Origin of the sequence: Microbacterium sp. UCD-TDU, from assembly GCF_000340625.1 — a bacterium.
Lineage (GTDB): Bacteria > Actinomycetota > Actinomycetes > Actinomycetales > Microbacteriaceae > Microbacterium > Microbacterium maritypicum.
The window spans coordinates 337,998-394,017 of sequence record NZ_AOSO01000005.1; the positions used below are offsets into that span (position 1 = coordinate 337,998).

Genomic DNA, 56,020 nt, shown 5'->3' on the forward strand with positions numbered 1-56,020 from the left:
GGCGATCGGGATGAACTCGATTCAACGCGAGCTGCCCGCCGACGCCACGCAGGCCGACGTCGAAGCCCTGATCGACGAACTCAACGCCGACCCCGCGTGCCACGGGTACATCGTGCAGCTGCCGCTGCCGAAGCACCTCGACACCGATGCGATCCTGGAGCGGATCGACCCGGCGAAGGATGCCGACGGCCTGCACCCGACCAACCTCGGGCGTCTGGTGCTCAACGTCAACGGACCCATCCACACCCCGCTGCCGTGCACACCGCGAGGCGTGATCGAGCTGCTGCTGCGCAACGACTACGACCTCGGCGGGAAGCACGTCGTCGTGGTCGGGCGCGGGGTGACGATCGGCCGCTCGATCGGGCTGCTGCTCACGCGACGCGACCTGAACGCCACGGTCACGCTCACGCACACCGGAACCGTCGACATGCCGCGCTACCTGCGAGAGGCCGACGTGATCGTCGCCGCCGCCGGGGTCAAGCACCTCATCCGCGCGGAAGACGTCAAGCCGGGCGCCGCCGTGCTCGACGTCGGCGTGACGCGAGAGACCGACCCCGAGAGCGGGAAGAGCCTCGTGTTCGGCGATGTCGCCCCCGACGTCGCCGACGTCGCCGGGTACATCTCCCCGAACCCGGGAGGCGTGGGCCCGATGACGGTCGCGCTGCTCATGACGAACGTCGTGGAAGCGGCTGAGCGGATCGCCTGAGGCCAGCGCGCGCACCGCATGCGAAAGGCGCCCGTCCTCCGCGGAGGATGGGCGCCTTTCCACGTTCACAGCCGGTCTGTCGCACCGGTTCAGCCGGGTTCGGGTCGGCTCTTCGTCCTCAGCCCAGTTCGTCGAGCATGCGCCGCTGCTCGGGTGTGAGACCGTCGTCGAGCTCATCGCGCGCGGCGCGTGTCTCGGGCGACTCCGCCGCGGCGGTGGTCGGAGACGTCGTCGTCGTCTCGCCACCCTTCACCCGCGCCTGCACCGCGTCGTAGATCTCTCCCGCCTTGGCGCGCAGCCGGTCGTCGATCTGGTCGTAGATCATCCATCCGAACAGCAGCGCGAGCGGCGGCAGCACGAACGCCCAGAAGCCGGAGGCGCGCACACCGCTCAGCCACACGGTGAGCACCCACACGATCAGCTCGACCAGGTACACCAGCACGTACTGAACGACCTTCTCGCCGGCCTTGGTGCGCTCGGCGGCCGACTTCGCCGCCGACCTGCGGAAGGCTCCGGCGAGCAGGGGCTTCACGAACAGGGCGGCGAGGGTCAGGATGACGGATGCCCACAGGGCGTTGAACCCGACCGAGACGCCCGGCAGCAGCAGGCCGATCACCAGCAGTGCGGCGACATTGAACACGTAGAGCGCGGCGAACCGGACGATTCCGTTCTTCATGCGACCAGAATCCCACATCCTCCGGCGGACGATCACCCCTGCGCGTGCAGCGTGCTCTCGATCCCGCTGATGCGGGCCTGCTCGTCGAAGCGGAAGGTCGCGGTGCCCGTGGCGTCGGAGACATCGGCGCCGGAGAACGCGTCATCGGTCCAGGCGAGGGTCCAGCCCGCGAGTCGGGCGAGGTCCCACACGGAGGTGCGCGCATCGGGGAGGCTGATGCCAGAGAGAACACGGGGCAGCGCCATGACCGCATCCGCCACGGTGAGCGGTGCCAGCGGAGCATCGAGAACGAAGACCGCACGGGTTCCGTTGCCGACCGGGGCGGAGTAATAGGGGGAGCGTCCGGTGAGCTCGACCGCGACGGCGCCGATCGTGTGCGCGGCCTGTGCGATCCAGTCGTCGTCGCCCGAGACCTCGGCGGGGAACGGCACCTCGGGAGCGGTCAGCTCGGCGATCCCGTGCTCGTTGCCGTAGGCCTGCAGCTGCGCCGCGACACCCTGTGCATCGCCGCTCGGGTGCGCCCAGGCCCACAGGAGTGAGCGGGGTCCAGGGGCGATCGTCGCGATCAGGTGCGCGCGCGCCACGAGCTGTCGCGACGGGTCGGCGTCGGCCGTGAAGGTGAGGGTGCCCGCGGCCAGGTCCGCGTCCCAGCGGTGCTCGCCGAGGGCGTCGGCGGCTGCGGAGAGAGCGTCCTGACGGAGCGCGACGAAGAGGGCGGCACGGTCGGCGAGGGGCTGGAGCGCGGCGAAGGTCATGCCGACAGTCTCGCGGTCGATGCTATGAATCCGCTAGTTCAGGCGTCGCCGGCCCCAGGCCGCAGGCACACGACCCCGCGGATCAGTAGCTGGCGCGGGAGCCGTCGTCTGCCGAGGTGAAACGCGCGGCGAGAGCCTCGGAGGCGCGGGCGAGCAGCGCCACATCCGCCCCGACCGCGACGAAGTCGGCGCCGGCGGCGAGGTAGGCGTCGGCGGCTGCCGGGTCGAACGCGTTCACGCCCACGGCCTTGCCTGCGGCCTTGACCGCGGCGAAGACCCTCTCGACCGCGGCCGTGACATCGGGGTGGGTCTGCTGACCCAGCAGGCCCATCGACGCGGACAGATCGGAGGGGCCGACGAACACCGCGTCGACGCCGTCGACCGCGGCGATGTCGGCTGCGGCCTCGACGCCCGCTGCCGTCTCGATCTGCACCGTGAGGGAGACGTGCTGCGCGGACTCCTGCAGGTACCGATCGACACGGTTCCAGCGCGCGCTGCGGGCCAGAGCACTGCCCACGCCGCGCACGCCCTCCGGCGGGTACCGCGTCGCGGACACCGCGGCGCGGGCCTCGTCGGCCGACGACACCATCGGCACGATCAGGTTCTGCGCCCCGAGGTCGAGGACCTGCTTGATCGCGACGGTGTCGTTCGACGGCACCCGCACGAGCGGGGCGATGGGGTACGCGGCGACCGCCTGCAGCTGCACGAGAACGGAATCGAGGGTGTTCGCCGAGTGCTCCATGTCGATCAGCAGCCAGTCCAGCCCCGACCCCGCGGCGACCTCGGCGAGCAGCGGGCTGCCGGAACAGACCCACATGCCCACGAACGCTCGATCGGAGGCCGCGAGCTGCTCACGGAACGAGGGGTCTAGACGAAGCGGCATGCGATTGTTCCCATCGGTCCGTAGTCGCACAGCACCTCGTCGCCGCGCGACACCCACATCGGGCGTGTGAACGATCCTGCCAGGATGATCTCCCCGGCCTCGAGACGCGCGCCGTGCTGATGGAACTTGTTCGCGAGCCACGCGACCCCGGTCGCCGGGTGGCCGAGCACTCCGGCGGCGACACCGGTCTCCTCGATCTCGCCGTTGCGGGAGAGCACGCCGGGAACCCAGCGCAGATCGATCTCGTCGGGACGCCGGTGCACCGTGCCGAGCACCATCGCGCCGTACGCGGCGTTGTCGCTGATCGTGTCGACGATCGTGCGGCCCTCCAGCTCGATGTGCGAGTTCAGCACCTCGAGTGCCGGCACGGCGTAGTCGATCGCCGCCAGGGCATCCTCGAGGGTGCAGTCCGGGCCCTCCAGCGGGGTCTTCAGCACGAAGGCGAGTTCGACCTCGATGCGCACGTTCGAGAAGTGATCGACCGGGATCTCGGCGCCGGACTCGTACACGGTGTCGTCGAACATCACGCCGTAGTCCGGCTCGGTGATGCCCGTGGCCTGCTGCATCGCCTTGGACGTCAGCCCGATCTTGCGGCCGACGAGTCGGCGACCCGCGGCGATCTGGGAGTCCCTCCAGACACCCTGGATCGCGTAGGAGTCCTCGACCGTGGCCTCCGGGTACCGCGCTGTGATGCGCGGGATCACCGCGTGCGTGCGGTCGGCCTCCGCGAGCTCCGCCGCGATCTGCGTGATCGTGTCTGCTGACAGCATCCGTGCCTCCTAGAGCTGGTGGCCCAGCTTGTACTCGCCCTGCTTGTACTCGGGCATGTCCTTGTCGTCGTCCGCTCGCGTGTACGAGAAGCCGTCGGCGCCGATGGTCACCGCCATCTCACTGGAGTCGGTGCGGGCGACCACCGGCTGCGGGTTGCCGTCGAGATCGAGCACCAGCGACGCATCCGTGTACCAGGACGGGACGACGGGGTTCCCCCACCAGTCGCGGCGCTGGTTGTCGTGCACATCCCAGGTGATGACCGGGTTGTCGGGGTCGCCGGTGTAGTAGTCCTGCGTGTACACCTCGACGCGGTGCCCGTCGGGGTCGCGCAGGTAGAGGTAGAACGCGTTCGAGACGCCGTGACGGCCGGGACCGCGCTCGATCGAGTCGGAGCGGCGGAGGGCTCCGAGCTTGTCGCAGATGGCGAGGATGTTGTGCTTCTCGTGCGTGGCGAAGCACACGTGGTGCATGCGGGGTCCGTCGCCGCCGGTCATGGCGGTGTCGTGCACGGTGGGCTTGCGGCGCATCCAGGCGGCGTAGACGGTGCCCTCCTCGTCCTGGATGTCCTCCGTGACGCGGAAGCCGAGGTCCTGCATGAAGCCCACGGCGCGCGGCACGTCGGGGGTGACCTGGTTGAAGTGGTCCAGGCGCACCAGCTCGCCGGGGATGTGCAGGTCGTAGCGCCACGACATCCGCTCGACGTGCTCGGTGGCGTAGAAGAACTCGTACGGGAAGCCGAGCGGGTCGACCACGCGCACCGAGTCGCCGATGCCCTTGACGAAGCCGTTCTCGTTGCGGCGCACGTCGCAGCCGAGCTCCGTGTAGAACTCGACAGCGCGGTCGAGGTCTTCGGGGGTGCGGACCCGGTACGAGAAGGCGGCCACGGCGGCGATCGGGCCCTTGCGCAGCACCAGGTTGTGGTGGATGAACTCCTCGGTCGAACGCAGGTAGATCGCCTCGTCGTCCTCCGCGGTGACGTAGAGCCCCAGGACGTCGACGTAGAACTGGCGGGAGGCGGCGAGGTCGGTGACCACGAGCTCCATGTACGCGCAGCGGAGGATGTCCGGCGGCGAGCTCTGCGGCGTCGCGATCGGGTTGTCCGAGCGGATCGGCGCCTCCTGGGAGACGTAGAAGCCCGAGGAGGTCAGGGTCATGTCGTCGCGGTGTGTCATGTCAGCGTCCTTGCGTGAGGGTTCCGGTCGCACTTTCTGTCGCATCCGCGTCGGCGGGGCGGCACCAAGTGCGACCGGAACGAGACAGTGGGGTCAGTTCTTGCCGAAGGTCGGGTTGTGGGAGTGGGCCGCGAGCGTGATGTGCACGCTCTGCTGGTCGGTGTAGAAGTCGATCGAGCGGTAGCCGCCCTCGTGACCGAGGCCCGAGGCCTTCACGCCGCCGAACGGGGTGCGCAGGTCCCGCACGTTGTTGCTGTTCAGCCACACCATGCCCGCCTCGACCGACTGCGCGAAGTTGTGCGCGCGCTTGAGGTCGTTCGTCCAGATGTAGGCGGCGAGCCCGTACTTGGTGTTGTTCGCGAGCGAGAGCGCCTCCTCGTCGGAGTCGAAGGGCGTGATCGCCACGACGGGCCCGAAGATCTCCTCCTGGAAGATGCGGGCATCGGGGGAGACGTCGGCGAACACGGTCGGTGCGACGAAGTTGCCCTCCTCGAAGCCTTCGGGGCGACCGCCACCGGCGACCAGGCGGCCCTCCCTCTTGCCGATCTCGACGTAGCTCATGACCTTGTCGTAGTGCTCGGGGTGCACGAGCGCGCCGACCTCGGTGGCCGGGTCGTGCGGGTAGCCGACCTTGACCCGCTTCGCCTGCGCGGCGTAGCGCTCGACGAACTCCTCGTAGATCGAGCGCTCGACCAGGATGCGGGAGCCGGCGGTGCAGCGCTCGCCGTTGAGGGAGAAGACGCCGAAGATCGTGGCGTCGACCGCGGCCTCGAGGTCGGCGTCCGCGAAGACCACGGCGGGCGACTTGCCACCGAGCTCCATCGACAGGCCCTTGAGGAACGGAGCGGCGTTGCCGAAGATGATCTGTCCGGTGCGGCTCTCGCCCGTGAACGAGATGAGCGGCACGTCGGGGTGCTTCACGAGCGCGTCGCCCGCGTCTTCGCCGAAACCGTTCACGAGGTTGAAGACGCCCTTCGGCAGCCCCGCCTCCTCGAAGATGCCGGCCCACAGGGATGCCGACAGCGGCGTGAACTCGGCCGGCTTGAGGACGACCGTGTTGCCGGTCGCGAGTGCGGGCCCGAGCTTCCACGACTCGAGCATGAACGGCGTGTTCCACGGCGTGATGAGGCCGGCGACGCCGATCGGCTTGCGGTTGACGTAGTTCATCTGCTTGCCCGGCACCTTGAAGGCGTCGTCGGACTGCGCGACGATCAGGTCGGCGAAGAACCGGAAGTTCTCGGCGGCGCGGCGGGCCTGTCCCAGCGCCTGCGTGATCGGCAGGCCGGAGTCGTACGACTCCAGCTCGGCCAGGCGTGCGTCGCGGGACTCGACGATGTCGGCGATCCGGTGCAGCACGCGCGAGCGCTCGCGGGGGAGCATCCGCGGCCAGGGGCCCTCGTTGAACGCGCGCGTGGCTGCGGCGACGGCGAGTTCGATGTCGGCCTTCTTGCCGGCGGCAGCGCTCGTGTAGGTCTGGTTGGTGACCGGATCCAGCACGTCGAACGTGTCGCCGTCGACGGAATCGACGAACGCGCCGTCGATGTAGTGCTGGATGTGGTCGGGGAGGTCGGCGGGGATGCGCGAGTCGGTCATGAGATTTCTCCGGTCGTCTGGGCGGAACGGGTGTGCAGTGCGTCGAGGAACGCGTCCATCGTGCGCCAGCGGTGATTGCGGGCGGCGAGTTCGATCTCGAGCGGGTCGGCGCCCGCGCGGATGAGGTCGAGGATCTCGGTGTGCTCCTCGACCGAGTGCTGGGCGCGTCCGGGGATCGACGCGAAAGTCGTGTCGCGGATGGCGGAGAGCCGCGACCAGCCGCGGTGCACGAGGTCGAGCAGGTGAGGGTTGGGGCACGGCTCGAACAGCACCGAGTGGAACTGGCGGTTGAGTTCGGTGAAGGCGTGGGCGTCGAGATGATCGAGCATCTGCGCCATGCGCTCGTTGATACGGGCGGCCTCCTCGAGAGCGTCCTCGTCGAGCAGGGGAGCCGAGAGTGCGGTGGCGCACCCCTCGACCAGGCCGAGCGTCTGCATGGTGTGCGCGTACTCGCTCTCGTCGACGAGGGTCACCCGCGCTCCGACGTTGCGCTCGAACGTCACGAGCCCCTCGGCTTCGAGGCGGCGGATCGCCTCGCGCACGGGGACGACGCTCATCTTCAGATCCTCGGCGATGGAACCCAGCACCAGCCGGTAGCCGGGGCTGAACATGTGCCCCGTGATCCGCGAGCGGAGCCACTCGTACGCGACCTCGGACTTGCTGGCCGCCGTCGTGGTCATCGCGTGCTCCCGTGCGCCGTGGCCTCTTCGTAGCGGGCGCGCCACTCGGCGTTCAGGGGGAACAGGCCGTCGACGGGGTGACCCGCGGCGACCTGCTCGGCGATCCAGGCGTCTTCGATCTCCTGCGCGACGGCGCTGGCGGCGACCTCGGCGGCCAGGGCCGGCGGGATCACGATCACTCCGTCGCTGTCGCCGACGATGATGTCTCCGGGCTGCACGGTCGCGCCGCCGCAGGAGACCGTGACATCCACGTCCCACGGCACGTGCTTGCGGCCGAGCACCGAGGGGTGCGCGCCCTGCGAGAACACGGGGAGTCCGATCTCGGCGACCGCGTCGAAGTCGCGGACGCCGCCGTCGGTGACGACCCCGGCAGCGCCGCGGACCTTCGCGCGCAGGGCGAGGATGTCGCCGAGGGTGCCGGTCGTGGCATCGCCTCGGGCCTCGATGACGATGATCTCGCCGTCTTCCACGGCATCGAACGCGCGCTTCTGCGCGTTGTAGCCGCCGCCGTGCGCGGCGAAGAGGTCTTCGCGGAAGGGCACGAATCGCAGCGTCTTGGCGGTGCCGACGATCTTGCTGCCGGTGATGTTGGCCGACACCCCGTCGATGAAGCAGGAGTGGTGTCCGCGCTTGCGGAGCTGGGCCGAGAGACCGGCCGTCGGGGCGGCGAGGAGCTGGGCGCGCAGTTCGGGGGAGAGAGCAGGAACCTTCTCGATGGGAGGCAGGCCCGCCTCTTCGCGAGAGCCCCAGGCCTCGGTGCGCTGCAGGTCGTCGACGGCGGGGAGCGATCCGATCTCCCCGTCGAGAGGGGTCTCGCCCTGGGTCACGGTGGTGACGAGGCGCCCGGACGTGGGGGCGCCGGGGGCATCCGGGGCGTCCACCTCGACCTCGACGACGTCGCCGGGGACGATGACCGATGAGCCTGCGGGGGTGCCGGTGAGGATCACGTCGCCCGGTTCGAGGGTGAAGTGCTGGGAGAGGTCGGCGACGAGCTGCGCGAGCGGGAAGATGAGTCCGGCGGTGGTGTCGTCCTGGCGGAGCTCGCCGTTGACCCAGGCGCGCACCCGGAGGGCCGCAGGGTCGACGGTGCGGGCATCGATCAGGTCGGGGCCGAGCGGTGTGTAGCCGTCGCCGCCCTTGGAGCGGACGTTGGAGCCCTTGTCGTTGGCGCGCAGGTCGTACAGTCCGAGGTCGTTCGAGGCGGTGACCCACCCCACGTGCCCCCAGGCCTCGTCGAGCGAGACGCGGCGCGCGGCCGTGCCGATCACGAGGGCGATCTCCCCTTCGAAGGCGAGCAGCTCCGTGCCGGCCGGTCGCTCGACGGTGCCTCCGGAGACGCCGACGGAACTGGCCGGCTTGAAGAAGTACGAGGGCGAGGCGGGGCGTCTGCCGCGCTGATCGGCGCGTGAGGCATAGCTCAGGTGGATCGCGATGATCTTGCCGGGGCGGTCGATTTTCTCCGTCACGGGGCGCCTCCTCGCGCTCGTCTGCGTTGTCGTGCGGGACGCCTTGTGCGTCGTATTCGAAATCATATATCATCGGTTCACCCCTCGGCAAGCACTTCGGATCCATTCCGCTGCACGCCGTGACAATGCGGTCACAACCAAAGGAGACACCCCATGAGCGGGCAGTCACAGGCTGGGTTCACACCCACCGGAACCATCGCGACGGCGGCCGATCGACGCCGCGTCGTGTTCGCCACCGTCGTCGGCACCACGGTCGAGTGGTACGACTTCTTCATCTACGCGACGGCCGTCGGGCTCGTGTTCGGACAGCTCTTCTTCGCCCCGCTCGGCGAGAACAGCGCCCTGATCGGCTTCGCCACGGTCGGCGTCAGCTTCCTGTTCCGCCCCCTCGGCGCGTTCCTCGCCGGGCACTACGGCGACAAGCTCGGGCGCAAGACCGTGCTGATGTGGACGCTGATCCTGATGGGCGCCGCGACCGCGCTCATCGGTCTGCTGCCCACCTACGAGACGATCGGCATCATGGCGCCGGTCCTGCTGGTGCTGCTGCGCATCATCCAGGGCATCTCGGCGGGCGGTGAATGGGGCGGCGCGGTGCTGATGGCCGTCGAGCACGCTCCGCGCCGCAAGCGCGGCATCTTCGGTGCCTCGCCGCAGATCGGCGTGCCCCTCGGTCTGCTGCTCGCCTCCGGCGTGATGGCGCTGATGACGGTGATCGCCCCCGGCGACCAGTTCCTCGCCTGGGGCTGGCGTGTGCCGTTCCTGCTGAGTGTCGTGCTGATCCTCGTCGGCTACTACGTGCGCCGCAAGGTCGAGGAGAGCCCCGTCTTCACCGAGCTCGCAGCCCGCAAGGAGAAGGCGCGGATGCCGATCGCTCAGCTGTTCCGCAAGCACCTGCTGCTCGTGATCATCGCCGCATTCGTCTTCGCCGGCAACAACGCCGTGGGCTACATGACCACCGGCGGGTACATCCAGGGCTACGCCACGAACCCGGAGGGGCCGATCGGCCTGGAGCGGGGCCCGGTCCTCTGGGCCGTCGCCGGATCCGCGGTCACCTGGCTGCTCACGACGCTCCTCGCCGGCTGGCTGTCCGACCGCATCGGCCGTCGCACGACGTACGTCATCGGCTGGGTGCTGCAGCTGGTCGGTGTCTTCACCCTCTTCCCGCTCGTCAACACGGGCGAGATCGGTCTGCTGTTCGCCGGGCTCGCGATCCTCACGATCGGTCTCGGCTTCACGTACGGACCGCAAGCGGCGCTGTACGCCGAGCTGTTCCCGGCGAGCATCCGCTTCTCCGGCGTCTCGATCTCGTACGCCATCGGCGCGATCGCCGGTGGGGCCTTCGCGCCGACCATCGCCACGGCCATCGTGAGCGCCACCGGGTCGACCCAGGCCGTCACGTGGTACCTCGCGGGCATGACCGTGCTCGGTCTCATCGCCACGCTGCTGCTGCGCGACCGCTCGGGCATCCCGCTCGGACCGGATCACGAGGAGGAGCAGTCCGTCAGCCCGATCTACGGACTCGCGAAGGCCTGATCTCCTGAGTCACCCGAATGCGTGAGCACGTCCCCCTCGGGTGGGCGTGCTCACGCGTCGTTGCGGCGGTCAGCCGTCGAGGGATTCGCGGATGACGGATGCCGAGCGCTGCAGCCGCACGGCGATCTCGGCGTCGTCCAGGTCGGTGGCCACGTGCACGACCGCGATCGCGGCGGGGCGCTGGCCGCGCAGGGCGAGGGGGACGGCGACGGACTGCACGGTGGGGATGACCTCGTCGTGGCTCGTCGCATATCCGCGGCTCCGGGTCGCCTCGACATCGGCCGGCAGTGACGACGGCACCGCTTCGGGCCACTCGTGCTCGGGGAGTTGCGCGAGGATCGCCTTGCCGGGAGCTCCGACCGTCACCGGGTGGCGGGCGCCGGGGCGCTGGGCGACGCTCGCGACGGCGTGGCGGGGCTCGACGCTCGCCAGCGTGATGCACTCCTCGCCGTCGAGCACGGCGAGGAAGCAGGTCATGCCCAGCTCGTTGGCGATCGCGGTGAGCTCGGGGAGGGCCTCGGCCTGCAGATCGTGGGCGACTCCGGCCGCGAGCGCCGCCATGCGGGCGCCGAGGCTCACGGCGCCGGCCGCGTCTCGGGAGACGAGCCCGTGGTCTTCGAGGGTGCGCAACAGGCGATAGGCGATCGAGCGGTGCACGCCGAGGCGTGAGGCGATCTCGTCGATCGTGAGGGTGCCGCGTGCGTCGGCCAGCACCTCAAGGATGCGGATGCCGCGGCTGAGGGTCTGCGAGGCGGGGGAGGCGGCGGTGTTCTCGGGCATGCGGGCGCTCCCTTGCGATCGCGGACGGCGAGGTTTAGGCTGTGTTCAATAGTAGAACTCAGTGTTCGAATATAGAACACGCGGGTTCAGGATGCAAGACCCGACAAGCAACACCCGACGAAGAAGTCCGGAAGGAATCGACGACGATGCAGTTCCACCACCACGGCTACGTCTCCGCTGACCCGCGCGTGCAGGACGCCGCCGGTATCGGCGCCGCACGCTCCGCCGACCTTCCCGACCAGATCGACGTGCTCATCGTCGGATCGGGGCCGGCGGGAATGCTCCTCGCGGCCCAGATGGCGCAGTACCCCGGCATCTCCACGCGCATCATCGAGAAGCGCGACGGCCGCCTCCCGCTCGGCCAGGCCGACGGCATCCAGCCGCGCAGCGTCGAGACGTTCCAGGCGTTCGGTTTCGCCGAGCGGATCATCGCCGAGGCCTACAACATCGGCTGGATGAACTTCTGGGGGCCGAACCCCGACAAGCGCGACGAGATCGTCCGCACCTCACGCACCTCCGACTACGCCTACGACATCTGCGAGTTCCCGCACCTGATCGTCAACCAGGCGCGAGTGCTGGACTACTTCGCCGAGGCCGCGGCGAACGGCCCCGGCCGGATCGTGCCCGACTACGGGGTCGAGTTCACCGGTCTCACGGTCCATGACACGGGGGAGTACCCCGTGGAGGTGGGGATCCGCTACGTCGCCGGCGAGCGGGCGGGAGAGGCGAGGACCATCCGCGCCAAGTTCGTCGTGGGGTGCGACGGTGCCCGCAGCGGTGTGCGCCAGGCCATCGGGCGCACGCACGTGGGCGCCTCGGCCGCGCACGCCTGGGGCGTCATGGACGTGCTCGTCAACACCGACTTCCCGGACTGGCGCACCAAGTGCGCCATCAACTCGGAGGCGGGCAACATCCTGCACATCCCGCGCGAGGGCGGCTACCTCTCGCGCATGTACATCGACCTCGGCGAGGTCGCCGACGACGATGACCACCGGGTGCGGCAGACGCCCATCGAGGAGATCATCCGTCGCGCCAACGAGATCCTGCACCCGTACACGCTCGACGTGCGCGAGGTCGCCTGGCACAGCGTGTACGAGGTCGGACACCGCGTCACCGACGGCTTCGACGATGTGATCGACGGGTCGGGGCGGACGCCGCGCGTGTTCCTCACCGGAGACGCCTGCCACACGCACAGCGCCAAGGCCGGCCAGGGCATGAACGTATCCATACAGGACGGTTTCAACCTCGGCTGGAAGCTCGGCTCGGTGCTCACCGGCCGCGCGTCCGAAGACCTGCTGGCCACGTACGGTGCCGAACGGCGGCCCGTGGCGCAGCAGTTGATCGACTTCGACCGCGAGTGGTCGAGCCTGATGGCCCGAAAGCCCGAGGAGATCTCCGACCCCAACGAGCTGGCCACCTACTACCTCGCGACGGCCGAGTTCCCGTCCGGATTCATGACGCAGTACACCTCGTCGATGATCACCGGGTCCGACACGCACCAGTCCCTCGCCCCGGGATATCCGCTGGGCAAGCGGTTCAAGTCGGCCGAGGTCGTGCGGGTCGGCGACGGCAACGTCGTGCACCTCGGACACCACGCGAAGGCCGATGGGCGCTGGCGCGTCTACGCCTTCGGCGACCGCACCGGCGACGCGCTCGCCGCGTGGGCCGAGAAGGCCGAGCCCCTGTTCGCGCGCTTCACCCCGGCGGACGCCGATGTCGATGCGGTCTTCGATGTGAAGGCCGTCTACCAGCAGCCGTTCGAAGAGATCGAGGTCACCTCGGCGCCCGCGCTGTTCCAGCCGAAGACCGGCCCCCTCGGACTCACCGACTGGGAGAAGGTCTACGCCGCAGGCCCCAGCAAGTGGACCGAGACCGACATCTTCGCCGCGCGCGAGCTGTCCCGCGAGGGCGTCGTGATCGTGGTGCGCCCCGACCAGTACGTGGCAGCGATCCTTCCGCTCGACGACACGACCGAGCTGGCCGCGTTCCTCGAGGGGGCCCTGCTGCCTGCACGCTGATCCCGTCCTCGACATGACACGTGTCATGTCGAGGAGATGACACTGCCCTCCGGTCTCCTCGCCCTCGGCGCAGGAGGCTGGAGGCATGAACAACACCTCCGTGGACGGGTCGGTGACGCGGGCCACCGCTCGACCGGTATCCGTCGCCCCGAACGATGACCCGCTGGTGCTCGAACTGAGCGCCGTGAGACGACACTTCGGCACCGGCGATCGCCGCGTGCAGGCCGTCGACGGGGTGGACCTGTCGATCCGGCGCGGGGAGGTCGTCGCACTGCTGGGGCCCAACGGCGCGGGCAAGACCACCACGCTCGACATGCTGCTGGGACTCACGCAACCCAGCAGCGGCACCGTGCGGGTGCTCGGCGTCGCACCGGAGCGCGCCACCGCGAGCGGGGCGATCGGGGCGGTGCTGCAGACCGGCGGGCTCCTGGGCGACCTGACCGTCGGCGAGACCGTGCGCCTCATCGCCTCTCTTCACGGCCCACAGGCCCTCGGCAGAGTGGACGAGGTCCTCTCCAGAGCCGACCTGGAGCACCTCGCCCGCCGCCGGGTGTCGAAGTGCTCGGGCGGGGAGCAGCAGCGCGTGAAGTTCGCGCTCGCGATGGTCTCCGACCCCGACATCCTGGTGCTCGACGAGCCCACCGCGGGCATGGATGTCACGGCACGCCGCCACTTCTGGGACGTCATGCGTGCGGATGCGGATGCCGGACGCACGATCATCTTCGCCACCCACTATCTCGAGGAGGCGGAGCAGTTCGCGCGCCGAACCGTGGTGATGCACCGGGGGACCGTGGTCGCTGACGCCCCCACCGCGCTGCTGCGGGCCAGCCTCGGCGAGCGGACCGTCTCGGCGACGGTCGACGAGGGCGCAGCAACCCTCGTCGCGACCCTGAGCGCGACCGACGGCGTCGTCGCCGTGCGACTCGACGGAGATCGTCTCAGCCTGCGCGCCGCGGATTCCGATGTCGCCGCCCGCATCCTGCTCGAAGGCGGCGCCCACGACCTGGAGATCGCCGCCCCCACCCTGGAAACCGCCTTCGCTGCTCTGACGGAGAACTGACATGCTCGTCTCACCCACCATGCTGCGCATCGAAGGCGTCCGCCAGCTGCGCAACCCCTACACGCTCGCGTTCACCCTGGCGATGCCGGTCGCGATGTACCTGCTGTTCGGCGCCGGGATGGGGTACGGCTCGCTCTCCGCCGGCCACGGGAACGTCTCGTTCTACGTGATGACCTCGATGGCCGCCTACGGCACGGCGGTGGCGATGAGCTCGCTCACATCGCTCGCCGCGACCGAGGCGAAGCAGGGCTGGGGGCGCCAACTCGCCATGACCCCGCTGACCACCGCCGGATACGCGCTGACGAAGCTGCTCACCGCCGTGACCTTCGCGGCGCTGGCGCTGGTGGCCGTGTTCGCCGCCGGGATGATGACAGGCGCGCAGGCGGAAGACGGCTGGCGCTGGGTCGCGACGGCGGGCATCATCCTCGGGATCGGCCTCATGTACGGACTGTTCGGGCTCGGCGTCGGGCTGTTCTTGAGCTCGGACTCGGCGGCGGCTCTCGCCTCGATCTCGATGACGTTCTTCGCGTTCTTCGGCAACGTGTTCATGCCGCTCGACGGCGTGATGCTCGACATCGCCCGATTCACGCCTCTGTACGGCTTCGTCGCCCTGAGCCGCTGGCCGCTCACCGACGGGGTGCTCACGACAGGACAGACCGACCCGCTGTGGATGCTGTTCCTCAACGTCGTCGTCTGGCTCGCGCTGTTCGCCCTGCTGGTCATGATGGGCATGAAGCGCTCCAGGGCACGGCAGTAGCGGTGCCCGGCGACAGTAGGTTGGACGGATGACGCCACACGCGAAGCGCGAGACGAACAGCGCCACGGGGAAGGACCCGTGGGCGCGGTTCGGATGGCTGATGGCCGTGATCTGGCTCGTCTTCCTGGTGTATCCGGTGATCGCGCTCCTGCGATCCGAAGCGCCGCCGGCCTGGGTGATCGTGGGCTGGGTCGCCCTGGTCGCGTTCATCGTGCTGTACGTCACCGGCTTCATGCACGGCATGCGCGGTGGCGGGGGACTCGGACGTACGCCGTCGACACGGCAGTGGATCACGTTCGTAGCGCTCATCCTGTGCGCACTGCTCTCGGTACCGGCGGAGGGCGGATCGGCGCTCAGCTTCCTGCCGTTCGTGATGTCCTTCGCCTCGTACGGTCTGACGCGTGCGTGGCATTGGATCACGACCATCGCCGCGGTCGTGGTCACGGCGCTGTGCGTGTTCCTGCTTCCCGGGGGGATCAGCTACCTGTCGATCCTCGCGATCGTGGCGCTTCTCGGAGTGGTCAACACGGTCTCGACCTGGCTCATCCTGCGCTCGGCGGAAGCGGAGCGGCTCGGCCTCGAACTGGCGACCAGCGAGGGGCGCGAGGCCGTGGCTCGTGACGTGCACGATCTGATCGGTCACTCCCTGACGGTCGTCGGCCTCAAGGCGCAACTGGTGCGGCGGCTGATGGACTCCGATCCGGAACGCGCCAAGGCGGAGCTCTCCGACATCGAGCGGCTCACGGCGGAGGCGATCGCCGGGGTCCGCTCGACGGTGGCGGGAGCGCGGGTGACGACGCTCGTCGAACAGCTCGCGTCTTCTCGGGACTCGTTCCGCGCGGCCGACATCGAGATGCAGGTCGAGGGGGAGCCGAGCGCCCTGTCGCCGGTGCAGGCGATCACCGCGAGCTGGATTCTCCGCGAGGCGACGACCAACACCCTCAGACATGCGCGCGCACAGACGGTGCGGGTGCTGCTGCTGCCGGGGCGGCTGGTGGTGGAGGACGACGGGGTGGGCATCGGTGCGGCCGAGGGCAACGGCATCCGCGGCATGCGCGAGCGCGCGGCGGCGGCGGGCGCGGCGTTCGCGCTCGGCGCGACGGAAGACGGGGGCACGCGCGTGAAGGTGACGTGGTGAGCGTCTCGGCCGGCGATGTCATCCGGTTGCTGATCGCCGACGACCAGGCGCTCGTGCGCGGGGCGCTGGGGGCGCTGCTCGAACTCGAGCCCGACCTCACCGTGGTCGGCATGGCCGCGGATGGAGCGGAGGCCGTGCGACTCGCGGAGGAGCTTCGTCCTGATGTGTGTCTGATGGACATCCAGATGCCGGGGATGGACGGCGTGGAGGCGACGCGACGCATCAGGCAGGCGAGCGAGGGGACGCGCGTGCTCGTGGTGACGACGTTCGCGCGCCCCGGCTACCTGCGCTCCGCCTTGGATGCCGGAGCGAGCGGCTTCATCGTGAAGGACACCCCTGCCGAGGAGCTCGCCGAAGCCGTGCGGCGTGTGCGGTCGGGACTGCGGGTGCTGGATCCGGTGCTCGCCGCCGACAGTCTGTTCGACGGCGCGAACCCTTTGAGCGACAGGGAACGGGAGGTGCTGCGTCTCGCCGCGGACGGGCGCTCCGCCGCCGCGATCGCCTCCGAGGTGTTCCTGTCGGCGGGAACCGTGAGAAACCACCTCTCGGCGGCGATCGGGAAGACAGGGGCGGCGAACCGGGCGCAGGCCGTGCGGATCGCTCAGGACAAGGGATGGATCTGACGCCGCTTCAGTGTGGCGGTACGTCGGTGGCCGCGCGTACGGTGGACGCCGACGGGCGACGGCGCCCGACAGGAGGAGTGCGTGATGGACTGGAAGATCGAGCTCATCTTCGTGCCGGTCACCGATGTGGACCGCTCGAAGCAGTTCTACGAGAAGATCGGCTTCAGCGCCGATTGGGATCAGACGCCGACCGAAGGGCTGCGCTTCGTGCAGATGACACCACCGGGCTCGGCGTGCTCGATCGTGTTCGGCACGGGGCTGGGCATCGACCTCGAACCGGGCATGCAGAACACGATCCAGGTCGTGGTGCCGGATGCCGACGAGGCGCTGGCGCACCTGCAGGGCCTCGGCGTGGAGGCACGCGGTGTGCAGGACCTCGACTGGGGACGGTTCGTGTCCTTCGACGATCCGGACGGCAACTCCTGGACGCTGCAGGAGCTTCCTGACTACGGCGCCTAGACGACGACGTCCGCGACGATCTCGATCTTGAAGCCTGCGGCGTTCTCGAGCCAGCCGGCGTAGTGCCGGTCGCCACCGGCGTGCGGGTAGCGGTCCGTGTAGAGCGGGTGCCAGCCGTGGGCGGGCGCCTCGGTCATGATCGCATCGACCGCGTCGCGGGCACCGCCGTGGAACGCGAGGTGGTTGAGGCCGGCGCGTCGGCGATCGTGTGCGGCGTCTGACAGGTTCGGCGACGTCGTGAGGGTGAGGTAGGCGTCGCCGGCCATCCAGGACTCGCCGCCGGGCCACTCGCCGTCGAGCGTGAAGCCGAGCCGGCCCAGCACCCAGCGCCACTGCGCGCGCACCTCATCGAGGTCGGCGATCCACAGTTCGACGTGATGGAGACCCGGCATCGTCCGAGTCTGCCAGGTGAAGGGCCGGCGACGGATGCGTCAGGAGTTCACGCGGATGATCTCCTGCTGGTACGGAGCGATGACATCGCCCGAGATGCGCAGGTCGAGCAGCAGGAAGCGTCGCGTCGCCGCGTCCTCCTCGGCCCAGCTCGCGAGGCGGTCGAGGTCGGAGAGCGTGCGCACGACGACGCCCTCGGCTCCCACGGCCGCGCCGAACGCGGCGAAGTCGACCTCGGGGATGCGCATCGGACCCTCCGCCAGCCCCTTGAGGCCGTAGAGGTTCACCTCGGCTCCGTAGGCCGCGTCGTTCCAGACCACGGCCATGCCGCGGCCGCCGGCAGCGCGCACGGCGGACTCCAGATCGGCGATCGCCATGAGTCCGCCGCCGTCACCGGAGGTGAGCACCACGGTCGACTCGCGCCGAGCCAGGGCCGCGCCCACGACGCTCGGCCATCCCTGTCCGATCGACTGGAACGCCGTGCCGACCATCATCATGCGGTCGGGAGCCGCAACAGGCCAGTACATGTTCGCCCACCCGATGAAGTGCCCGCCGTCGGAGACCACCACGCGGTCTTCCGGCAGCAGCTCGGCGATGCGTCGGGCGGCCGAGCGCGGGTCGAGCCGTCCGTCGGGAGCGAGGTCGTCGCCGGCGTCGTACGTGCGCGCGGCGGCGACGTCGACCGTCTCACGCCAGGGGTGCGCCGACCCGGCTGTACCGATCCGGGCCACGAGCTCCTCTCCGGCGAGCCGGGCGTCGGCACGCACGAAGCCTCCGACGTGCGCGTGCGTCGCGGCCGGTGCCGTGTCGATCTGGAAGACGCGCGTGCCCGGCGCGAACAGCTCACCGAAACGCATCGTGAACTGGTTCAGTGCGGCGCCGAACACGACGGCGACATCGGCGGAGCGCACGAGCTCCATCGCGCCGTCGGCACCGAAGCCGCCGGTCACTCCGAGGTCGTACCGCGTGTCGGGGAAGACCCCGCGGCCGAGCGCCGAGGAAGCCGTGAGCGCCCCGGTCGCTGCGGCCAGCTCTCCCAGTGCGGAGCTCGCTCCGGACAACCATGCTCCGCGACCGGCCAACAGGAAAGGCCGCTCGGCGCCGGCCAGAGCGGCGGCGATCTCGTCGAGCATCGCGTCGGCGAATTCACCGCGCGGGGCGAGAGGTGCGGGGATGCGCGGCGACGGCGCCTCCGGCACCTCGCCGGCTTCGAGAGCTGCGACGTCATACGGGATCGCGAGCACGACCGGTACCCGGTAGGTGAGGGCGTGCTCGATCGCGATGACGGTGGTGGCGGCGGCATCGGCCCGCCCGACGGTATAGGTGCGGGCGCCCACGGCGGAGGCGAGAGCGATCTGGTCGACATCCCAGGGGCGGGGACCGGAGGTGGGTTCGTCTCCGACCACGAGCACGAGCGGCACGTGCGCCTGCACGGCCTCTGCGAGCGCGGTCAGGGTGTTCGTGAAACCGGCACCGTACGTCGACGTGCCCGCGGCGATGCGGCCGGACGCGCGGAAGTGGGCGTCGGCGGCGACCACGGCACCCTGCTCGTGGCGCACAGCGGTGAACACGGCATCCGTCTGCGTCTCGATCGCGTCGAGGAAATAGGCGTTGCCGTTGCCCATCACCCCGAAGACGGCGTCGATGTGCTGAGCGAGGGTGAGGGCGACGTGCGCGGAGACGGTGGGCATGCGAAAGCCTTTCGAGACAGGGACGGAGGAACTGCGGGATCCGTATGTGTCTCGCCTCCGCGTCTTCGCGAAGTGCTTCGTGCCTCTTTTTCAGGCACCGGCCGGGCCGGACCCGCTCAGTCTACCGGCGGGGGAGCAGCGCAGGATGCGGGAGAATGCAGGAATGACTGATGCAGAGATCGAGCGCGAGACACTCACCTGGGACGGCTTCGGGGCGGCGACGCGCGATCTCGCGCGCGACATCCTCGACAGCGGTTTCCTGCCGGAGGTCGTCGTCGCGATCGCGCGTGGCGGTCTGCTCCCCGCCGGAGCAATCGCGTACGGACTCGGCGCCAAGAACTGCGGAGCCATCAACGTCGAGTTCTACACCGGGATCGGCACTGTGCTCGACGCCCCAGAGGTTCTGCCTCCCGAGCTCGACATGGCCTATCTCGACGGCCGCCGGGTGCTGCTCGTCGACGATGTCGCCGACTCGGGTCGTACACTCGCGCTCGCCGTGCAGCTGTTGAAGGACAAGGGCGCCGACGTGCGCTCGGTCACGATCTACACCAAGCCCTCCACGATCATCCAGCCCGACTTCGCGTGGAAGGACACCGATCTGTGGATCGACTTCCCGTGGTCCTTCCGCGGGACGGTCCGCGAAGAGGACCAGGGCCTCGCGCCGTCGGCGTGAGGCGGGCGGGTCAGCCGCGCAGCAGGGAACGCAGCGTCTGGATGGTATCGGCCTCGGCCGGCGACTTGTCCTGCCGGTAGCCCTTCACCCGGGCGAATCGCAGGGCGACGCCCCCGGGATATCGCGGTGAGCGCTGCACGCCGTCGACCGCGATCTCCACGACGAGTTCGGGGCGCAGGAACACGGTGGACGCCGTGCGGTGCGACTCATGCTCGGGGAACTCGGCGGTCTGCCACCGCAGGAGCTCGTCGGTGAGGCCCTTGAAGGTCTTTCCGACCATGACGTAGCCGTCGGCGTCGGCGAATTCTCCCGAGGGATCACGGGCGCCCAGATGCAGGTTCGAGAGCCATCCGCGGCGGCGACCGGAGCCCCACTCCGCCCCGAGCGCGACCAGGTCGAAGGTCAGCACCGGTTTGACCTTCACCCAGGACTTGCCGCGCCGGCCGGCGGCGTACGGCGCATCCACGGCCTTGACCACGACGCCTTCGTGTCCGGCGGCGAGAGCATCGCGCGACAGCTGCTCGGCGGCATCCGCATCGTCGGTGACGATGCCCGGTATCCGCCAGTCGCCGACCACGCGTTCGAGCTCGGCCAGACGGACGGAGAGCGGTTCGTCGATCAGGTCGCGCCCGTCCACGTGCAGCACGTCGAAGAACCACGGTCGCAGCACGAGCTCGCGCGACACATCGGCACCGAACCGCGACATGGTCTCCTGGAACGGGCGCGGCCCGCCGTCTTCGTCGAGCGACAGCGTCTCGCCGTCGAGGATGACGTCGTGCGCCGGGAGAGCGCGCACGATCTCGACGATCTCGGGCACGCGGTGCGTGATGTCGGCCAGACTCCGCGTGTAGACGCCCACCTCCTCGCCGTGCCGATGCACCTGGATGCGGGCGCCGTCGAGCTTGTACTCGACCGAGGCCCGGCCGGTGACCTCCAGCGCGGCAGAGGGCGTCGCGGCCGTCGCTGCCAGCATGGGCAGAACCGGGCGTCCGACCCGCAGGCCCACCGCCTCGAGGTCGCCTTCGTCTCCGGTGAGTGCGATGCGGGCGGTCTCGCCGAGGTCACCCGAGAGCATGGCCGCACGCCGGACGACGGCCGCAGGGCGGTCGGCCGCCCGCGCGATCGCGTCGAGGAGCACGCCCGAGAGGGCGCCGGTGCGCAGCTCGCCGAGCATCGCGCGGGCGAGGAAGTCCCACTCCTCGGCCGTCGCGCGCGAGGCGAGGTCGCCGAGGATCCCGCTGCGGGCTGCCGCCGAGCCGGTGCCCGATGTCGTCGCCAGCGCGTCCAACGCCTGGTCGACCTCGCCGACGGTCAGCGTCGGGCTGTCGGCGTGGGTGATGTCGAGGGCGGAGATGCCACGCCACCCGACCCCCAGCCTGCCCTGGCGGGGCGCCGCGAGCAGCAAGCCCATGACGGCGGGGATCTCGGCTGGATCTGCGCGCGAGAGCAGATCGGCGAGGGCATCGATCTTCGCGAGCCTCGACGAGGTGGCCCCGACCCGGTCGGCGGTGGAGACGAGCTCTGCGAGCATCATGGGGGAATTCTCGCACCGGTGTCGGACATTCGTGTCGCGCCGGTGCCGCGCGCTCAGCGCCCGCGGAAGACGGGCGTGCGCTTGTCCTGGAAGGCCGCGAACCCTTCGCGGTAGTCATCGGTGTCGCACAGTGCGGCCTGTGCGGCGTTCTCGATGCCGACCGCGTCCCACAGCGCGAGCCGCTCGTCGCGGATGCGGGCGATGAGCTCCTTGCTCGCGAGGAACGCCGCCGTCGCGCCGCGGGCGGCGGTAGCTGCGGCGTCGGTCGTCGCCTGCACGACCTCGTCATCGGGGAAGACGCGCGAGAACAGGCCGGAGGCCACGGCCTCGGCGCCGCTCATGAGGCGCCCCGTGTAGATCAGATCGAGTGTCTTGTGCGCCCCCAGCCGGTCGAGGAACAGGGCGTGTCCGCCCGAGTCGAGGGTCGCGCCGAGTGCGGCGAACGGGGACCCGATCTTGGCCGACTCCGCGACATACACGACATCCGTCGCGATGAGCAGCCCGAGTCCGACCCCGAGGCAGGCGCCGTGCGCGACGGCGAACGTCGGTGCAGGGAAGCGCGCCATGCGCTGCAGCAGCGGGGTGACGAGGCCGCCGAGATAGCCGAGCACATCGTCGTCCCGAGGATCGACCCCCGAGATGTCCCGCCCGGCGCAGAACGCGCGCCCTTCGCCGCGGAGCATGAGTGCGCGCACACCGGCGCTCTCCGCCGCCTCGTAGGCGGCATCCAGATCCGCCAGGGCCCTCTCGTCGAGCGCGTTCAGCTTCGACGGTGCGTTCAGGACGATCGTCGCGACGTCGTCGGCGATGGCGAGGTCGATCATGGGGGCCTCCGGGTCAGACGTCGTAGTCCACGACCACGCGGTCGCTGGTCGGATGGGACTGGCAGGTGAGCACGAATCCGCGCTCGAGCTCGTCGGGCTCCAGGGCGTAGTTCTCGGTCATGGTCACGCTGCCCTCGATCACGCGGGCACGGCAGGTGCCGCAGACACCGCCCGCACACGCGAACGGCGCATCGGGTCGCACGCGCAGCGCCGCGTTGAGCACCGACTCGTGCGCGTCGACCGGGCTCTCCACGGTCGAGGAGACGCCGTCGAGCGTGACCTCGATGCGCACGGTCTTCTCGCCGGCGCGCACCTGCACGGGTCGGGCCGCGCGAGCCGGTTCGTCGCCGGTGGTGAACAGCTCGAAACGGATGTGCGAGCGCTCGACCCCGACGTCGGCCAGCACCTCGCGGCAGAGGTCGACCAGGGCGAGCGGCCCGCACAGGAACCACTCGTCGACGCTCGACGGCGGGATCAGCGTGCCGAGGATCGTGCGCAGCTTCTCCTCGTCGATCCGCCCGGTGAGCACTGGAGCCGCCCGCTGCTCGCGGGAGAGCACATGGTGCAGCACGAGTCGGGTCGGGTAGCGGTCCTTGAGGTCGGCGAGGTCTTCGAGGAACATCACGTCGAGCGTGGCCCTGTTCGTGTACAGCAGTGTGAACCGCGACGTCTCGGACCGCGTCAGCACCGTGTGGGCGAGCGCCATCAGCGGCGTGATGCCGGAGCCGGCGGCGATGCCCACCACGTGGCGGTCGTCGAGGTCGTCGAGCGCCGAGGTGAACGTGCCCTGCGGGCTCATCACATCGATCTCGAATCCGGCGTGCAGGCCGGTCTGCGCCCAGGTCGAGAAGAGTCCGCCCTCGTCGCGTTTCACGGCGACGCTCAACCGGGTGTCCTGCCCGTCGTCGCGGTGCTCCGGCGCACGGCACAGCGAGTAGGAGCGCCGCACCTCGACGCCGTCGAGGGTGGTGCGCAGCGCGACGTACTGACCGGGAAGGTGGTCGTACTCGTCGGCGAGCGCGGCGGGCACGGTGAACGTCACCTCGACCGCGTCGTCGGTGAGCGGGCGCACGTCTTCGACGGTGAGGGTGTGGAAGCGGGCGCGCGTGCGCGGAGCGGCCGCGCGCGGCGTCGTCGCACGCGGGAGGGACGCCGGCGCGGAGGTGAAGAGCGACATGTCAGTGCACCTTGAAGTGATCGAAGGGCTCGAGGCAGGCGCGGCACTCGAACAGCGCCTTGCACGAGGTCGAGCCGAAGTGGGAGACCTCGCGGGTGTCGAGCGACCCGCAACGAGGGCAGCGCACACTCAGCGAGAGGCGGATGGGGCCGGTCGAGACGGCAGCCCGGCCGGAGGGCGGCGCGATGCCGTAGGCCGCGAGCTTGGTCTTGCCGGCCTCCGTCATCCAGTCGGTGGTCCAGGCGGGGGAGAGGACAAGGCGCACCTCGACCTCGTCGAAGCCGGCGGCGGTGAGGGCGAGGATCACGTCGTCGCGGATCGTGTCCATCGCGGGACAGCCGCTGTAGGTCGGGGTGATGTCGACGTGGACGCTGGTGCCGTCGACCTCGACCGCACGGAGAACGCCGAGGTCCTCGATCGTGAGGACGGGCACCTCGGGGTCGGGGACGGAGGCGGCGATCCGCCAGGCGGCCTGCGTCGGGGTGAGGGTCACCATGTCGCCCCCGGATGCCGTCGGGCGAGCACCTGCATCTCGGCCAGGATGTGCCCGAGCGGCGTCGCGTGCGCGCCGTCGCGCCCACCCGCCGACGAGGACATGACGGCGGGAACCGACACGTCCGCCTCGGCGAACACGGTGTCGACCACGCGGTCGAACGCGGGGCGCAGGCTCGAGGGCGGCGCGGCCGCATCTCCGAGCCGGTCGATCAGGTCGTCGTCGCGGAACAGCTCGTCGACGTACGGCCAGACGTCACCGATCGCCCGGATGATGCGGGTGCGGGACTCCTCGGTGCCGCCGGCGAGTCGCAGCATCCACTGCACGGCGTGATCGCGGTGGTAGTCGACCTCCTTGAGCGACTTCTCGGCGATCGCGGCGAAGGTCTCGTCGCTGCTGGCGCGCAGGGCCGAGTACAGCTCGAACATGTAAGTGGCCACCACGAACTGCCGCGCGATGGTCTGGGCGAAGTCGCCGTTGGGCTGCTGCACGATCCAGGCGCAGCGGAACTCGGGCTCGTCGCGGAAGAAGGCGAGATCGTCTTCGCTGCGGCCGTCGTACGAGCCGGCATAGTGAAGGAAGGAGCGTGCGTGGCCGAGCAGGTCGAGCGCGATGTTGCCCAGGGCCACGTCCTCCTCCAGCTCGGGGGCGCGTGAGATCCAGGCGCCCAGCTGCTGGGACAGGATGAGCGCGTCATCGCCCAGGCGCAGTGCATACTCGGCGATGTCGGCCGACGCGGCGACCGCACCGGTGCCGGAGAGCTCCTGCGAGAGGCGGATCTCGTCGACGGAGACGTCGCCGTGGATGTCGCCGTGGACGTCGGTGCCCTCGTGCGCGGTGGGCGGGTGCGGTGCGCTCACAGGTGCGGCACTCCCTCGGAGGCCGTGTAGTACACGGCGTGGCGGTAGTTCTTGCCGGCGGGGCTCTCGAAGTACGCGCCCTTGGCATCCGGGTCGCTCGTGGTGATCGCGTCTGCCGGCGCGACCCAGATCGAGACGCCCTCGCCGCGGCGCGTGTACAGGTCGCGGGCATTGCGGATCGCCATCTCGGCGTCCGGCGCGTGCAGCGAGCCGACGTGCACGTGGCTGAGGCCCCGGTTCGCGCGCACGAAGACCTCCCACAGGGGCCAGGGCTCGCGCTCGTCCGCTCCCGGCGTCGCCATCACGCCACCGCCTTCGTCTTGAGGGACTGCTTGCGCGCGTACTCGGCCGCGGCCTCGCGCACCCAGGCGCCCTCTTCGTGCGCGGTGCGGCGCCGTTCGAGACGCTCGGCATTGCACGGTCCGTTGCCGCGCACCACCTCGAAGAACTCGTCCCAGTCGATCTCGCCGATCACGTACTGGCCCGTCTCCTCGTCGAGGCGCAGATCGGGGTCGGGCAGGGTCACGCCGAGGATCTCGGCTTGGGGCACGAGCATGCCGACGAACCGCTGACGCAGCTCGTCGTTCGAGAACCGCTTGATCTTCCACTTCATCGACTGCGCCGAGTTGGGGGACTGGTCATCGGGCGGCCCGAACATCGCGAGACTCGGCCAGTACCAGCGGTTCACCGCATCCTGGGCCATCGCGCGCTGCGCCTCGCTGCCCTGCATGAGGGTCAGCAGGATCTCGAAGCCCTGGCGCTGGTGGAACGACTCCTCTTTGCAGACCCGCACCATGGCGCGCCCGTACGGGCCGTACGATGCCCGGCACAGCGGTACCTGGTTGCAGATCGCGGCACCGTCGACGAGCCAGCCGATCGCGCCCATGTCCGCCCAGGTCGGGGTGGGGTAGTTGAAGATCGACGAGTACTTCGCCTTGCCGCTGATGAGCTGATCCATCATCTCGTCGCGCGTGGTGCCCAGGGTCTGCGCTGCGGAGTAGAGGTAGAGGCCGTGGCCGGCCTCGTCCTGCACCTTCGCCATCAGGATCGCCTTGCGCTTGAGGCTCGGCGCGCGCGTGATCCAGTTGCCCTCCGGCTGCATGCCGATGATCTCGGAGTGCGCGTGCTGGGAGATCTGGCGGACGAGCGTCTTGCGATACGCCTCCGGCATCCAGTCGCGCGGCTCGATGCGCTGCTCGTTGGCGATGAGCTCGTCGAAGAGACGTTCCTCATCGGAGATCTCGCCCACCAGGGACAGGTCTGCGGCACTGGTCATCGTCGACTCCTCGGCATCCGGTCAACTTTACTGACCGATCGTTAGGTAATTCTGACACAGAGAACGGCCGGATTCAAGACGCGGCTCTCAGAGCGAGCGGGAGATCAGCTCCAGGAGGGCTCGCCCGTAGGCCTCGGAGGGGTCTGGATGCTCGAACGCGAGTGCATCTGCGCCGATCTCGATGTCGACCCGGAAGGTGTCGTCGAGGCGCACCAGTGCACGGAAGGTGCCCCGGAGCAGGTCGCGCAGCTGATCCTCCCTCGGCAGCCACACCGCATCCGCGAGCGTGACCGCGTCGAGAGCCCACTCGGTGGTCCCGTTGAACGCCAGGTCGGTGCCGCTCGGAGTCTGTCGGGCCTCGATCGTCATCTCGCTGACGGTGAAGACCTCGGCCTCCGCCTCGAGTTCCACATCGTCCGGCAGGTCGAGCTGGAACCGATCGCCCTCCGCGGGGTGCCAGACGAGTCCGCGGTCCCGCAGGGCGACGGCGAGCTCACGTGTGATCATGTCCTCACGCTAGACGAACGGACGCGCCCAGGGGCCGGCGAACCTGGGGATGCCGCCACCGGGGTGTCGGCGGGGTGGGGCAGAGTGGGGGCATGACCTCCGCAGCCTCCACCGACACTCGCGAGGCCGCCCGCGCGGCACTGCGCGAGCTCGTCGGCCGCTCAGACGCCGACTTCCACGACGGCCAGTACGAGGCGATCGAGGCCCTCGTCGAGGGGCGCCGCCGCGCGCTTGTGGTGCAGCGCACCGGCTGGGGCAAGTCGGCGGTCTATTTCGTCGCGACGCTGCTGCTGCGGCGTCAGGGTGCGGGGCCCACCGTGCTCGTGTCGCCGCTGCTGGCGCTCATGCGCGACCAGATCGCGGCCGCCGAGCGTGCAGGGGTGCGTGCGGTCGCGATCAACTCCACCAATGCGCACGAGTGGACCGACGTGCTCGGGCAGCTCGACCGCGACGAGGTCGACGTCCTGCTGGTCTCGCCGGAGAGGCTCAACAATCCGGCCTTCCGCGAGCAGCAGCTGCCGGCGCTCGTGCGCCGCATCGGGATGCTCGTCGTCGACGAGGCGCACTGCATCAGCGACTGGGGCCACGATTTCCGCCCCGACTACCGGCGGTTGCGCGACCTGATCGCGCAGATGCCCGCCGATGTACCGGTGCTCGCGACCACCGCGACGGCGAACAGCCGGGTCGTGGCGGATGTGGCGGAGCAGCTCGGCAGCCTTCAGGCGGGTGGCGATCTGCGCGGCGATGCCGGAGCCGAGCCGGTGCTCACGATCCGCGGACCGCTCGCGCGCACCTCGCTGCGCCTCGGCGTGCTGCGCCTGCGCGATTCGGCGAGCCGCCTCGCGTGGCTGCTGAGCCACCTCGACGACCTTCCCGGTTCCGGCATCATCTACACCCTGACCGTCGCGGCTGCCGTCGACACCGCCCGCCTGCTGCGCGATCACGGGCACGACGTGCGGGCGTACACCGGGCAGACCGACACCGAGGAGCGCGCCGAGTCCGAGGGCATGCTCAAGCGCAACGAGGTCAAGGCCCTGGTCGCCACGAGTGCGCTGGGCATGGGCTTCGACAAACCCGATCTGGGATTCGTGCTGCACCTCGGAGCACCGTCGTCTCCCGTGGCGTACTACCAGCAGGTGGGTCGTGCCGGCCGTGCCAGCGAGAGCGCCGACGTGCTGCTGCTGCCCGGCATCGAAGATCGCGACATCTGGCACTACTTCGCGACCGCCTCAATGCCGGATCGGGAACGCGCGGAGCGGGTGATCGGCGCGCTCGGCGATGCTCCGATCTCGACGCCGGCGCTCGAGGCGATGGTCGACATCCGCCGCACGCCGCTGGAGCTGCTGCTGAAGGTGCTCGACGTCGACGGTGCGGTCCGGCGCGTGCAGGGGGGATGGGTCGCGACCGGTGAGCCGTGGACCTACGACGCCGAACGCTACGAGCGCATCGCCGTCGAGCGGCTCGCCGAGCAGCAGCACATGATCGAGTACGAGCAGACCGACGGATGCCGCATGGAGTTCCTGCAGCGGTCGCTCGACGACGACACGGCGGCGCCGTGCGGGAGGTGCGACAACTGTGCGGGCGGGTGGTTCCCGCGCGAGATCGGCGAATCCGCGAGTACGCAGGCGGCGGAGTCGCTCGACCGCGTCGGCATCCCGATCGAGCCGCGGCGCGCATGGCCGACCGGAGCCGATCGGCTCGAGGTGCCGGTCAAGGGGCGCATCCCCGCCGACGAGCAGGCGGGGGAGGGGCGGGCGCTCGCGCGTCTCACCGACCTGGGCTGGGGAGGGGCGCTGCGGGAGATCTTCGCCGCCGGTGCGCCCGACACCGCGGTGACGCCCCAGCTGCTCCAGGCCTGCATACGCGTCCTCGCCGGATGGGGGTGGGAGCAGCGACCCGTCGCCGTCGTCGCCATGCCGTCGCGTTCGCATCCGCTGCTGGTCGACTCGCTCGCCCGAGGGCTCGCCGACGTCGGCCGCCTGCCGTACCTCGGCGCGCTCGACCCTGTCGCGGGTGGGCCCACCGGAGGGCCGGGCGGGAACAGCGTCTTCCGTCTCGCCGGGCTCTGGGACCGTTTCAGCGCTCAGCACCTCGAGGTGCCGCCGGGGCCTGTGCTGCTCGTCGACGATCTGGTCGACAGCCGGTGGACGATAACGGTCGCTGCCCGCGTGCTCCGTCAGGCCGGGGCGACCCAGGTGCTGCCGTTCGCGCTGGCGCTGCGCGGGTGAGCTCGATCCACCTCGCCGGGTCGCGGTGAGAGCCTCTCAGTCGTCGGCCGGGGCGACGCGCGGCGGCCACGTGGTGGCGCCGAGCTCGCGCGAGATGTTGCGGGCCGTCTCGCGCAGGGCGTTGAGGATCGCGTCCGAGGCGGGCGTCTGCGAGGTCGGCAGCACCACGGCGACGGCGGCGACGATGGCGTTCGAGGCATCCGCGACGGGGGCCGCGATCGACGACTCGCCGAGCACCGCCTCGTCGAACTCCCCGGCCATGCCGCGTTCGGCGATGGCCGGCAGCTCCAGGGTGAGGCGGGCGAGGTCGGTCACCGTGTCGCCGGTGAGGCTGCGCAGGGGCTGTTCGAAGACGCTCTGCTGGAATCCCTGATCGTAGGCGAGGAGCACCTTGCCCATCGCCGAGGCGTGGGCGGGGATGGCGACTCCGGTCTCGAGCATCTGCTGACTGTCATCCGGGCGCAGATTGTGGTGGATCACGAGCACGTCTGTGAAGTGCGGGGCGCCCAGGCGCACCGAGAGATCGGTGCGGCGTGCGAGTTCCTGCGTCCATCGCATCGCCCGCGCTCGCACGTCGAGGGTGTCGAGATAGACGTTGCTCAGGCGCAGCAGGGTCGGACCGAGCATGTAGCGCTGGCCGCCCCGCTCCTTCGCGACGAGTCCGTGCGAACGCAGCGACTTCACGATCCCGTGCACGGTCGACGGCGGCAGACTGAGAGCCGCGGCGAGGTCGGTGATGCCGAGGTGGCGTGCTCCCTGGAGCAGTTCGAGGACCTTCGCCGCGCGATCGATCGCCTGGATCACGGGAGGCCTCCTTCCGGTGCGTCGTCGAGCCGGTGCAGATGGAGCCGGGCTTCACGAATGATCTTGACAACCCGGCAGGCTCCGAGCATATTCGACATTAACGAATTACTTTCGGATTTTTGCGAAAGACACCACGAAGGATCAAAGGAGATCGAATGATGAAGAAGCTCATCAACGCCCCGGAAGACGTTCTCGTCGAATCCCTGAAGGGCGTCGCGCTCGCTCATCCCGAGCTCTCCGTCGACCTCGACAACCACGTCATCACCCGCGCCACCCCCAAGGCGCAGGGCAAGGTCGCCATCGTCTCCGGTGGTGGCTCCGGGCACGAGCCCCTGCACGGCGGCTTCGTCGGCACCGGGATGCTGGATGCCGCCGTGGCCGGTGAGGTGTTCACATCGCCCACCCCCGACCGCGTGCAGGTGGCCACCAAAGCCGTGGATCGCGGAGCCGGTGTGCTCCACATCGTCAAGAACTACACCGGTGACGTGCTGAACTTCGAGATGGCCGCCGAACTCGCCTCCATGGAGGGGATCGAGGTCGGCAGCATCATCGTCGACGACGATGTCGCGGTGCAGGACTCCCTCTACACGGCCGGACGCCGCGGAGTGGGTCTCACTGTGCTGCTCGAGAAGATCGTCGGTGCGGCCGCGGAGGAGGGGCGCGACCTCGCCGCCGTGGTCGAGCTCGCCAAGAAGGTGAACGGACAGGGCCGCTCGATGGGCATGGCTCTCACCAGCTGCACGGTCCCCGCTGCGGGCAAGCCCACGTTCGACCTTCCGGATGACCAGATGGAGATCGGCATCGGCATCCACGGCGAACCGGGTCGTCATCGCGAACCCCTCGCCCCGGCGTCCGAGATCGCCCGGCAGCTGGTCGAGCCGATCCTCGCCGACCTCGATGCCGCAGGGCCCGCGATCGTGATGCTCAACGGCATGGGGGCGACGCCGCTCATCGAGCTGTATCTCATGTACGGCGAGGTCGCAGCGCTTCTCGAGAAGTCCGGCGTGCAGGTGGCCAGGAATCTCGTCGGCAACTACATCACCTCGCTCGACATGGCCGGCTGCTCGGTGACGCTGCTCAAGGCCGACGATGAGCTGCTGCGGTTGTGGGATGCCCCGGTGAACACCCCCGGTCTGCGGTGGGGCGTCTGATGGCCGCGGTCGACACCGTCGTGCTCGCCGACTGGGTCTCCCGGTTCGGTGCGGTCGTCACCGAGAAGCGCGACTGGCTCACCGAACTCGACTCGGCCATCGGCGACGCCGACCACGGAGCCAACATGGCCCGCGGCATGAGCGCCGTCGGCGAGAAGCTCTCCGCCGGAACGCCAGGAACGGTCGATGAGCTGCTCAAGACCGTCGGGATGACTCTCGTCAGCTCCGTCGGTGGAGCCAGCGGTCCGCTCTACGGAACGTTCTTCCTGAGGATGGGGATGGCGGCGGGGCCGGTGGCGGACCTCGACGGCCCCGCTCTCGCGGGCGCGCTGCGGGCAGGACTCGACGGCATCGTCGCGCGGGGCAAGGCCGAAGCGGGGGACAAGACCATGTTCGACGCGATGGCGCCAGCGGTCGACGCGATGGACGCCGCGCTCGCCGCGGGGGCATCGGTTCCGGACGCGGCCAAGGCCGCCGCCGACGCGGCCACGGCCGGACGCGACGCCACTCTGCCTCTCGTCGCCCGCAAGGGCAGGGCGAGCTACCTCGGGGAGCGCAGCGCCGGGCACCTCGACCCGGGGGCGGCATCGACGGCGATCCTCTTCGACACGCTCGCCGCGGCGGTCGCGGACGACGCCTGATGATCGGCATCGTCGCCGTCTCCCACAGTGCACGGCTCGGGGAGGCGGCGCTGGAGCTTGCCCTGCAGATGGTCCATGACGGCGGTGTGCGGGTGAAGGTGGCGGCCGGAGCCGGCGTGGATGCCGATGGCGTACCGATCCTCGGAACCGACGCCGTCGCGGTGGCAGCGGCCATCGATGAGCTCGCCGCGGACTGCGACGGCGTGCTCGTCCTCATGGACCTGGGTTCCGCTGTGCTCAGCGCCGAGCTCGCTCTCGAGCTGCGATCCAGCGTCGTGCCCGTGCGGCTCGCGCCGGCCCCGTTCGTGGAGGGACTCCTCGCCGCCGCGGTGTCTGCGGCGGCCGGCGGGTCGCTCGACGACGTCGCCTCGGAGGCGACGGCCGCGCTCGGAGCGAAGACCGGCGCGCTCGGTGTCGAGGAAGAGCACGTATCGGGGACCCCTGATACGCCGGTGTCGGACGCGGACGCGGACGTCCAGGTGCGCCGCGTGCGCGTGCGCAATCCGCTCGGCATCCACGCGCGTCCTGCGGCACTGATCGCCAAGGCGGCGGCAGGAGCGGACGTGCGCCTGCGTCGCCTTCCCGATGGCCCCGATGCCGCGGCGGCGAGCCTGACGCGTCTCCTGGTCCTCGGCGCGCGGCACGGGGACGAACTGGAGCTTTCCGCACATGGCGATGGCGCGACGGAGGTGCTCGATCGCCTGGTCGCGCTGTTCGACGACGGCTTCGGTGAGGGCACCGACGACGTGAGTCAGGAGAGCCGACCCGAGAGCGACGCCGTACCGACGACGAGAGCCGCGGAAGCTCCGCCCTCGACGCCGGAGAAGGGGACGGGTCCGACGCGCGAGTTCGCGGCCGGCTCCGTGCTTCGCGGGCGCGGGGTGAGCCCCGGCCAGGTCGCCGCCCGTGTCGTGCACCTCGCACCCCCGCTTCCCGAACCCGACCCCGACACGGTCGTCGCCGAGGCGGATCGGGACTCCGAGGTCTCCGCCATCGAGTGGGCAGCCGTCGCCGTCGCCGATCAGCTGCGCTCGCGCACCGCGCAGGCGACGGGGGAGACCAAGGCGATCCTCGATGCCTCCCGCCTGCTCGCTTCTGATCCTGAGCTGGTGTCGGAGGCGACCGCGCTCGTGCGGTCGAAGGGACGCAGCGCTGCCCGCGCGGTCTGGGAGACGGCCGTCGTCCACGAGAAGGCTCTCGCTGCGCTCGGGGGTCGGATGGCCGAGCGCATCGCCGACATCCGCGATGTGCGCGACCGGATCATCGCCGAGATCCTCGAGGTCGACATGCCGGGCGTCCCGGAGCGCGATGAGCCCTTCGTCCTGGTCGCCCCCGATCTCGCCCCCGCCGACACCGCGCTGCTCGCCGGGGGAGCATGCGTCGCCCTCGTGACCTCTCAGGGCGGGCCGACTTCGCACACGGCCATCATCGCGCGCTCGCTCGGTCTGCCTGCCGTGGTCGGTCTCGACGACGCCGAAGCGATCCCCGCCGGCGTGATGGTGCTCGTCGACGGCGACCGGGGGACGGTCGAGGTCGAGCCTGCCGAATCGGTCATCGCGCTGGCGCGCGCGTCGGCGACCGCCGTCGACTTCGACGGTGTCGGCGTGCTCGCCGGAGGGTACCGGATCCCGCTCCTCGCCAACGTCGGCGGAGCAGCCGACGCGGTCAGCGCCGCCTCGGCCCATGCGGAGGGCGTCGGGCTCTTCCGGACGGAGTTCTGCTTCCTCGACCGCGTCGATGCTCCGAGCATCGACGAGCAGGTCGCCGCCTACCGCGGTGTGCTGGCCGCCTTCCCCGAGCGCAAGGTCGTCGTGCGCACCCTCGATGCGGGAAGCGACAAGCCGCTGCCGTTCGCCAACGCCGACAGCGAGGACAACCCCGCCCTCGGCGTGCGCGGACTGCGGATCGCGCGCCGCCGCCCCCAGCTCCTCGACGACCAACTGTCTGCGCTCGCTCGGGCGGCTGCCGAAGAGGCGGCGCACGTCGAGGTGATGGCTCCGATGGTGGCGACGGTCGATGAGGCCGCTGGCTTCGCCGAACGGTGCCGGGCCGCAGGTCTCGACCGTGTGGGCATCATGATCGAGACGCCGTCGGCGGCTCTCCTCGCCGCCGAGCTGTTCGAGGTGGTCGACTTCGTCAGCCTCGGCACCAACGATCTCGCGCAGTACACGATGGCGGCGGACCGGCTGCTCAGCGACCTGGGAGATCTGAACGATCCCTGGCAGCCCGCGGTGCTGAGGCTCATCGGTATCGTCGGCGACGCGGGCAGCGCTGCCGGCAAGCCGGTGGGGGTGTGCGGCGAGGCCGGCGGTGACCCCGAGCTCGCACCCGTGCTGGTCGGATTGGGAGTGACATCCCTGTCGATGGCCTCGCGTTCGCTGGGACGGGTCGCTGCGCGGTTGAGCGCGGTGTCCCCGGCGGCGTGCCGTCGAGCGGCGGCAGCCGCGATCGCTGCTCCCTCCGCGGCCGCAGCGCGGGCCGCCGCCGCGGCGGCGCTCGCCGAGTCCGTTGACTAACTGACCGATCGTTCGGTTAGTATGAGCGGGTCGGATGCCACAGGTGCGGCATCCGACCCGCTCGACGAGGAGGTCGACGATGACACAAGCGACGACGCAGGCGACCGACGCCGTGCGACCCAATCGCGCCATGATGGAGCGCGACCGCGCCTCGGCCTCCTTGGGCCTGATCGTCGAACGCGACGATCCGGGGCACGCGGTCGTCTCGATGCGCGTGCGCGATGACATGACCAACGGCTTCCAGATCACCCACGGCGGATTCGTCTTCGCCCTGGCCGACACCGCCTTCGCGATCGCGTGCAACGAAGACGATCGGGTCACGGTCGCTGCCGGCGCGGACATCTCCTTCCTCAAGCCGACCGTCTCCGGCCAGACGCTCACCGCGACAGCGATCCGGCGAGCGCGCACCGGACGCTCCGGCATCTACGACGTGACCGTCGTCGACGAGCAGGGCGACACCGTCGCCGAGTTCCGCGGGCGTTCCCGCACCACCAGCCAGACCTTCTGACCCCCCTGGAGTCCCCGTGTCGATGACGACCGCAACATCCTCCCGTGTCCGCCCGCCCGCATCTGTGGAGCTCGATGCCGAAGAGCGCATGGGTCGCGACGAGATCGCCGCGCTCCAGCTCGCCCGACTGCAGCAGGCCGTGCGCCACGCTTACGCGAACGTGCCCCTCTACACGCGCAAACTCGATGAGGCGGGGGTGCGTCCGGAAGACATCCGCACCCTCGACGACGTGCAGCTGCTGCCCTTCACGACCAAGGAAGACCTGCGCGAGACCTACCCGTTCGGGATGTTCGCGGTGCCGATGTCCGACGTCGCCCGCATCCACGCCTCCAGCGGCACCACGGGGCGACCCACGGTCGTCGGGTACACGCGGGGCGACCTCGACAGGTGGGCCTCGCTGGTGGCACGCTCTCTGCGTGCGAGCGGGATCCGCCGCGGGATGAAGGTGCACAACGCCTACGGATACGGGCTGTTCACCGGCGGTCTCGGCGCGCACGCGGGCATCGAAGCGCTCGGAGCGACCGCCATCCCGATGTCGGGCGGCCAGACCGCGCGCCAGGTGCAGCTCATCCTCGACTTCGAGCCGGATGCGATCCTGTGCACGCCGAGCTACCTCCTCACGATCGCCGATGCGATGGCTGCGCAGGGCGTCGACCCGCGTTCCACATCGTTGAAGGTCGCGGTGCTGGGCGCCGAGCCGTGGTCGAACGAGATGCGTCACGAGCTCGAACAGCGTCTGGGGATCGACGCCCTCGACATCTACGGGCTCAGCGAGGTCATGGGGCCGGGAGTGGGCAATGAGTGCCTCGAGACCAAGGACGGCCCGCATCTGTGGGAGGACCACTTCCTGCCGGAGATCATCGACGGGGACAGCGGGACGGCGCTGCCGGACGGCGAACTCGGCGAGCTCGTCTTCACCTCCCTCACCAAGGAGGCGTTCCCCGTGATCCGCTATCGCACCCGCGATCTCACCCGGCTGCTGCCGGGGACCGCGCGTCCGGGGATGCGACGGATGGAGAAGATCACCGGTCGCAACGACGACATGATCATCCTGCGCGGTGTGAACCTGTTCCCCACGCAGATCGAGGAGCTGGTCCTGGGGATCGAGCAGCTGACCCCGCACTTCATCCTCGAGCTGTCGAAGGAAGGGCGGATGGACACCCTGAAGGTGCGCATCGAGCGCCACCCCGACCTGTCGGTGGAGACCTGCCAGAGCGCGGCGGAGGTGCTCGCGCAGCGGATCAAGATCTTCGTGGGATCGACCGTCGCGGTGCAGCTCGCCGAACCGGGGACGCTGCCTCGGAGCGAGGGGAAGTACAAGCGGGTGTACGACCTGCGGTGACGATGTGCGACACCGCGGTCGCCTCGCGGCCGATGCTCCGGTGCGCACGCCCCATCGGGTGCGAGACTGTGGGGTGATGTCCGAGATGCAGAGCACACGACGAGGCCGCCCCGGGTACGACCAGCAGGGGATCCTCGGTGTCGCCGTCGCCGCCTTCAACGAATACGGGTACGACGCCACATCGATCGGCATGCTCGCCGAGCGGCTCGGTCTGTCGAAGTCGGCGATCTACCATCACTTCGGCTCGAAGGACGAGATCCTCGACCTCGCTCTCGACGCGGCCCTGAGCGGCCTCGAGGCCGTCGTGGAGAACCCGCTTCCCGAATCGGCCCAGGGGTCGGCTGCGCCCAGCGCGGTCGACAGGCTCGAGCACGTGCTCCGCGGCGCCGTCCGTGTGCTCGTCGACCAGCTGCCGGCCGTGACGCTGCTGCTGCGCGTGCGCGGGAACACCGACGTGGAGCGCAAGGCGCTGATCCGCAGGCGGGCCTTCGACCGTCGGATCACGGCGCTCGTGTCGGAGGCGCAGAGCGAAGGCGCGCTGCGTGCCGACATCGATGCGAGCGTCGTCGCACGACTCGTGTTCGGGATGATCAACTCGATCGTCGAGTGGTACCGCCCCGGCGGACGCGAGGGTGCCGACCGTCTCGCCGACGATGTGGTCGCCCTCGCCCTCGACGGGCTGCGCACGCGCGGTGAGGCCGGAGCCGCGGCCGTCTGACCCCGACTCCGGCGCCGCCGCTACGCCGCCGCCTGCTCCTTCGCGACCAGCGTGAGCACGTCGTAGGTGGCCACGATGTCATCGTGCTGATTCTTCAGCACGGCGTCCCAGCGCACCTCTCCGTACTCGTCGGTCTCGCGCGGGGTGATCTGCTTCGCGGTGAGCTCCACACGGATGTCGTCGCCGGGGGAGACCGGCGTCACGAACCTCAGGTTCTCCAGCCCGGAGTTCGCCAGCACGGGACCGGGCGCCGGGTCGACGAAGAGCCCCGCAGCCCATGACACCAGCAGATATCCGTGCGCGACGCGTCCGGGGAAGAACGGGTTCGCGGAGGCTGCGGTCTCATCCATGTGCGCATAGAACGTGTCGCCGGTGAACGCCGCGAACGTCTCGATGTCGTCGAGGGTCACGGTGCGCGAGCCGCTTCTGACCTGATCGCCCACGTGGAGCTCGGCCAGAGACTTGCGGAACGGATGCACGCCGCCGTCCTGCTCGTAGGGGCGGGCGGCCGCGCCCTGATGCCAGACGCCGGTGAGGGCGGTCATCATCGTCGGAGAACCCTGCACGGCCGTGCGCTGCATGTGGTGCAGCACCGCGCGGATGCCGCCGAGCTCCTCACCTCCGCCCGCGCGGCCTGGGCCGCCGTGCACGAGGTTCGGGAGCGGGGAGCCGTGCCCGGTCGAGCTGCGGGCATCGTCGCGGTCGAGGAAGAGCACGCGTCCGTTGTAGGCGGCCATGCCGGTCGCGAGCGCGACGGCGACCTCGGGGTCGTGCGTGGCCACACTCGTCACGAGCGAGCCGCCGCCGCGTGCCACCAGCGCGCTCGCCTCGTCGAGGGTGCCGTAGCCGATGATGCTCGACACCGGGCCGAACGCCTCGATCTCATTGACCGCCGGGCTCTGGGCATCGGGGAATCGCAGCAGCATCGGTGCGACGAAGGCGCCGTCGGGGGCGGGTCCGTCGCTGCCGTCGACGTGGCGCACGATCGGGGCGTCCGTCGTGCCGATCACGAGTTCTCCGCCGCCGGCCTGCAGGCGCCCCACCTGACGCAGCACCTCCTCACGCTGCGCGGTCGAGGCGAGCGGACCCATCGTGACCCCCTCGGCGCGCGGGTCGCCGAGGACGACCCGCGCGGACAGCCGCTCGCGGACCGCGGCGATGACGTCGTCGACGGCAGCCGTCGGCACGATCGCGCGACGGATGGCCGTGCACTTCTGCCCGGCCTTCGTGGTCATCTCGGCGACGAGCTGCTTGATGTAGGCATCGAACTCGGGCGTGCCGGCGACGGCATCCGTTCCGAGGATCGACGCGTTTATCGAGTCGGTCTCGCTCGTGAAGCGCACGCCTCCCGTCTGCACGCACTCGTGCGCGCGCAGCTGCTCTGCTGTCGACGCCGAACCGGTGAAGGCCACGAGGTCGCCGAGCCGCAGCTCGTCGAAGAGATCGGGCACGCTGCCGGAGACGAGCTGCAGCGAGCCGGCGGGGAGCAGACCGGACTCGACCATCACGCGCACCATCGCCTCGGCGAGATACCCGGTCGGGGTCGCCGGCTTCACCAGGGTGGGGACGCCGGCGAGGAATGCGGGAGCGAACTTCTCCAGCGCCCCCCAGACCGGGAAGTTGAAGGCGTTGATCTGCACCGCCACGCCCCGCAGGCGCGTGTAGATGTGGCGGCCGAGGAAGGAGCCGTCCTTGGAGAGGTTCTCCACGCCGCCGTCGACATAGACCTTGGCGTTGGGCAGCTCGCGACGGCCCTTGCTGGAGTACGCGAACAGCACGCCGATCCCACCGTCGATGTCCACCCACGAGTCCTGTGTCGTGGCGCCGGTGCGGCTGGAGAGCGCGTACAGCTCGGCCTTGCGTTCGGTGAGGGCGAGGGCGAGTTGCTTGAGCCGCACGGCGCGCTGGTGGAACGTGAGCTCCCCGAGCGAGGCCTGCCCGACCGTGCGGGCGTGGTCGAGCGCGGCACCCAGGTCGAGTCCGTCGGTCGAGACGCGGGCCACGACCTCTCCCGTCGAGGCATCGCGCACCTCGGTGGCCCGAGCCGCGGACGCCGGCGTCCACCACTCTCCCTCGACGTAGCTGGGGAGGATCTCGGTCATCTCAGTTCCCTTCATGAGGCGTCCCATTCATAGAAGCCGCGTCCGCTCTTGCGGCCGAGGTGCCCCTCGGCGACCAGGCGGCGCAGCAGGGCCGGAGGTTCGAAGCGCTCACCCAGATGGGCGGCGAGGTACTCGGCGATGCCCAGCCGCACGTCGAGTCCGACGATGTCGGTGAGGCGGAGTGGTCCGACCGGGTGCTTGTATCCGAGCGTCATCGCCGTGTCGATGTCTTCGGCGGAGGCGACGCCCTCCTCGAGCATGCGGATCGCCTCGAGTCCGAGCGCGACACCGAGCCGGGACGACGCGAAGCCGGGAGCATCGGCGACGACGATCGGCGTCTTGCCGAGGGCGGCGACCCAGCCGCGGGCGGAGTCGACGAGCGGGGGAGCGGTGCTCGCTCCGCGCACGATCTCGACGAGCGTGGAGGCAGGCACGGGGTTGAAGAAGTGCATGCCGAGCAGGTGCGAGGGGCGATCGAGCACGGCGGCCAGCTCGTCGATCGAGATGGAGGAGGTGTTCGAGGCGATCACGGCGTCGGAGGCGACGTGTGCGTCGACTCGGCGGAGCGCATCGATCTTGAGCGCGAGATCCTCGGGCACCGCCTCGACGACGAGGGTGCACGGGGCGAACAGTGCGGCATCCGTTCCCGTCGAAAGACGCTCCCGATACTCCTCGACGGGTGCGAGCGCCGTGCCTCTGGCGATCGATGAGTCGACCGACTCGAGCACACGGGCGGCAGCCGCCTGTGCGGCGTCGGCATCGCGCTCGACGACGGTGACCCGGGAACCGGCGAGCAGGAACGCGTGGGCGATGCCGGCGCCCATCCGTCCGCCGCCGAGCACGCCCACGTGCCCAGGGGCGAGGGAGCTGGTCTCGGTCATCGGTCTCTCCGCTCCAGGAAGTCGGTCATCCGTCGGAATTTCTCCGGGCTCTCGAACAGCTCGGCCTGTGCCTCCAGGTCGACGGCGGGGTGGTGGTCACGAGGCGCGCGGAACACGCGCTTGGTCGCGATGGTGGCTGCGGGGTCGTTCCGGACGATGCGATCGACGATGGCGTGCGCGGCCGGCAGCAGCGCCGCCTGCTCGTGGATCGCCGAGACGAGTCCGATGCGCAGCGCCTCCTCGGCCTTCACGGTGCGACCGGTGAGCAGCAGCTCGATCGCCCTGGCATCTCCGACGATCTCCTTCAGCCGCCATCCGGCTCCTGCCGCGGCGAGGATGCCCAGTCCGGTCTCGGGGTTGCCGATGGCGATGGACGGGGTCGCGATGCGGATGTCGGCGGCATAGGCGAGTTCGGCTCCGCCCCCGAGCGCATATCCGTCGATCGCCGCGATGACCGGCATGGGCAGTTCGGCGAGGCGGATGAACGCGTGGGCGTTGATACCGCGCAGTGCGTCGGCCGCGCGGCGCTCGCGCAGCTCGGCGATGTCGGCCCCGGCCGCGAACACGCCGCCGGCGCCGGTGAGGATCAAGGGGCGCGGTGCGGCTTCGAGCTCGGCGCACAGCGTGTGCAGCGCATCGATGGTGGCCTGGTCGATCGCGTTGCGCTTGTGCGGACGATGGAGCGTCGCGACCACACGGTCGCCGTGCCTTTCGACGAGGAGGGGCTCGCCGGTGGGTGAGGGTTCCGACATCACACCTTCTCCACGATCAGGGCGGCACCCTGTCCGACGCCGACGCACATGGTGGCCAGGCCGTAACGCGACCCCTCGCGTTCCATGCGGCCGAGGAGGGTGACCAGCAGTCGGGACCCGGACGAACCGAGCGGGTGGCCCAGGGCGATGGCTCCACCGTCGGCGTTCACGCGCGATTCGTCGAGGCCGAGCCGTCGGATGCAGGCGATGGATTGCGTGGCGAAGGCCTCGTTGAGCTCGATCGAGCCGATGTCGTCGATCGACAGGCCCGCCCGTCGCAGCGCCTTCTGCGTCGCGGGAACCGGACCCAGGCCCATGACCTCGGGTGCGAGGCCCGCACTGGTGCCGGCGACGATGCGAGCACGCGGCACCAGACCGTAGCGCTCGACTGCCGCAGCGCTCGCCACCACGATCGCGGAGGCGCCGTCGTTGAGGGCGCTGGAGTTGCCCGCGGTGACGACCTGACCGCCGGCCACGACGGGTCGCAGCCGCGCGAGGCCCTCGAGCGTCGTCTCCGGGCGCGGACCCTCGTCGACCGTGACCTCGCCGGAGCCGACGGGTACGCCGACGATCTCCGCCTCGAACCTTCCGCCGGCGACCGCCGCGGCGGCCCGCTCCTGCGAGCGCAGCGCGAAGGCATCCGCCTCGTCTCGGCTGATGCCGTCGATGCGGGCGACTTCCTCCGCCGTCTCCGGCATCGAGAACGTCGCCTTCTCGCGCGCCAGGAGGCGCGGATTCGGGAAGCGCCAGCCGATCGAGGTGTCGAACGCGGCACCGGGCTTCGCCCAGGCCTTCTCCGGCTTGGCCTGCACCCAGGGCGCGCGGGTCATCGACTCGACCCCGCCGGCGAGGATCACATCGGCGTCGCCGGCGCGGACGGCCTGCGCCGCCATCGTGACGGCGGACATCCCCGAGGCGCAGAGCCGGTTGACCGTGATTCCGGGGACGCTGTCGGGAAGCCCCGCGAGCAGCACCGCCATCCTGGCGACGTTGCGGTTGTCTTCCCCTGCTTGGTTGGCGGCACCGAGGATGACTTCGTCGATCTCGACCCGCAACGGGTCGACTCCCGCGCGCAGTGCCGCTTCGCGCACGACGATCGATGCGAGGTCGTCCGGGCGGACGGAGGCGAGGGCGCCACCGTAGCGTCCGACCGGGGTGCGTACGCCTCCCACGAGGTATGCCTCGGTCATGCGGAACTCCTGACTGCGTTGTCTCGACGGGTGGCCCGTGTCCGGACGATCGATCCGAATTACTGACCGATCGTCCGGTAATTATGTCACAGACTCAGGGATCGCTGTGATCCCTGGTGGTCGACCCGTTGCTCACGTGAGCAGATCGACGCCCTTGGTCTCCTTGACGAGGGAGACCCCGATGAGCGAGATCACCGCGGCGACCGCGATGTAGACGCCGATCGTCCAGGCCGCGTGGAACTGGTTCATCAGCGCTTCGGCGATCATCGGCGCGAATGCCCCGCCGAGGATCGCGCCGAGGGCGTAGCCGATGGAGACTCCCGAGTAGCGCACGTTCGCGGGGAACATCTCGGCGTAGAGCGCGGCCTGGGGCCCGTAGGAGAGGCCGAGAGCGAACGTCATCACGAACAACGCCACGAAGTACCAGAGGATGTTCGCGGTGTCGATCAGGAACCACATCGGCACCGCCCACAGGGCGAGTGCGACGTACCCGATCTGGAAGGTGCGGATGCGACCGAGTCGATCGGAGAGGTGTCCTCCCCAGAGGGTGAAGATGAGCCATCCGAACGACGCGAGCGTCGTCGCCAGCAGAACCGGAGGGCGCTCCATGCCGAGCGTCGTGACGGCGTAGGTCGCGAAGAACGCGATGAGCAGGTAACCCGCCGCGTTGTTGGCGATGAAGATGATGGCGGTCAGGACCACCTGCTTGGTGTTCTGGCGGAACAGGCGGCTCAGCGGAGCGGATGCCTCCTTGCGGCGACGTCGCAGATCCTCGAAGACCGGGCTCTCGTCGACGGCACGGCGGATCACGTAGCCGACCGCGATGAGCACGATCGAGAGCAGGAACGGGATGCGCCAGCCCCACTCGAGGAAGGCCTCCGGCGACATCGAGCTGGTGAGCACCCACAGGGTCGAGGTGGCGAGGATCATGCCGACCGGGACGCCGATCTGCGGGAACGCGCCGAAGAGTCCTCGTCGGTTGCTCGGCGCATGCTCGACCGCCATCAGCGCGGCTCCGCCCCACTCTCCGCCCGCGGAGAATCCCTGCACGATGCGGAGCAGGATCAGCAGGATGGGCGCGGCGACGCCGATCGTGGCGTAGGTCGGGAGGATGCCGATGAGCGACGTGGACAGCCCCATCATGATGAGGGTGAGCACGAGCATCTTCTTGCGCCCGAGCTTGTCGCCGAGGTGGCCGGCGACGATCGCGCCGAGGGGGCGGAAGAGGAAGGAGATGCCGATGGTCGCGAACGAGAGGACCTGGGCGAAGCCGGGGCTCTCCTGGGCGATCGGGGCCAGGAACAGCGGTGCGAGCACCAATCCCGCGGCCTGGGCGTAGATGAAGAAGTCGTACCACTCGATCGAGGTGCCAACGAGGGTGCCGGCGAGCACCCGCCGTTCTTCGGCGGGCATCCGTGCGGACGAGGTGCGGTCGGAGACTGCTGACGTCATGCGAACTCCATTGTTCTGCGATTCCGGGAGGGGAGGGCGCCGAGGCGCCCCGGCTATTCATGACCGAATGGTCGGTCAGTAATTGCCGAGCGTAGCGCATCGGCGCCGTCGGAATCGAGAACCCGCGCTTTCGGTCAGACCCTCCCGAACGCTCGCAGTGGGTGCTCGATGAGTTCGGTCACCCGCCGCAGGAAGCCGGCGGCGTAGCCGCCGTCGCACACGCGGTGGTCGAACGCGAGCGAGACCTGGACGATCCGGCGAGCCACGATCGCCCCGTCGACCACCCACGGGCGCTCGATGATCCGGCCGATGCCGAGGATCGCCACATCCGGGTGATTGATGATCGCGGCCGAGCCGTCGACACCCAGACCTCCGTAGTTGTTGAGCGTGAAGGTCGACCCGCGCAGGCGCTCCGGCGGCATCGCGCCGGAGCGCGCCGTGACGGTGAGTTCGCGCAGCGCCGTGTCCAGCTGCGCCACGGTGAGCTCGTGAGCGCGCGGGAGCACCGGCACCAGGAGCCCCCGTTCCGTATCCGCGGCGATCCCGAGGTTCACGCCGTCGAAGGAGATGATCTCGTCTCCGCTCTCGCTGAGCCGCGACGCCAGCAGAGGATGGTCCTCCAGCGCGAGCAGCACGAATCGGGCGAGGAGTGCGGTCAGGGACGGGGCCTTCCCGCCCTCGGGGGCCATCTGCCCGCGCAGGTCCCACAGGGCCGTGGCGTCGACGTCGACCCAGACGGTGGCCTCGGGGATCTCGGACCTGCTGCGGGTGAGCTTGGCGCTGACGGCCCGACGCAGGGGAGACATCCGTTCGCGGGCGCGCACCCCGAGCCCGTCCACGGTCTCGCCGGCTCGAGGTCCTGTGGTGCCGGCGTGGTGGGCGGCGCCGTCGACGGCGCTGTCGACGGCGGCTCGCAGCACGTCGGCGCGGGTGACGGCGCCGTCGGCGCCGGTCGCGGTGATCGCGTGCACGTTGAGACCGAGATCCCTGGCGAGTCGACGCACGAGCGGAGAGCGGACGGCGACAGGTCGGCGGTCGGCCGGATCCGAAGGTGCGCGAGCCTCGGAGGTGCGGGGCGCCGCATGCGACGCCCCCGGCGCCGGCGGCGACACCTGCTCGCGCGGCGCGGACACCGAGGCGGCGGACGGGCGGCGTCGTCCCTTCGTGGTGCGCGCGGTCGTTCCATAGCCGATGAGGACGTTCCCGGAACCCGCGCGCTCCTCCTCGCGGTACGCCTCATGCTCGGGCTGGGCCCCAGGAGACGGGGCGGACGGCGCCGGCGACGTCAGGGGATCGGCCACTTCGAGCACCGGGGCGCCGACGTCGATCGTGTCGCCGGCGGTGCCGTGCAGAGCGGTGACCACTCCGGCGAAGGGCGACGGCAGCTCGACGATGCTCTTCGCGGTCTCGACCTCGGCGATCGGCTGATCGGTCGTGATGGTGTCGCCCACGGCGACGAGCCACTGCACGAGGCCCGCCTCGGTCAGGCCCTCACCGAGGTCGGGGAGCCGGAACACCCGGGCGCCCGCATGCGGCTTCAGCGGAGTGCTCATGCCTCGTCCTCCCAGTGCAGCGTGTCGATCGCGTCGAGCACGCGGTCGACGTCGGGGAGGTACCAGTGCTCGAGCTTCGGAGGGGCGTAGGGGGTGTCGAAGCCTGTCACCCGTCGTACGGGCGCGGCGAGGTACTCGAAGCAGCGCTCGAACACCCTGGCCTGGATCTCGGATGCCACGCTCACGTAGCCCGGCGCCTCGGCGATCACGACGGCGCGACCGGTCGACTTCACGGCGGCGGTCACGGTGGCGTCATCGAACGGCGAGAGCGAGCGGACGTCGACGACCTGCACGCTGCGTCCTTCGGCGGCGGCGACCTCGGCCGCTTCGAGCGCCAGAGGCACGGAGGCTCCGTAGGCCAGAAGCGTCACATCCGTGCCGTCGCGGGCGATGCGTGCTGTTCCCAGCTCCACCGTGATCGAGGTGTCGACCTCGCCCTTGGCCCAGTAGAGCTTCTTGGGCTCGAGGAAGATCACAGGGTCGGGGGAGGCGATGGCCGCACGCAGCAAGGAGTAGGCATCCTGCGGCGTGGCCGGGCTGACGACGGTGAGGCCCGGCGTGTGCGCGTAGTAGGCCTCGGACGAGTCGCAGTGATGCTCGACACCGCCGATGCCGCCGCCGAACGGGATGCGGATCACCAGAGGCATCCGCATGCCGCCGCGGGTGCGGTTGCCGAGCTTGGCGACATGGCTGACGACCTGCTCGAACGCGGGGAGCGCGAACGCATCGAACTGCATCTCCACCACGGGGCGCAGACCGTTCATGGCCATGCCGACGGCGGTGCCGACGATGCCGGATTCCGCGAGCGGGGTGTCGAAGCAGCGCTCTTCGCCGAAGCGCGCGGTGAGTCCGTCGGTGATGCGGAAGACGCCGCCCAGCGCGCCCACGTCCTCGCCGAAGACCACGACATCCGGATCGGACTCGATGGCGTCGGCCAGCGCTCTGTTGAGCGCGGCAGCCATCGTCATCGTCGTCGTGCCGGACGCGGTCTCGGTGCGGGTGTCGTCCTGTGCGATCGTCATCGGTGGCCTCCGTTCAGGGTGCTTCCGGCATCGACGAGACCGGAGCGCTCGATCTCGTCACGCAGCAGGTGCCACTGCTCATCGAGCTGCGGGGATCGGGTCGCGGTCACGAAGCGGAACAGGTCTTCGGGATCGAGGTCGGCATCGGTGTTCAGGGCGGCCCTCATCGCGGTCGCGATCTCCTCCGCGCCCGCCGCGAAGCGCTCCTCGGCCTCGGCGTCGAGTGCGCCGGTGGAGGTGAGGTGTGCGCGCAGTCGCACCAGCGGATCGCGGGCGACCCAGGCCTGCACCTCGTCGCGCTCGCGATAGCGGGTGTCGTCGTCGGCGTTGGTGTGCGCCTGCATCCGATACGTGTGCGCCTCGATGAGGGACGGGCCGCCACCGGCACGGGCGCGGGACACGGCATCGCCGAGCACGGCGAGGACCGCGGCGACGTCGTTGCCGTCGACGCGCTGTCCCGGCATACCGTAGCCGACGGCCTTGTGGGCGAGGGAGGGGGCCGCCGTCTGCCGCGCGAGCGGGACCGAGATCGCGAACTCGTTGTTCTGCACGAAGAAGACCACGGGGACGTGGAACACCGCGGCGAAGTTCATCGCCTCGTGGAAGTCGCCCTCGCTGGTCGCACCGTCGCCGCAGAGGGCGAGCACCACGGTGTCCTCGCCCCGATGCTTCGCGGCCTGGGCGAAGCCGACCGCATGCAGCAGCTGCGTGGCGAGCGGCGTGGCCTGTGGTGCGACGCGATGCGCGCGCACGTCGTACCCCGAGTGCCAGTCGCCTTTGAGCAGGACCATGGCGTCGGCGGGCGCGACCCCGCGAGCGATCACGGCGACCGAGTCGCGATAGGTCGGGAACAGCCAATCGGTGGAGCCGAGCACCATCGCGGCGCCGACCTGGCAGGCCTCCTGGCCGTGCGAAGACGGGTAGACGGCGAGGCGCCCCTGGCGCACCAGGGCTCCGGCCTGATCGTTGATGCGTCGGCCCTCGACCAGCCCGCGGTAGGCGGCCAGGAGGGTGTCGGTGTCGGGGAGAGCGTACCGGTCGTCCCCGACCGTCGCTCCGCTCTGGTCGATCAATTGCACCGCGGTGTCTCGCGGGAGCAGGTCGGTGTGCAGCATGCGTTCGCCCTCCTTGCCGAACTCGGTGAGGACAGCTTGCCCGCGGGGCGACAGTCATCCAAGATCTTTTGGAGAATCCTGGATGAATGCGGCCGGAGTAAGGCATTCTTGATCGAAGTGTCAGAAATACTGCGCTGAGGAGAGGGGTCGCATGGTCGCTCTGGACGAGACGGATCGCGCGATCCTCGAAGAGCTGCGCCATGACGCGCGGGCATCCATGACGGCGATCGCGGACGCGGTGCACATCTCCCGCGCCGGCGCCCACGCGCGCATCAAGCGCCTGACCGATGCCGGCGTCATCACGGGGTACTCCGTGCGCACCGATCCCGNGAAGTGTCAGAAATACTGCGCTGAGGAGAGGGGTCGCATGGTCGCTCTGGACGAGACGGATCGCGCGATCCTCGAAGAGCTGCGCCATGACGCGCGGGCATCCATGACGGCGATCGCGGACGCGGTGCACATCTCCCGCGCCGGCGCCCACGCGCGCATCAAGCGCCTGACCGATGCCGGCGTCATCACGGGGTACTCCGTGCGCACCGATCCCGTGCTCCTCGGGCACCACGCCAGTGCGTATGTGACCCTCGCGATCGAGCAGGCGACGTGGCAGGCCGTGAGCGAACGGCTGCGCTCGATACCCGAGATCGAGCACATGGCACTGGTCGGGGGCGACTTCGACGTGATCCTGCTGGTGCGGGCGAACGATGCTCGCGATCTGCGTCGCATCGTGCTGGAGGACATCCAGGCGATCCCGTCGATCCGCTCGACGAAGACCACGCTCATCTTCGAGGACTACCCCCGCAACTGAGCCCCGACCGGATCATCCTTCGCACTCGGACATCTGCGGCGCGCTCCGGGACAAGTGCGGTGACGGTGCTCGTCCGAGAATGAGAGGACGACCGGCGTCCACCCCGCCGCCGGCCAGCGCCACGCTCGAAGGAGAGACACCGATGTCCGATTCCGCAGCTTCCGCAGCCGCAGCGCTGCTCGCCCGCATCCAGGCCCCCGAGGGTGCCGGCCGCGAGATCCCGGATGCCGCGACCCGCGAGGTCATCGGCAGAGCACCCGTCGCCACGGTCGACGACCTCGACGACGCGATCGCGAGGGCGAAGGCCGCGCAGCCGGGGTGGGAGGCGCTCGGGCACGAGAAGCGCAGCGCGCTGCTGCTCGCCGCGGCCGACGCGATCGACGCCAACGCCGAAGGCCTCGCCCATCTGCTCTCCCGCGAACAGGGCAAGCCGCTCAACGGTCCGAACGCCCGCTTCGAGCTGGGCGCCTGCTCGGCGTGGCTGCGCACCAACGCCACCACGGTGCTCGAGTCGCAGGTGCTCGTCGACGACGACACCATGCACGCCGAGCTCGTCTACAAGGCCGCAGGCGTCGTCGGCGCGATCGGCCCCTGGAACTGGCCGCTGATGATCACGATCTGGCAGATCGGCCCGTCGCTGCGCATGGGCAACACGGTCGTGGCCAAGCCGAGCGAGTACACGCCGTTGAGCGTGCTCGCGATGATCGCCGTGATGAACGAGGTGCTGCCGGACGACGTGCTGATCGGCGTCTCCGGCGACCGCGAGGTGGGGGCTCGACTGTCGTCGCACCCCGACATCGACAAGATCATGTTCACCGGATCGACCGCCACCGGCCGCCGCATCATCGAGAGCTCCGCCGGCAACCTGGCCCGTCTCACCCTCGAGCTCGGCGGCAACGATGCGGGAATCGTGCTGCCGGGCACGGACGCCGCCGCCATCGCGGAGGACCTGTTCTGGGGCGCGTTCATCAACACGGGTCAGACCTGCGCGGCGATGAAGCGTCTCTACGTGCACGACTCCGTCTACGACGATGTCGTCGACGCGCTGGCGGCGATCGCCGGCTCCGTGCCGATGGGCAACGGCCTCGATGAGGGCAATGTGCTCGGACCGCTGCAGAACCGTCCGCAGTTCGACATCGTCAGCCGCCTGGTCGACGATGCCAAGAGCCGCGGCGCGCGCATCGTCACCGGTGGCGAGGCGGCGCCCGAGCTCGGCGAACTCTTCTACCGGCCCACCATCGTCGCCGACATCGACAACGATGCGGCACTGGTGCAGGAGGAGCAGTTCGGCCCGGCGCTTCCCGTGATCCGCTACACCGACGTGGATGAGGCGTTCACCTGGGCGAACGCGGTCGATGTGGGGCTCGGAGCGTCCGTGTGGGCGAGCGATCCCGAGGCGGCGCGCGATGCGGCGTCGCGGATGCAGTCCGGAACGGTGTGGATCAACTCCCACGGCGGGCTGCACCCGATGGTGCCGTTCGGCGGTGTCAAGAGCTCGGGCTACGGCCTGGAGTTCGGCGTCGAGGGGCTCAAGTCCGTGGCCGTCACCCAGGTCGTCTCCGGCCCCGCCAGGAAGGCCTGACCGATGCGCTCCGTCATCGTCGTCGGTGCAGGGACCTCGGGCGCGATCATCGCACGACGCCTGAGCGACGCGGGGGTCGATGTCACCCTCATCGAGGCCGGCGGCTACGACACGAACCCCGCCATCCACGATCCGTCCCGTGCGGGGGAGCTGTGGCACTCCGCCGAGGACTGGGACTTCTTCACCGTCCCGCAGGAGCACGCGGGCGGTCGTCGCCTGCACCTCCCTCGAGGGAAGGTGACGGGCGGATCGCATGCCCTCAACGCCATGATCTGGGTGCGCGGCGCCGCCTCCGACTACGACGCGTGGGAACGCGCGGGGGCCACGGGGTGGGGCTGGTCCGAGGTGGAGCCGGTGTATCAGGCGATCGAGAACGATCTGCTGCCCGTGACCGACGACTACCCCCTCTCGCCGATCCAGGCGTCGATCATCGACGCCGCGGTGCAGGAGGGCCTGCCGCACAACCCCGACTACAACGGGGGAGTGCTCGACGGCGTCTCGCAGGAGCAGGTCACGATGCGGGACGGGCGTCGTGTCAACACCTGGACCGCGTACGCACAGCCGGTGGCCGAGCGCATGACGATCCGCACCGGCGTCGAGGTGCATTCGGTGATCGTGCGCGACGGCCGAGCGGTCGGCGTGCGCCTGGGGGAGGGCGAGGGTGCGGAGGAGGTGTTCGCCGACGACGTGATCCTCTCCGCGGGGGCGATCGGTTCCCCTGTGATCCTGCTGCGCTCCGGGATCGGCCCCGCGGCGGACCTCGCCGCGCTCGGGATCCCGGTCGTGCACGATGCACCCGGTGTCGGCGCCAACCTCCACGATCACCTCCTCTCGCCCGTGATCTTCACCACCCGCCGTCCCGTCGGGCCCCCGCAGCCGGGAGTGTCCGTCACTCAGACGCATCTCTTCTGGCGAAGCCGTGACGAGCTGGCAGAGCCCGACACCCAGCCGATCCACTTCTCCGTTCCCATGTGGGGCGAGCTCGACCCTCGTGGTGACGACGGGTTCACGCTGATGGCTGGCCTGGTGACGCCGCACAGCCGGGGGCGTCTGACGCTGTCCGGCCCTGGTCTGGCCGACCCGCCACTGATCGACCTCGCCGCGCTCCAGGACGATCGCGACGTGGCCGCGCTGGCCGCCTCCGTGCGTCAGTGCCGTCGCATCGGCGCGCGTCCTGCGCTGAGCGAGGAGTGGGGGGCGATCGAGGTGTACCCCGGTCCCGAGGTCGCCGACGATCAGGTCGAGGACTGGGTGCGTCGCACGGCCATCACCTACCACCATCAGGTCGGCACCTGTCGGATGGGGTCCGACGCCGACGCCGTGGTCGATGCCCGCCTGCGCGTGCACGGGGTGGAGGGTCTGCACGTCATGGACGCCTCGGTCATCCCGACCGTGCCCACCGGCAACACGAACGCACCGGCCGCGTTGATCGGCGAGCGCGGCGCCCGATTCCTCCTCGAGGACTGAAGGTCCGGCACAACGCCGACACGCCGAGGCATGGCGCCACGCGGTGCCCCTGCTCGACGACGAGGGCCCGCTGCTCCGGATGCGGCCCGACGCCGAGAGCTGCCGTCTGCGCCGATCGACCTCATCCTGGTCGGTCTGCCGAGGTGACCGTGCCGGGTTCGGTCACATCAGCGGGAGCGCCACGGCGACGAAGATCACCGCAATCGCCCCGAAGCCCGTCGCGAACACGCTGAGCAGGAGCAGGAGGGCACCGCCGGGAAGCGCGCCCGCCGCGCTCCGGGTGAGCACCGCGGTCGCGCGGCGCTGTCGTCTTCGTGCCGCGACCCAGAGCACACAGGCGGTGCCGACGCCGACGACCCCCGGAGCGAAGCCCCAGGCCGCGAAGGCGGGAGGCATCACGAGGGGGAAGACCCGCAGCGAGAGCAGCGAACCGATCGCGATCGCGAGCGCGGTGCGCCGCCACGCCAGCTCGGTCCGCTCCGGCTGCAGGCCGGGGTCGTACAACCGGTGTGGTGACGCGGTGCGGCGCATCATGATCCCGTCGCGTTCAGCGCCACAGGACGCCGGCCAGGACCAGCAGCCCGACCGTCACGACCACGACGGCGAGGAGGATCGCGGACAGGGCTCCGGGCAGCGGCCGCGACTGCCGCAGCGCCCGTTCCGCGCGCATCCACTCCCACCAGGCGAGGGGTGCGACCACGGTCCCGGTGACCATCAGCAGTAGTGAGGCCGCAAGACGGAAGCCCGGATGCAGATCCAGACCGAGCACCTCGAGAGCCACGCCGCCGGCGATCAGTGCGAGCGCGGTTCGGGTCCAGGCCAGGAACGTCCGCTCGTTGGCGAGCGAGAATCGCGGATCCGGCTCTTCTCCGACGGAGTACACGGACGAGGGGAAGCGTCGCATCGCCTCATCGTATCGGCGCGCCGCATCCCCGATCAGTCTCCGTGCACACGGCGGCCGGCGAACCACGTCGACACGACCGGGGTGCGCACGATCTCATCGGCGGGCCCGGCGATCGCATCACGCGCGAGCACGACGAAGTCGGCCGACTTCCCGGGGGTGAGGGAGCCGGTCTCGGCGCCGAGGCCCATCGCGGTCGCCGCGTTGATCGTGAAGACCTCCAGCGCCTCCTCGGCCGTGATGGCCTGTTCCGGCCAGAGCGTTCCCGGAGCGCGGCCGAGAGGATCGGCTCTGGTCACCAGGCCCTGCAGTCCCTCCAGGGTGTTCGGGGACTCGCTCACCGGCCAGTCGCTGCCGCCGGCGACCAGCGCTCCGGCGTCGAGCAGCGCGCGGTTGGGCTGAGAGTGCTCGGCCCGATCGCCGAGCACGTCGGCGAGGGCCTGCGGGATCACTCCCGGGTACCAGATGAACGGGGAGATGTCGGCGGAGACGTTCAGCGCCGCCAGACGAGGGATGTCGGAGTCGGCGAGGAACTGGCCGTGCGCGATCTGCACGGGCGTGGTGAAGCCCTCCGAGCGCAGCCGCTGCGCGGCATCGAGAACCAGGCGGGCCGAGCCGTCTCCCGTGCAGTGCACCTTGGCCCCGAGTCCCCGCTCGGCGACGGCGCGCAGCCACCCGGTGAGCTCGTCCAGGCTCATGGTCGTCTCGCCGTGGAAGTGCGCACCGTGGGCTGCGTCGGCCGGATAGGGGTCGAGGAATGCGGCCGTGTGCGCCGGCGGAACGCCGTCGAGGAAGATCTTCACGAAGTCGGGACGATGATGCCGGGAGCGGAACTCCTCTCCGCGGTCGAGGAGAGCAGCGCCGATCGGGTCGAAGCCGAAGATCTCGTCGTTGATCAGCAGGGACGACACGACCCAGGCGTGCAGCTCGTCGGCGCCGTCGAGATCGGCGAGCGCGCGGAGGATGTCCACCGAGACACCCGCATCCTGGAACGTCGTGACGCCGTAGGAGTTGAGGATCTCGACGCCGCGCCGTGAGGCCGCCGCGTGCTGCTGCGACGTGAGGCCGCCCGTACGGTCGTACGCCTCCTGCACGGGGATCCCCGCGGCCTCCAGCAGCACGCCGGAGGGCGTGCCGTCGTCGGGGTCGAGCAGCGTCACACCCGCGTCGGGAATGCTCTGCGCCGTGATCCCCGCGAGCTCGAGCGCTCGGCTGTTCACCCAGCGGTTGTGACGCGAGTCCTCCATCAACATCACAGGACGCCCTCCGCTCGCCTCGTCCAGACGACGGCGACTGGCGGTGTTCGCGAGGGCCGGCAGCAACGTCGTCGCGACAGCGCCGCCGACGATCCAGGCGTCCTCCGGCAGATCGGCGGCCTTCTCCCGCACCCGGTCGAGCACCTGGTCGAGCGTCGACGACGGAGCGAGCGACAGCTCGAACAGGTCTGTGCGCCCGGCGAGGGCGTGGTGGTTGTGCACGTCGACGAAGCCGGGATACACGGCCGCGTCGCCGACCTCGAGCAGGCGGGTCCTGCGCCCGCGGAGACCCTCCAGGTCGGAGCGCGCCCCGACGGCGAGGATCCGGCCGTCGCGCACGGCGAAGGCCTCGACCACGGGGTTCGCACGGTCGGCCGTGCGGATCACGGAACCGGTGACGATGAGGTCGGCGACGTCGGTCATCTCACACGCCTCCGAAGCTCGCAGGCTCCAGCTCCGGCGCATGCAGCGTCGTGGAGAGCAGGCGTCCGTGGGCGCCGAACGTGAAGTGCGTCGGCACCTCTCCGCTCTCGTCGAGGCCGAACAGCACCCCGTGCGAGCGGATGGCGTTCACGTCGCGGTGGTCGGCGATGGTCACCGACGCGCAGGGGATGACCTTCTCGCGCCAGGCGAACACGTAGATACCGGGGCGGATCTGCCACACGCTGTTCTCGTCGGTGTCGGCGAGCCCGCGCTCGGGGCCGGCGAGGCACTGCCACGAGTACCACCGCGACGACAGGTAGACGTGCTCGTAGGCGTGCTCCTCGCTGTAGACCCACTCGACGCGGCGACCGATGAGCGTGGTCGTGGGAGCGGCCTCGGCTCCGCGCGGTTCGATGCCCTCGATCACGCCGGGGGCGAAGTGGTGCTGCACCCGGGTGCGGCCCTGCTCCGGCGCCGGCAGGATCTCGGAGAGGACAGCCAGAGCGCGTCCCTGACGCAGGTCGAGCACGAGCGAGACGGCCTCGTTCGGCAGATAGCGGTGGTGGAACTGCACGAAGTAGAGCTGCTCGTCGACCTCGAACGCCTCGTAGTCGTCGGTGTCGGATGCGGCGTCGGTGTCGTCCTCCGCTCCCGGGTGGTAGTCCCAGGTGACGGTGGACTCGGCGAATCGGTGCACGATGCGGGTGCCGCGCCCGTCGACGACCGTGACCTCGGTGCCGCTCAGCGCGGTGGAGTGGGGGGCCTTGTTGGCGTCGAAGCCGGGAGCGAGCCCCTCCAGCGGCAACCAGGTCGAGGTGTCGGCGGGGTTCAGCGTGGTCATGGGTTCTCCTTAGGTGGGGGAGCCGGTTCAGCGGTGGCTGAACTTCTCCAGGTCGGTGGCGAGGCCCTCGTAGACGGCCGGCTTGGTGCGCTTCAGGTAGGCGCCGTACCCGATGCCGCCGATGAGGGCGACGACGAGGAGCAGGGGCATCAGACGGATGGCGAGCTCCTCCGATCCGGCGACGATGTTGAAGTTCACCACTGCGAGGACCGAGATCGCGGCGATGCCGAGGAAGCCGATGCCGGGGGCGATGAACGTGCTCCACCACCGCGGGTCCTGGCGCCGACGGAAGTACACCACGATCGAGATCGCGGCCAGACCCTGCAGGATGAGCACGCTCAGGGTGCCGAATCCCAGCATGGCGGGGACGAGCGTGAGGATCGGGTCCGCGCCGGCGAGAGCGAAGATGATCGACACGACGGCGGCGAACCCGGCCTGCACGATCCCCGCCAGCTGCGGGGCGCCGTTGGGGCGGGTGCGCGCCAGAGCCTGCGGGAGGATCTTCGCCCGTCCCAGCGAGTACAGATACCGGGTGGCCGAGTTGTGGAACGCGAGCATGGCGGCGAACAGGCTCACCAGCAGCAGGATCATCATCACGGTCGTGAGCGGGCCACCCAGGTACTGCTGCGAGATGGAGAAGATCAGGTCGCCGGTGGGCAGGTGCTCCAGCGCCGTGGCCTGGGCCTGCGCCACACCGGTCGCGCTCACCACCGCCCACGTGGTGACGCCCAGGATGACGCCGATCGCGATGATCGAGGTGTAGGTCGCCCGGGGGATCGTGCGCAGTGGCTGCTTGGCCTCCTCGCTGAACAGCGCCGTCGCCTCGAAGCCGAGGAATCCGGTCGCCGCCAGCAGCAGGCCGATCGGCAGCGATCCGGAGAACACGGCCTCGGGGCTGAACGCCGAGACGTCGTAGCCGGTCTGCACGAGGACCGAGATGTCGAACACCACGAGCATCAGCACCTCGAGCACGAGGCAGACCCCGAGGATCTTCGAGCTGAAGTCGACGCCGACCCTGGCCAGCACGAAGCACACGACGATGGAGAGCAGACCCCACACGAGCCAGTGCACGTCGAGGCCGGTGAGATCGCGGATGATCGTCTGCATGAAGAACCCGCTGGTTCCGATCGTGCCGACGACGAAGAAGTTGTAGCCGAGCGTCGCGATCAGACCCGCGATCAGCCCGCCGGTGCGACCGAGTCCCTTCACGACGAAGGCGTAGAAGCCTCCCGCGTTCACGAGCTGCTTCGACATCTGGGCGTAGCCGATCGCGAACAGCAGCAGGATCGCCGCCACCAGGAAGAACGACACGGGCGTGCCGCCGCCATTGCCCAGCGCGATCGCGAGCGACGCCACGACCACGATGCCGGTCAGCGGGGCGACAGCGGCGAGGACGAGGAAGACGATCCCGGCGACGCCGAGGGCGCCGGGTCGGAGAGAGGTGTGCGTGTGCGTCGTGGACGCGGATGTCGGGTCTGCCACGTCGGCTCCTTTGCTGGGTGACGGCCGTGCGGACACGGCATCGACGACGAGGGGGATCGTCGATAGAGCGAGTCTGCTCGTGCTGTCGGCGGTGCGCTTGACCGTGAGGGAAAGACGATGGTGTCAGCGTGCACAGCCCGCTCCGGTGCTTTCGACACCGCACCGGCGGGGGAGCAGGATGGCCGTGATGACACCGCCGTCCTCCTGCCGCACCGCCGGTGCAGCGACGGCCTGCGAAGGACGAGATGGATCTGCAGCTGCACGCCAGGACGGTCCTGATCACGGGCGCCGGGAGCGGCATCGGCCGCGCCACAGCCTGCCTCCTGGCGCAGGAGGGCGCCCGCGTGGCGCTGCTCGATCGTGACCGTGCCGCCCTGGACGCCACCGCCGACGTGGTGCGGGCATCGGCCGGGTCGGCGCAGGAGACGGTTCGCGTCGTCGCCGACGTCACCGATGAGGAGCAGGTGCGCGCAGCCGTGTCCGCCGCGGTCGCTGCCCTTGGTGGACTGGATCACGTCGTGTGCTGCGCGGGGGTGTCCGGTCCGGTCGGTTCACCGATCGAGGACACCGACCTCGCCGACTGGAACGCCGTGCTCGCGGTCAACGTGACGGGACCGTTCCTGGTGCTCAAGCACGCGCTCCCCGCTCTGCGCCTCGCTGTCGACGCCTCCGTCGTCCTGCTCGCCAGCGATTCGGCCTCCGTCGCCTCTCCCGGGATGGCGCCGTACTGCGCGTCGAAGGCGGCGCTCGTGCAGTTCGGACGTGCGCTGTCGGTCGATCTCGCAGGCGCCGG

At 70.1% G+C, this 56,020-nt stretch carries 53 protein-coding genes (2 of these 53 only partly in view); 20 read left to right on the forward strand and 33 right to left on the reverse strand.

Annotated features, from left to right (window positions below):
* A protein-coding gene (locus tag D514_RS21610) for a bifunctional methylenetetrahydrofolate dehydrogenase/methenyltetrahydrofolate cyclohydrolase (protein WP_017828350.1) crosses the window boundary here: on the forward strand, window positions 1-706 show its 3' portion. It extends 173 nt beyond the left edge of the window; only the last 706 of its 879 coding nucleotides appear in the window; its start codon lies beyond the left edge, outside the window; it ends in the stop codon at window positions 704-706.
* A 118-nt stretch (window positions 707-824) separates the two neighbouring features.
* Here D514_RS21610 and D514_RS21615 read toward each other — a convergent pair whose 3' ends face one another.
* The 8 genes from D514_RS21615 to D514_RS21650 form a co-directional block, all read right to left on the reverse strand.
* Window positions 825-1,382, reverse strand: a complete 558-nt coding sequence (locus D514_RS21615) for a phage holin family protein (RefSeq protein ID WP_017828351.1) — start codon at window positions 1,380-1,382, stop codon at window positions 825-827.
* Between the two features lie 32 nt (window positions 1,383-1,414).
* Window positions 1,415-2,137 (reverse strand): DUF6882 domain-containing protein, encoded by a 723-nt coding sequence (locus D514_RS21620; protein ID WP_017828352.1) that lies wholly within the window; start codon window positions 2,135-2,137, stop codon window positions 1,415-1,417.
* An 82-nt stretch (window positions 2,138-2,219) separates the two neighbouring features.
* Complete coding sequence (locus D514_RS21625; protein ID WP_017828353.1) at window positions 2,220-3,020, reverse strand: HpcH/HpaI aldolase/citrate lyase family protein; 801 nt, start codon at window positions 3,018-3,020, stop codon at window positions 2,220-2,222.
* Window positions 3,005-3,790 (reverse strand): 2-keto-4-pentenoate hydratase, encoded by a 786-nt coding sequence (locus tag D514_RS21630; protein WP_017828354.1) that lies wholly within the window; start codon window positions 3,788-3,790, stop codon window positions 3,005-3,007. The genes D514_RS21625 and D514_RS21630 overlap by 16 nt, the downstream gene beginning before the upstream one ends.
* 9 nt (window positions 3,791-3,799) lie before the next feature.
* Window positions 3,800-4,963 (reverse strand): 3,4-dihydroxyphenylacetate 2,3-dioxygenase, encoded by a 1,164-nt coding sequence (gene hpaD / locus D514_RS21635; protein WP_017828355.1) that lies wholly within the window; start codon window positions 4,961-4,963, stop codon window positions 3,800-3,802.
* Window positions 4,964-5,056: 93 nt separating this feature from the next.
* A complete protein-coding gene (hpaE, locus tag D514_RS21640; protein ID WP_017828356.1) occupies window positions 5,057-6,556 on the reverse strand; it encodes a 5-carboxymethyl-2-hydroxymuconate semialdehyde dehydrogenase in 1,500 nt (499 codons plus the stop codon).
* The gene (locus tag D514_RS21645) at window positions 6,553-7,236 is read right to left on the reverse strand and encodes a GntR family transcriptional regulator (protein ID WP_017828357.1); all 684 of its coding nucleotides are present in this window, start codon (window positions 7,234-7,236) and stop codon (window positions 6,553-6,555) included. The genes hpaE and D514_RS21645 overlap by 4 nt, the downstream gene beginning before the upstream one ends.
* Entirely contained in the window at window positions 7,233-8,768 is a 1,536-nt protein-coding gene (locus tag D514_RS21650) for a fumarylacetoacetate hydrolase family protein (RefSeq protein ID WP_081603828.1), read from the reverse strand. The genes D514_RS21645 and D514_RS21650 overlap by 4 nt, the downstream gene beginning before the upstream one ends.
* An 87-nt stretch (window positions 8,769-8,855) precedes the next feature.
* Between D514_RS21650 and D514_RS21655 the strand changes: the two genes are divergently transcribed.
* Window positions 8,856-10,235, forward strand: a complete 1,380-nt coding sequence (locus tag D514_RS21655; RefSeq protein WP_017828359.1) for an MFS transporter — start codon at window positions 8,856-8,858, stop codon at window positions 10,233-10,235.
* A gap of 69 nt (window positions 10,236-10,304) precedes the next feature.
* On the opposite strand, the gene D514_RS21660 is transcribed toward D514_RS21655, so the two are convergent.
* Window positions 10,305-11,015: an IclR family transcriptional regulator gene (locus D514_RS21660; RefSeq protein ID WP_017828360.1), complete on the reverse strand. Its 711-nt coding sequence runs from the start codon at window positions 11,013-11,015 to the stop codon at window positions 10,305-10,307.
* Between the two features lie 146 nt (window positions 11,016-11,161).
* Between D514_RS21660 and D514_RS21665 the strand changes: the two genes are divergently transcribed.
* The 6 genes from D514_RS21665 (at window position 11,162) to D514_RS21690 (ending at window position 17,070) form a co-directional block, all read left to right on the forward strand.
* Window positions 11,162-13,033 (forward strand): FAD-dependent monooxygenase, encoded by a 1,872-nt coding sequence (locus D514_RS21665; protein WP_017828361.1) that lies wholly within the window; start codon window positions 11,162-11,164, stop codon window positions 13,031-13,033.
* Window positions 13,034-13,118: 85 nt separating this feature from the next.
* Window positions 13,119-14,093, forward strand: coding sequence for an ABC transporter ATP-binding protein (locus D514_RS21670; RefSeq protein ID WP_017828362.1), 975 nt, complete (start codon window positions 13,119-13,121; stop codon window positions 14,091-14,093).
* Window position 14,094: 1 nt separating this feature from the next.
* Entirely contained in the window at window positions 14,095-14,850 is a 756-nt protein-coding gene (locus D514_RS21675) for an ABC transporter permease (RefSeq protein ID WP_017828363.1), read from the forward strand.
* A gap of 28 nt (window positions 14,851-14,878) precedes the next feature.
* A complete protein-coding gene (locus D514_RS21680) occupies window positions 14,879-15,988 on the forward strand; it encodes a histidine kinase (protein ID WP_017828364.1) in 1,110 nt (369 codons plus the stop codon).
* The gene (locus D514_RS21685) at window positions 15,982-16,611 is read left to right on the forward strand and encodes a response regulator transcription factor (RefSeq protein ID WP_017828365.1); all 630 of its coding nucleotides are present in this window, start codon (window positions 15,982-15,984) and stop codon (window positions 16,609-16,611) included. The genes D514_RS21680 and D514_RS21685 overlap by 7 nt, the downstream gene beginning before the upstream one ends.
* Before the next feature lie 84 nt (window positions 16,612-16,695).
* Window positions 16,696-17,070 carry a VOC family protein gene (locus D514_RS21690; protein WP_017828366.1) on the forward strand — a complete coding sequence of 125 codons (375 nt, stop codon included), beginning with the start codon at window positions 16,696-16,698 and terminating at the stop codon, window positions 17,068-17,070.
* On the opposite strand, the gene D514_RS21695 is transcribed toward D514_RS21690, so the two are convergent.
* Window positions 17,067-17,462 (reverse strand): VOC family protein, encoded by a 396-nt coding sequence (locus D514_RS21695; protein ID WP_017828367.1) that lies wholly within the window; start codon window positions 17,460-17,462, stop codon window positions 17,067-17,069. The genes D514_RS21690 and D514_RS21695 overlap by 4 nt on opposite strands.
* A 39-nt stretch (window positions 17,463-17,501) precedes the next feature.
* Window positions 17,502-19,151: a thiamine pyrophosphate-binding protein gene (locus D514_RS21700; protein WP_017828368.1), complete on the reverse strand. Its 1,650-nt coding sequence runs from the start codon at window positions 19,149-19,151 to the stop codon at window positions 17,502-17,504.
* 163 nt (window positions 19,152-19,314) lie between these two features.
* Here D514_RS21700 and D514_RS21705 point away from each other — a divergent pair, with 163 nt between their 5' ends.
* Window positions 19,315-19,824 (forward strand): phosphoribosyltransferase, encoded by a 510-nt coding sequence (locus D514_RS21705; protein ID WP_017828369.1) that lies wholly within the window; start codon window positions 19,315-19,317, stop codon window positions 19,822-19,824.
* A 10-nt stretch (window positions 19,825-19,834) separates the two neighbouring features.
* On the opposite strand, the gene D514_RS21710 is transcribed toward D514_RS21705, so the two are convergent.
* From D514_RS21710 to D514_RS21745, 8 genes are all read right to left on the reverse strand, one after another.
* On the reverse strand, window positions 19,835-21,358 hold the full coding sequence (locus D514_RS21710; protein ID WP_017828370.1) for an ATP-dependent DNA ligase: 1,524 nt from the start codon (window positions 21,356-21,358) through the stop codon (window positions 19,835-19,837).
* Window positions 21,359-21,411: 53 nt separating this feature from the next.
* Window positions 21,412-22,182: an enoyl-CoA hydratase/isomerase family protein gene (locus D514_RS21715; RefSeq protein ID WP_017828371.1), complete on the reverse strand. Its 771-nt coding sequence runs from the start codon at window positions 22,180-22,182 to the stop codon at window positions 21,412-21,414.
* Between the two features lie 13 nt (window positions 22,183-22,195).
* Window positions 22,196-23,359: a 1,2-phenylacetyl-CoA epoxidase subunit PaaE gene (gene paaE, locus D514_RS21720; protein WP_017828372.1), complete on the reverse strand. Its 1,164-nt coding sequence runs from the start codon at window positions 23,357-23,359 to the stop codon at window positions 22,196-22,198.
* A 1-nt stretch (window position 23,360) separates the two neighbouring features.
* Entirely contained in the window at window positions 23,361-23,855 is a 495-nt protein-coding gene (gene paaD / locus D514_RS21725; protein WP_017828373.1) for a 1,2-phenylacetyl-CoA epoxidase subunit PaaD, read from the reverse strand.
* Window positions 23,849-24,631, reverse strand: a complete 783-nt coding sequence (gene paaC, locus D514_RS21730; RefSeq protein WP_236610899.1) for a 1,2-phenylacetyl-CoA epoxidase subunit PaaC — start codon at window positions 24,629-24,631, stop codon at window positions 23,849-23,851. Before paaC ends, paaD begins: the two co-directional genes overlap by 7 nt.
* A 77-nt stretch (window positions 24,632-24,708) precedes the next feature.
* Complete coding sequence (gene paaB, locus D514_RS21735; protein ID WP_017828375.1) at window positions 24,709-25,014, reverse strand: 1,2-phenylacetyl-CoA epoxidase subunit PaaB; 306 nt, start codon at window positions 25,012-25,014, stop codon at window positions 24,709-24,711.
* Window positions 25,014-25,988 (reverse strand): 1,2-phenylacetyl-CoA epoxidase subunit PaaA, encoded by a 975-nt coding sequence (gene paaA / locus D514_RS21740; protein WP_017828376.1) that lies wholly within the window; start codon window positions 25,986-25,988, stop codon window positions 25,014-25,016. The genes paaB and paaA overlap by 1 nt, the downstream gene beginning before the upstream one ends.
* Window positions 25,989-26,075: 87 nt before the next feature.
* The gene (locus tag D514_RS21745) at window positions 26,076-26,495 is read right to left on the reverse strand and encodes a hypothetical protein (protein WP_017828377.1); all 420 of its coding nucleotides are present in this window, start codon (window positions 26,493-26,495) and stop codon (window positions 26,076-26,078) included.
* A 92-nt stretch (window positions 26,496-26,587) separates the two neighbouring features.
* Between D514_RS21745 and D514_RS21750 the strand changes: the two genes are divergently transcribed.
* Window positions 26,588-28,723, forward strand: a complete 2,136-nt coding sequence (locus tag D514_RS21750) for a RecQ family ATP-dependent DNA helicase (RefSeq protein WP_017828378.1) — start codon at window positions 26,588-26,590, stop codon at window positions 28,721-28,723.
* Between the two features lie 36 nt (window positions 28,724-28,759).
* Here D514_RS21750 and D514_RS21755 read toward each other — a convergent pair whose 3' ends face one another.
* Window positions 28,760-29,527, reverse strand: a complete 768-nt coding sequence (locus D514_RS21755) for an IclR family transcriptional regulator (protein ID WP_017828379.1) — start codon at window positions 29,525-29,527, stop codon at window positions 28,760-28,762.
* A gap of 158 nt (window positions 29,528-29,685) precedes the next feature.
* Between D514_RS21755 and dhaK the strand changes: the two genes are divergently transcribed.
* The 6 genes from dhaK (at window position 29,686) to D514_RS21780 (ending at window position 36,403) form a co-directional block, all read left to right on the forward strand.
* Entirely contained in the window at window positions 29,686-30,678 is a 993-nt protein-coding gene (dhaK, locus tag D514_RS21760) for a dihydroxyacetone kinase subunit DhaK (protein ID WP_031205385.1), read from the forward strand.
* Entirely contained in the window at window positions 30,678-31,319 is a 642-nt protein-coding gene (gene dhaL / locus D514_RS21765; protein ID WP_017828381.1) for a dihydroxyacetone kinase subunit DhaL, read from the forward strand. Before dhaK ends, dhaL begins: the two co-directional genes overlap by 1 nt.
* Window positions 31,319-33,835 (forward strand): phosphoenolpyruvate--protein phosphotransferase, encoded by a 2,517-nt coding sequence (gene ptsP, locus D514_RS0118880; RefSeq protein WP_017828382.1) that lies wholly within the window; start codon window positions 31,319-31,321, stop codon window positions 33,833-33,835. The genes dhaL and ptsP overlap by 1 nt, the downstream gene beginning before the upstream one ends.
* Before the next feature lie 79 nt (window positions 33,836-33,914).
* Window positions 33,915-34,343 carry a hydroxyphenylacetyl-CoA thioesterase PaaI gene (gene paaI / locus D514_RS21770; RefSeq protein ID WP_017828383.1) on the forward strand — a complete coding sequence of 143 codons (429 nt, stop codon included), beginning with the start codon at window positions 33,915-33,917 and terminating at the stop codon, window positions 34,341-34,343.
* 22 nt (window positions 34,344-34,365) lie between these two features.
* Complete coding sequence (gene paaK, locus D514_RS21775; protein WP_031205390.1) at window positions 34,366-35,685, forward strand: phenylacetate--CoA ligase PaaK; 1,320 nt, start codon at window positions 34,366-34,368, stop codon at window positions 35,683-35,685.
* A 76-nt stretch (window positions 35,686-35,761) separates the two neighbouring features.
* Window positions 35,762-36,403, forward strand: coding sequence for a TetR/AcrR family transcriptional regulator (locus tag D514_RS21780; RefSeq protein ID WP_017828385.1), 642 nt, complete (start codon window positions 35,762-35,764; stop codon window positions 36,401-36,403).
* A gap of 20 nt (window positions 36,404-36,423) precedes the next feature.
* On the opposite strand, the gene paaZ is transcribed toward D514_RS21780, so the two are convergent.
* From paaZ to D514_RS21820, 8 genes are all read right to left on the reverse strand, one after another.
* The gene (paaZ, locus tag D514_RS21785; RefSeq protein WP_017828386.1) at window positions 36,424-38,505 is read right to left on the reverse strand and encodes a phenylacetic acid degradation bifunctional protein PaaZ; all 2,082 of its coding nucleotides are present in this window, start codon (window positions 38,503-38,505) and stop codon (window positions 36,424-36,426) included.
* 11 nt (window positions 38,506-38,516) lie between these two features.
* Window positions 38,517-39,386 carry a 3-hydroxyacyl-CoA dehydrogenase family protein gene (locus D514_RS21790; protein WP_017828387.1) on the reverse strand — a complete coding sequence of 290 codons (870 nt, stop codon included), beginning with the start codon at window positions 39,384-39,386 and terminating at the stop codon, window positions 38,517-38,519.
* Window positions 39,383-40,138: an enoyl-CoA hydratase/isomerase family protein gene (locus D514_RS21795; protein WP_017828388.1), complete on the reverse strand. Its 756-nt coding sequence runs from the start codon at window positions 40,136-40,138 to the stop codon at window positions 39,383-39,385. The genes D514_RS21790 and D514_RS21795 overlap by 4 nt, the downstream gene beginning before the upstream one ends.
* Entirely contained in the window at window positions 40,138-41,328 is a 1,191-nt protein-coding gene (locus tag D514_RS21800; RefSeq protein WP_017828389.1) for an acetyl-CoA C-acyltransferase, read from the reverse strand. Before D514_RS21800 ends, D514_RS21795 begins: the two co-directional genes overlap by 1 nt.
* A 132-nt stretch (window positions 41,329-41,460) precedes the next feature.
* Window positions 41,461-42,780, reverse strand: a complete 1,320-nt coding sequence (locus D514_RS21805) for an MFS transporter (RefSeq protein ID WP_017828390.1) — start codon at window positions 42,778-42,780, stop codon at window positions 41,461-41,463.
* A gap of 134 nt (window positions 42,781-42,914) precedes the next feature.
* Entirely contained in the window at window positions 42,915-44,333 is a 1,419-nt protein-coding gene (locus D514_RS21810) for a dihydrolipoamide acetyltransferase family protein (protein ID WP_017828391.1), read from the reverse strand.
* On the reverse strand, window positions 44,330-45,355 hold the full coding sequence (locus tag D514_RS21815; protein WP_017828392.1) for an alpha-ketoacid dehydrogenase subunit beta: 1,026 nt from the start codon (window positions 45,353-45,355) through the stop codon (window positions 44,330-44,332). The genes D514_RS21810 and D514_RS21815 overlap by 4 nt, the downstream gene beginning before the upstream one ends.
* Window positions 45,352-46,470, reverse strand: a complete 1,119-nt coding sequence (locus D514_RS21820) for a thiamine pyrophosphate-dependent enzyme (protein ID WP_017828393.1) — start codon at window positions 46,468-46,470, stop codon at window positions 45,352-45,354. The genes D514_RS21815 and D514_RS21820 overlap by 4 nt, the downstream gene beginning before the upstream one ends.
* 151 nt (window positions 46,471-46,621) lie before the next feature.
* Between D514_RS21820 and D514_RS21825 the strand changes: the two genes are divergently transcribed.
* The 3 genes from D514_RS21825 (at window position 46,622) to D514_RS21835 (ending at window position 50,324) form a co-directional block, all read left to right on the forward strand.
* Window positions 46,622-47,275 (forward strand): winged helix-turn-helix transcriptional regulator, encoded by a 654-nt coding sequence (locus D514_RS21825; RefSeq protein WP_017828394.1) that lies wholly within the window; start codon window positions 46,622-46,624, stop codon window positions 47,273-47,275.
* A 142-nt stretch (window positions 47,276-47,417) separates the two neighbouring features.
* Window positions 47,418-48,857, forward strand: a complete 1,440-nt coding sequence (locus D514_RS21830; protein WP_017828395.1) for an aldehyde dehydrogenase family protein — start codon at window positions 47,418-47,420, stop codon at window positions 48,855-48,857.
* A gap of 3 nt (window positions 48,858-48,860) precedes the next feature.
* Window positions 48,861-50,324: a GMC family oxidoreductase gene (locus tag D514_RS21835; protein ID WP_017828396.1), complete on the forward strand. Its 1,464-nt coding sequence runs from the start codon at window positions 48,861-48,863 to the stop codon at window positions 50,322-50,324.
* A 162-nt stretch (window positions 50,325-50,486) separates the two neighbouring features.
* On the opposite strand, the gene D514_RS21840 is transcribed toward D514_RS21835, so the two are convergent.
* The 5 genes from D514_RS21840 to D514_RS21860 are packed head-to-tail and all read right to left on the reverse strand — an operon-like array spanning window position 50,487 to window position 55,227.
* Window positions 50,487-50,858, reverse strand: coding sequence for a DUF202 domain-containing protein (locus D514_RS21840; RefSeq protein ID WP_236610894.1), 372 nt, complete (start codon window positions 50,856-50,858; stop codon window positions 50,487-50,489).
* A gap of 13 nt (window positions 50,859-50,871) precedes the next feature.
* Window positions 50,872-51,228, reverse strand: coding sequence for a YidH family protein (locus D514_RS21845; protein WP_017828398.1), 357 nt, complete (start codon window positions 51,226-51,228; stop codon window positions 50,872-50,874).
* Between the two features lie 32 nt (window positions 51,229-51,260).
* Window positions 51,261-52,904, reverse strand: a complete 1,644-nt coding sequence (locus D514_RS21850; RefSeq protein ID WP_017828399.1) for an amidohydrolase — start codon at window positions 52,902-52,904, stop codon at window positions 51,261-51,263.
* 1 nt (window position 52,905) lies between these two features.
* Window positions 52,906-53,745 carry a molybdenum cofactor biosynthesis F family protein gene (locus D514_RS21855; RefSeq protein WP_017828400.1) on the reverse strand — a complete coding sequence of 280 codons (840 nt, stop codon included), beginning with the start codon at window positions 53,743-53,745 and terminating at the stop codon, window positions 52,906-52,908.
* 27 nt (window positions 53,746-53,772) lie between these two features.
* Window positions 53,773-55,227, reverse strand: a complete 1,455-nt coding sequence (locus D514_RS21860; RefSeq protein ID WP_017828401.1) for an APC family permease — start codon at window positions 55,225-55,227, stop codon at window positions 53,773-53,775.
* 245 nt (window positions 55,228-55,472) lie between these two features.
* Here D514_RS21860 and D514_RS21865 point away from each other — a divergent pair, with 245 nt between their 5' ends.
* Window positions 55,473-56,020, forward strand: the 5' portion of a protein-coding gene (locus D514_RS21865; protein ID WP_017828402.1) for an SDR family NAD(P)-dependent oxidoreductase. The gene runs 220 nt beyond the window's last position; 548 of the gene's 768 nt are visible here — the first part of the coding sequence; it begins with the start codon at window positions 55,473-55,475; the stop codon falls past the right edge of the window.

Excerpts from the sequence above, each read along its gene's own strand:
- D514_RS21615 (WP_017828351.1), bottom strand. The coding sequence starts at position 1,382 with ATGAAGAACGGAATCGTCCGGTTCGCCGCGCTCTACGTGTTCAATGTC.
- D514_RS21620 (WP_017828352.1), bottom strand. The coding sequence starts at position 2,137 with ATGACCTTCGCCGCGCTCCAGCCCCTCGCCGACCGTGCCGCCCTCTTC.
- D514_RS21625 (WP_017828353.1), bottom strand. The coding sequence starts at position 3,020 with ATGCCGCTTCGTCTAGACCCCTCGTTCCGTGAGCAGCTCGCGGCCTCC.
- D514_RS21630 (WP_017828354.1), bottom strand. The coding sequence starts at position 3,790 with ATGCTGTCAGCAGACACGATCACGCAGATCGCGGCGGAGCTCGCGGAG.
- hpaD (WP_017828355.1), bottom strand. The coding sequence starts at position 4,963 with ATGACACACCGCGACGACATGACCCTGACCTCCTCGGGCTTCTACGTC.
- hpaE (WP_017828356.1), bottom strand. The coding sequence starts at position 6,556 with ATGACCGACTCGCGCATCCCCGCCGACCTCCCCGACCACATCCAGCAC.
- D514_RS21645 (WP_017828357.1), bottom strand. The coding sequence starts at position 7,236 with ATGACCACGACGGCGGCCAGCAAGTCCGAGGTCGCGTACGAGTGGCTC.
- D514_RS21650 (WP_081603828.1), bottom strand. The coding sequence starts at position 8,768 with ATGATTTCGAATACGACGCACAAGGCGTCCCGCACGACAACGCAGACG.
- D514_RS21655 (WP_017828359.1), top strand. The coding sequence starts at position 8,856 with ATGAGCGGGCAGTCACAGGCTGGGTTCACACCCACCGGAACCATCGCG.
- D514_RS21660 (WP_017828360.1), bottom strand. The coding sequence starts at position 11,015 with ATGCCCGAGAACACCGCCGCCTCCCCCGCCTCGCAGACCCTCAGCCGC.
- D514_RS21665 (WP_017828361.1), top strand. The coding sequence starts at position 11,162 with ATGCAGTTCCACCACCACGGCTACGTCTCCGCTGACCCGCGCGTGCAG.
- D514_RS21670 (WP_017828362.1), top strand. The coding sequence starts at position 13,119 with ATGAACAACACCTCCGTGGACGGGTCGGTGACGCGGGCCACCGCTCGA.
- D514_RS21675 (WP_017828363.1), top strand. The coding sequence starts at position 14,095 with ATGCTCGTCTCACCCACCATGCTGCGCATCGAAGGCGTCCGCCAGCTG.
- D514_RS21680 (WP_017828364.1), top strand. The coding sequence starts at position 14,879 with ATGACGCCACACGCGAAGCGCGAGACGAACAGCGCCACGGGGAAGGAC.
- D514_RS21690 (WP_017828366.1), top strand. The coding sequence starts at position 16,696 with ATGGACTGGAAGATCGAGCTCATCTTCGTGCCGGTCACCGATGTGGAC.
- D514_RS21695 (WP_017828367.1), bottom strand. The coding sequence starts at position 17,462 with ATGCCGGGTCTCCATCACGTCGAACTGTGGATCGCCGACCTCGATGAG.
- D514_RS21700 (WP_017828368.1), bottom strand. The coding sequence starts at position 19,151 with ATGCCCACCGTCTCCGCGCACGTCGCCCTCACCCTCGCTCAGCACATC.
- D514_RS21705 (WP_017828369.1), top strand. The coding sequence starts at position 19,315 with ATGACTGATGCAGAGATCGAGCGCGAGACACTCACCTGGGACGGCTTC.
- D514_RS21710 (WP_017828370.1), bottom strand. The coding sequence starts at position 21,358 with ATGATGCTCGCAGAGCTCGTCTCCACCGCCGACCGGGTCGGGGCCACC.
- D514_RS21715 (WP_017828371.1), bottom strand. The coding sequence starts at position 22,182 with ATGATCGACCTCGCCATCGCCGACGACGTCGCGACGATCGTCCTGAAC.
- paaE (WP_017828372.1), bottom strand. The coding sequence starts at position 23,359 with ATGTCGCTCTTCACCTCCGCGCCGGCGTCCCTCCCGCGTGCGACGACG.
- paaD (WP_017828373.1), bottom strand. The coding sequence starts at position 23,855 with ATGGTGACCCTCACCCCGACGCAGGCCGCCTGGCGGATCGCCGCCTCC.
- paaB (WP_017828375.1), bottom strand. The coding sequence starts at position 25,014 with ATGGCGACGCCGGGAGCGGACGAGCGCGAGCCCTGGCCCCTGTGGGAG.
- paaA (WP_017828376.1), bottom strand. The coding sequence starts at position 25,988 with ATGACCAGTGCCGCAGACCTGTCCCTGGTGGGCGAGATCTCCGATGAG.
- D514_RS21745 (WP_017828377.1), bottom strand. The coding sequence starts at position 26,495 with ATGATCACACGTGAGCTCGCCGTCGCCCTGCGGGACCGCGGACTCGTC.
- D514_RS21750 (WP_017828378.1), top strand. The coding sequence starts at position 26,588 with ATGACCTCCGCAGCCTCCACCGACACTCGCGAGGCCGCCCGCGCGGCA.
- dhaK (WP_031205385.1), top strand. The coding sequence starts at position 29,686 with ATGAAGAAGCTCATCAACGCCCCGGAAGACGTTCTCGTCGAATCCCTG.
- dhaL (WP_017828381.1), top strand. The coding sequence starts at position 30,678 with ATGGCCGCGGTCGACACCGTCGTGCTCGCCGACTGGGTCTCCCGGTTC.
- ptsP (WP_017828382.1), top strand. The coding sequence starts at position 31,319 with ATGATCGGCATCGTCGCCGTCTCCCACAGTGCACGGCTCGGGGAGGCG.
- paaI (WP_017828383.1), top strand. The coding sequence starts at position 33,915 with ATGACACAAGCGACGACGCAGGCGACCGACGCCGTGCGACCCAATCGC.
- paaK (WP_031205390.1), top strand. The coding sequence starts at position 34,366 with ATGACGACCGCAACATCCTCCCGTGTCCGCCCGCCCGCATCTGTGGAG.
- D514_RS21780 (WP_017828385.1), top strand. The coding sequence starts at position 35,762 with ATGTCCGAGATGCAGAGCACACGACGAGGCCGCCCCGGGTACGACCAG.
- paaZ (WP_017828386.1), bottom strand. The coding sequence starts at position 38,505 with ATGACCGAGATCCTCCCCAGCTACGTCGAGGGAGAGTGGTGGACGCCG.
- D514_RS21790 (WP_017828387.1), bottom strand. The coding sequence starts at position 39,386 with ATGACCGAGACCAGCTCCCTCGCCCCTGGGCACGTGGGCGTGCTCGGC.
- D514_RS21795 (WP_017828388.1), bottom strand. The coding sequence starts at position 40,138 with ATGTCGGAACCCTCACCCACCGGCGAGCCCCTCCTCGTCGAAAGGCAC.
- D514_RS21800 (WP_017828389.1), bottom strand. The coding sequence starts at position 41,328 with ATGACCGAGGCATACCTCGTGGGAGGCGTACGCACCCCGGTCGGACGC.
- D514_RS21805 (WP_017828390.1), bottom strand. The coding sequence starts at position 42,780 with ATGACGTCAGCAGTCTCCGACCGCACCTCGTCCGCACGGATGCCCGCC.
- D514_RS21810 (WP_017828391.1), bottom strand. The coding sequence starts at position 44,333 with ATGAGCACTCCGCTGAAGCCGCATGCGGGCGCCCGGGTGTTCCGGCTC.
- D514_RS21815 (WP_017828392.1), bottom strand. The coding sequence starts at position 45,355 with ATGACGATCGCACAGGACGACACCCGCACCGAGACCGCGTCCGGCACG.
- D514_RS21820 (WP_017828393.1), bottom strand. The coding sequence starts at position 46,470 with ATGCTGCACACCGACCTGCTCCCGCGAGACACCGCGGTGCAATTGATC.
- D514_RS21830 (WP_017828395.1), top strand. The coding sequence starts at position 47,418 with ATGTCCGATTCCGCAGCTTCCGCAGCCGCAGCGCTGCTCGCCCGCATC.
- D514_RS21835 (WP_017828396.1), top strand. The coding sequence starts at position 48,861 with ATGCGCTCCGTCATCGTCGTCGGTGCAGGGACCTCGGGCGCGATCATC.
- D514_RS21840 (WP_236610894.1), bottom strand. The coding sequence starts at position 50,858 with ATGATGCGCCGCACCGCGTCACCACACCGGTTGTACGACCCCGGCCTG.
- D514_RS21845 (WP_017828398.1), bottom strand. The coding sequence starts at position 51,228 with ATGCGACGCTTCCCCTCGTCCGTGTACTCCGTCGGAGAAGAGCCGGAT.
- D514_RS21850 (WP_017828399.1), bottom strand. The coding sequence starts at position 52,904 with ATGACCGACGTCGCCGACCTCATCGTCACCGGTTCCGTGATCCGCACG.
- D514_RS21855 (WP_017828400.1), bottom strand. The coding sequence starts at position 53,745 with ATGACCACGCTGAACCCCGCCGACACCTCGACCTGGTTGCCGCTGGAG.